The following is a 55,527-nucleotide window of genomic DNA, read 5'->3' as shown; positions in this document are numbered from 1 at the left end:
AGGGCGAAAAACTCGCGCTCGAAGATGTCCAGCGACAGGTTGTCGATTGCCGTGAACGCTCCGAAACGTTTGGTGACATTCTGGAACTGGATCAAGGGTTTCGCCTGTGGGTCGTCCCACGGCGCAAAAACGTCAGAGTTCAAAGCGGCCCCCGCATATCGGTCCGGACAGGAAAGGCGCGGGGCGTTGGCCGCCCCGCGCTGTCAGATCAGGTGCCTGACTTGATCTTGGTCCACATACGCGTCACGACGCGCTGCGTTTTCTGCGGATACGGGCCCTTGATATAGGTATTGTTCATGGCCTCTTCCGACGGGTAAATCGCGGGATCGCCGATCACGTCTTCCGACAAGAACTCCTGCGATGCCTTGTTGCCGTTGGCGTAGTAGACATAGTTCGAGGCCGCCGCCATGTTCTTAGCGTCCAGCATAAAGTCGATGAACTCATGCGCACCCTCGGGGTTCGGTGCATCCACCGGAACCGCCATCTGATCGAACCACATCTGCGAGCCTTCCTTGAACGCGTTATAGGCGATCTCGACTCCGTTATCGGCCTCGGCCGCGCGGTCGCGGGCCTGCAGGACATCGCCCGAGAAGCCAACCGCGACGCAAATATCGCCGTTGGCCAGCGCGTTGATGTATTCCGAGCTGTGGAACTTGTTCACGTAAGGCCGGACCGCCGCAAAGACCTCTTCCGCCTTGGCGATATCGTCCTTGTCATGGCTGTTGGGATCAAGACCCGCATAGACCATGGCCGCCGGAACCATCTCATCCGGGGCGTCCAGGAAATAGACCCCGCAGGATGCCAGCTTTTCCATATTCTCGGGGTTGAAGATCAGCTCCATCGAATCGATCGGCGCGTCTTCCCCCAGCACCTCTTTCACCTTGCCGACATTCACGCCCAGCCCGGTCGTGCCCCACATGTAATTGACCGAATGCTTGTTGTCCGGGTCGAACCGGGCCACACGCTCGGCGATGACGTCCCATACATTTCCGAAATTCGACAGCTTGGCCGCATCGATTTCCTGAAACGCGCCGGCCTTGATCTGACGGCTCATGAAGCTGCCGGTCGGCACCACCACATCATAGCCCGAGCCTCCGGCCAGCATTTTGGTTTCCAGAACCTCGTTGCTGTCGAACACGTCATAGATCAGGGTCAGGCCCGTCTCTTCCTCGAATTTCTGCAACAGGCCTTCGTCGATATAGTCGGACCAGTTGTAAACACGCACCTCTTCGGCAAAAGCCGCCGAAGTCCCCAATGCGATGACCGCTGTCATGGTCAGCGTTTTGATTGACATTTTGTTCTCCCTGCAAGTGTACGGGTATTTTCCCGTTTTTTTGGATTTGATCAAGTTTTGCGTTTTCCCCCGATCCCGCGTATGGTTTCACGAGGTCTGCCGTCTGACAAGTCAGGGGCAATTGAAACGGGACGAACCAATTGGATTTGATCAAAAATAAGGCACCGAAGACGCAGTCAGACAGCGAAAAACGCCCGGCGCATGAACAGGTGTACCAAACGCTCAGGTCGCAGATTCTGTTTGGCGAACTGGTGCCGGGCCAGCCGGTCACGATCCAGGGCCTGACTGATTCTCTGGGCGTTGGCATGACCCCTGTGCGCGAGGCGATCCGCAGGCTGATATCCGATGGCGCGCTGGTGTTTCAGGGCAATCGCCGGGTCAGCGTTCCGCTGTTGTCCGCCGAGGATGTCGAGCAGATGATTTTCGCCAGAAAGTCAATAGAATCAGAACTTTCCAGACGTGCCGCAGCCAATCTCAAACCCGCGGACATCGACCATCTGGAACGCATAGACACTCGTCTGGACCGCACCATTGCCGATGGCGATGTCAGCGGCTACCTGCGCCTGAACCAGTCCTTTCACGAAACGCTCTATGCCCATGCCAATGCCCCGATTCTCAGCGATCTTGCCGACCGTCTGTGGCTGCGTTTCGGCCCTTCGCTGCGCGTTGTCTGCGGTCGGGCCGGGACCCAAAGCCTGCCCGATAGGCACAAGGATATCATTCGTGCCCTGCGCGATGGCGATGCGGAAAAGGCGGCAAAGGCCACCGCTCAGGACATTCAGCAGGGGATGGAACTGATGGCCGAGGCACTGTCGCCAACCTAGGTAAACGCGATTCGATTGACAGTTATAAATTTGATCATATTGTGATCGCCAACCGCTTTTGCAGGAGGATCTCCGATGCCGACGATCACCAACCACATGCCAACCGCCGAATTGCAGGCGCTGGATGCGGCGCATCACCTGCATCCGTTTTCCACCAACGAAGAGCTCGACAAGGAAGGCGTGCGGGTGATCACCCGCGCCAAAGGCGTGTACCTGACCGACAGCGAAGGCGAAGAGATTCTGGATGCCATGGCGGGGCTCTGGTGCGTGAATATCGGCTATGGGCGGGATGAACTGGCAGAGGTGGCGGCACGCCAGATGCGCGAGCTTCCCTATTACAACACGTTCTTCAAGACCTCGCATGCGCCGGCCATCGCACTGGCCGCCAAGATTGCCGAACTGGCCCCGGGCGACCTGAACCACGTCTTTTTCGCCGGCAGCGGGTCCGAGGCGAATGACACCAATATCCGCCTTGTGCGCACCTACTGGGCCGAAAAGGGCCAGCCCGACAAGAACATCATCATCAGCCGCCACAATGCCTATCACGGCTCGTCGGTCGGTTCGGCCTCGCTGGGCGGAATGGCGGGGATGCATGCGCAGGGTGGCATTCCGATCCCGAACGTTCACCACATCAACCAGCCCAACTGGTGGGCCGAGGGCGGCGACATGTCGCCCGAAGAGTTTGGCCTGGCCCGCGCGCGCGAGTTGGAAGAGGCGATACAGGACCTCGGCGAAAACCGCGTCGCCGCCTTCATCGCGGAACCGGTGCAGGGCGCAGGCGGCGTGATCGTGGCGCCCGAGACCTATTGGCCCGAAATCCAGCGCATCTGCGACCAATACAACATCCTGCTGATCGCGGATGAGGTGATTTGCGGCTTTGGCCGCACCGGCAACTGGTTCGGGTCCCAGACCGTTGGCATCCGCCCGCATATCATGACCATCGCCAAGGGCCTGAGTTCGGGCTACGCGCCCATCGGCGGATCGATCGTGAACGACGAGATCGCCGAGGTGATCAGCGGCACCGAGTTCAACCACGGCTACACCTACTCCGGCCACCCGGTCGCCGCCGCCGTCGCGCTGGAAAACCTGCGCATCCTGGAAGAGGAAAATATCCTCGACCACGTCCGCAACGTCGCCGCGCCCTATCTTAAGAAAAAATGGGAGGCTCTGGCCGATCACCCTCTGGTCGGTGAGGCGAAAATCGTCGGCATGATGGCCTCGATCGCGCTGACCCCGGACAAGGCCAACCGCGCCAAATTCGCCTCCGAGCCCGGCACCATCGGCTATATCTGCCGCGAGCGCTGCTTTGCCAACAACCTGATCATGCGCCACGTGGGCGACCGCATGATCATTTCACCCCCGCTGGTCATCACCCCGGCGGATATCGACGAGATGTTCGTGCGGATCACCAAATCGCTGGACGAGGCGCAGGCCGAGATCAACGCACAGGGGTTGATGAAGGCGGCGGCGTAGGCGGCAGGGTTGGGAATTTGGACAGGGCGGCTTTGAGAGCCGCCTTTTTCTTTAGGAATTATTGGGGGACAGTGTCTGCTGTGAGTCCAATCCGGACATCGCGAAACATATCTGATACTCTGCCACTCAGTACCGGCTCCTTGAGGTTTCACTAATGGTCGATCTAGAAAATCTACTTGAAGTGCCCTTCAGAAAAGCGACGGAACGCGACCTTGAGCAAGTAATTCTTCTCGCCAAATACACAGTGCCGGGGTTCGTCGAACGACTTTGGCAAAGGTTGGCAGAAGAAGACGAAACAGCAGACGATTTTGGGCGCCGGGCACAAAGCGCATTCATCCATGAGGAAAACACAATTGTTGTGGAAGTTGAGGGTAAGTTGGTTGCGATGCTGATTTCCTATCCCATGGCGGAGACGCCAAACCCACACGTTCCCGGCATGGATGAAATGATACGACCCCTTATGAGATTGTTCTCGAAAGCCAAAGGGACATGGTATTTGCACGGTATCGCGACCTATCCAGAGTACTCAGGTCGCGGGTTTGGTTCCAGCCTGATGAATATCGCCGAAGAGCTTGGAAGGGGCGCCGGAAAATCGGGAATCAGCCTGGTAGTCATAGACAGCAATCATTCTGCGATAAATTTTTATGAGAGACACGGCTACACCAAAACTGCAACTGAACCTGTGGTTCGGAAGGGATGGGAAACGAATGCCAATAGGTGGCTCTTGATGGAAAAAGAGCTGTGCTGAAAGTGGTTTAGAAACGGTAACGTTAAGAAGTAAATCAATGAGGTCGATTGAAGCGGCCAGACCGGGAGTCATTCGACTAGCAACCCGTTTGTCCGCTTCGTCCCGCATGAGCAGGCTCATGCAAAAAGCAGACAACCCCTACCCCGTCACCGTAACCGCTCCAACACCTGCAAACTCACATACCCATCCGGCAACAGCCCCTGCGCCAGTTGGTATTCCCGCACCGCGTTGATCGTGTTCGGCCCGGTGCGCCCGTCGATGCCCTGCGTGTCGAAACCGGCCTCGGTCAGGCGGGTTTGCAGCTCTTTCTTCTCGGTGAAACTCAGAACCCGGTCGTCGCGCGGCCAGTTGGCCTGAAACGGGCTGTGGCCCGACAGGCGGTCGGACAGGTGGCCGATCCCGATGACGTAAGCATCGGCGCCGTTGTATTTCTCGATCACGCTGAAATTGTCGAAGATCATCAGCGCCACGCCCTGCCCCCCTGCAGGCAGCAGGATTGCGGCGCGGCCATGATCGGGAACCGGTTGGCCATGTGTTGACAGCACCCCGCGCTGTGCCCATTCCGACGGCATCAGCGTGACATCCCGGCGGGCGGCGGAATAGTCGAACCCCTCGGGCAGGCGCACCTCGACCCCCCAAGGCTGGCCCATGGTCCAGCCATGCCGCTGAAGATAGGCCGCTGCCGAGGCCAGCGCATCGGTCGGATCGTCCGACCAGATATCGCGCCGCCCGTCGCGGTCGAAATCCACCGCATGATCCAGATACGAGGTCGGCATGAACTGCGTGTGCCCCATCGCCCCGGCCCAACTGCCCACCATATCACCGGCGTTCACATCCCCGGCCTGAATGATGCGCAGGGCGGCGATCAATTGCGCCTCGAAGAATGACGCGCGGCGGGCATCAAAAGCCAGCGTCGCCAGCGCGCGGATGGTCTGGCTGCTGCCCCGGTAAGTGCCGAACGAGGTCTCGAGCCCCCAGATCGCCGTCACCACCTCTTTCTCGACGCCATACTGCGCTTCGATCTGCTCCAGCACCTGCCGATGTTGGCCCAGCGCGGCACGGCCATTTGCAACCCGTGTGTCCGAGACGGCGGCATCCAGATAGTCCCAGATCGGTTTTGAAAACTCAGCCTGATTGCGGTCGCGTTTGATGACATCGGTGTCATAGGTCAGGCCCGCCAGCGCCCGGGTCAGAATGGGCTGGGAAATCCCCTGCTCAACCGCGCGTCGCTGAAAGGCCCCCAGCCAGGCCTGAAACCGTGCGTTGCCCGCTGCTGCCACCTGCACCACCTTAGCCTTGGGTCGCGGAACCGGCCGGACCGAGACGGTAACATCCGCCGATGCCAGTTGTATTGAATCGAGTTGCCCGACCGGCGTATCTGTTGCCGGATTCGCCTGCACTATGGATGCCCATAATGCAGCGGTCATGACGCCGCTTATGCATTTACGCATTCCGAATTTCCTGATTACTGCTCAGGCGCAAGGGTAGCGCAAAATCGGCAAATCACAAAGCGCTCAGGTGGCGGTCTCGCGCTCTTGTGCTTGGCGTTCGTCGCGGATGCGGGCCAGCGCCTCGCGCAGCAGCGGCACGCGGTTGGGGCGAAAGCTTTGATCTGTCACCGACATTTCATCCATGCGGTCCAGCCGGAACACCCGGAAATCCTGCCGCAGATGACACCAGCTGAGCAGCACGTTCGAGCGGTCCATGTAGACGATGCTCAGCGGATCGACCCGCCTGCGCGTGGCGTCACCCTTTGCGTCGATATACGAGAACTCGATTGTGCGCTCATCCCAGGTGGCCTGCCGCAGGGACGCAACGTGAATTGTGGGCGCGGGCGGGCGGTTGAACCGGGTCGCGGCCAGCACTGCGTGGCTCAGCCTGTGCGACTGTCGCGGCGGCAAGCGCCCCTGCAGCTTGCGCAGCGCCGCGCTGGCCGCATCGGACAGCGCCGGGTCGCCGATCACCTGAACCTCGCGCAGGCCCAGCACCAGCGCCTCGAGCTCATCATCGGTGAAGCCCAGCGGCGGCAGGGTGGCGTCTTCGATCAGGGTGAAGCCAAACCCGGCCTCGCCATCAATGACGGCCCCCAGCCCGCGCAGCGCGTCGATATCACGGTGGATCGTGCGCGGCGACACGCTCAGATCCCCGGCCAGTTGCGCCGAGGTTTTCGGCGACGGGCCAGAGCGCAGGGCTTGCATCAGTTGGAACAGGCGGGCGGTGCGGGACATGATGCAGCCTAGCCTAACCCTGATGCCAGAAACTGTCATCAAGGTTTCGTACCCTAAAGGCACCCCAAATCACCGGAGCCACCCGATGCTGACCCTTCTCACCTACCCCGCCGCCTTTGGCCTGTTCAGCGCCAGCCCGTTCTGCGTCAAGACCGCGCTGATGCTGCAACATTCAGGCCAAAGCTGGCAGCGATCCGATCTGCTGGACCCCCGCAAGATGCCACATCAAAAGCTGCCGGTTCTGCGCACACCGGAACGGCTGGTGCCCGACAGCGATCTGATCCGCGACTGGCTGGAGCAGCAGGGCGCGAATTTCGATCAGGGCCTGACGGATGTGGAAAAGGCGCAATCGCGGGCTTTGGTTCGCATGGCCGAGGAACACCTGTATTTTCACATCGTTCTGGACCGCTGGGGCAATGATGAGGTCTGGCCGATCCTGCGCCAGACTTTCTTTAACGGCATTCCGGCCCTGATCCGCAAACCGGCCTCGGGCGCGATCCGGAAATCCGTTCTGAAAGGAGTAAGGACGCAAGGCATCGGGCGGTTTTCACTGGCCGAACGGCTGGAGCGGGTCGAGCGCGATCTCGAGGCGATCTCGGCCTATCTGTGGAAATCTCCGTTCCTGCTGGGGGATCAGCCGACCTCGGCCGATATGAGCGTCGGGCCGATGCTGGCCGCGATGCGCGCCACGCCCGCCGATACGCCGCTGACGCGGCGCATCAAACAGGATACCCTGCTGAACAGCTATATCGACCGGATGGAACAGGCTGTGCCGTTGTCATGACCGAATTTGACGATCCCGCCGTGGCCGCCGCCTTTGCGGCCTTGCCGCAGGACACCAGCGCCGGAGCCCTCGCCCTGCGCGACCTGATCCTTGCGACGGCTGAAACCCTGCCTGCGGCGCAACCCGTGCAAGAGGCCCTGCGCTGGGGCCAACCGGCCTATCTGGCCCCGAAAGGGTCGACAATCCGGCTGGGCGGGCACAAATCCGCGCGGTTCGCGCTGTTCGTCCACTGTCAGAGCCGGTTGATGGGCGATTTTACTTCGGCCTTCCCGGGCGAGGACCGGATTGACGGCAACCGCGCGGTGCTGTTCGACGACCCCGCGCAGATCGACGCCACGCGGCATGGCTGGCTGATCGCGCGGGCGCTGACCTATCACCTCTGACGGCGTTTGCGTTCGACCTTGCGCCTGATCTTGTCCTTCTTGCGCTTGGTACTGACCGCCTTGCGCCGCGTTGCCCGCTTGGCAGGCCCCCGTCCGCGCGGCAGGGCCTGATCGTCGATGGACAGCAGTTCCAGTTCCAGACCGCCGGTGACCGGCGTGGCCTCGGTCAGCCGCACGGTGACGCGCTGGCCGATGGCGATGACCAACCCGGTGTCTGACCCCATCAGCGTCCCGGCCTCGCGGTCGAAATGAAAGAACTCGCGCCCCAGCGAGCGTACTGGCACCAGCCCGTCCGCGCCGGTTTCATCCAACTTCACGAAGGCTCCGAAGCGGGCGATGCCGCTGATGCGGCCCGAGAATTCATTGCCCACCCGTTCGCTGAGATAGGCGGCCAGATAACGGTCGGTCGTGTCCCGCTCGGCCATCATGGATCGGCGTTCGGTGTCCGAGATATGGGTGGCGGTTTCGTCCAGCCGGGCGATTTCCTCCTCGGTCAGCCCGTCCTTGCCCCAGTCATGGGCCGAAATCAGCGCACGGTGAACGATCAGATCGGCATAACGGCGGATCGGGGACGTGAAATGCGCGTAGTTGCGCAGCGCCAGCCCGAAATGGCCGAAATTCTCGGGGTTATAGTACGCCTGCGCCATCGACCGCAGCGTGGTCAGGTTGATCAGTTCCGCATCCTCGGTCCCGGCTGCCGCATTCAGCAGCGCGTTCAGGTGCCGGGTTTGCAGCACCTGCCCTTTGGCCAGATTCAGCCCCGCCGCCTGCGCCGTTTCCCGCAGGCTCTCCAGCTTTTCTGGCGCGGGTTCTTCGTGCACGCGGAACAGCAGCGGGCGGCGCTTGGCGATCAGCGTCTCGGCAGCGGCGACATTGGCGAGGATCATGAACTCTTCGATCAGCTTATGGGCATCCAGCCGGTCGCGGAACGCCACGCTTTCGACATCGCCCTTGTCGCTGAGCACGATCTTGCGCTCGGGCAGGTCCAGTTCCAGCGGTTGCCGCACCCCCCGCGCCGTTTTCAGGGCAGCGTAAGCGGCGTAGAGCGGTTTCAGCACCGTCTCCAACAGCGGACCGGTGCGGTCGTTGGGATTGCCGTCGATGGCCTCCTGCACCTCGGCGTAATGCAGCGAGGCAGCGGATCGCATCAGGCCACGCACGAAGCGGTGACCGATCTTGTTGCCCTCGGCGTCGATCTGCATCCGCACGGCGATACAGGCGCGCGGAACGCCTTCGTGCAGCGAGCACAGATCACCCGACAGCCGATCCGGCAGCATCGGCACCACGCGGTCGGGGAAATAGCTGGAATTGCCCCGCTTGCGCGCTTCGCGGTCCAGCGCGGTGCCGGGTTGCACATAAGCGGCGACATCGGCGATGGCGACCCAGATCACATGGCCGCCGGGGTTCTTGGGATCGTCATCGGCATGGGCATAGCAGGCATCGTCATGATCCCGCGCATCCGCAGGGTCGATGGTCAGCAGCGGCATGTCCCGCAGGTCTTCGCGCCCCTTCAGGCCGACGGGCTTGGCCTTGTCGGCCTCGTCAATCACCTTGTCGGGGAAATCGTCGGGGATACCGTGCTGATGAATCGCAATCAGCGACACCGCCTTGGGGGCCGACGGATCGCCCAGCCGTTCCACAATGCGCGCGCGTGGCAGGCCCATGCGGTTTTTGGGGCCGGCCTGTTCGGCCTCGACCAGCTCACCGTCTTTCGCGCCCAGCACCGCGCCGTCATGGACCAGCCACTCGGTCGATCCGGTCTTGTCGATAGGCACGATCCGCCCGCCCTCGGCCCCTTTGCGGAAGATGCCGACGATCTTGCGCGGGTTGGTGCCGATGCGGCGGATCAGGCGGGCCTCGTAATTGTGGTCTTCCTCATGCACCACTGTCAGGCGCGCCAGAATGCGGTCGCCTTCGCCCAGTGCCGGATCGCTTGCGCGGGCGATGATCAGTACGATGGGCTCAACCCCCTCGCCATGCCACTCCAGAGGCCGGGCAAACAGGTCGCCATCGGCATTCGGCGCCTTGACCTGCAACACGCTGACCGGCGGCAGACGATCCGGATCGCGATAGCTGCGCTTGCGCTTTTCCAGATGCCCCTCGGCCTCAAGCTCGCGCAGGATGCGTTTCAGATCGATCCGGTCCGCGCCCTTGATGCCAAAGGCCTTGGCGATATCGCGTTTCGAGGTCAGGGTGGGGTTCGCCGAGATCCAGTCGAGGACCTCTTGCTTGGTGGGGATGCGAGTCATGTCTTCGGCCTAGCACGCGTGCGCGACCGCGTCATGACCAAAAAACCGCACGTTGGGTCAGCTGTGCAGATCGGCAACCGTATCGACGTCACGCAGTTGATCGACCGTCGTCACACGGCAGCCCGGGACCGAGGCCAGCGTGTCGGCCAGCGCATGTTCCGTCGACCAGCGCACATTAGCAAACAGCCCGGCGGGCAAGGCCCCGTAGCGCTGCGCGCCGACCAGCCAATAGCCGCCATCCTGCGCCGGGCCAAACACCAGTTGCGAAGGCCCCAAAGCATCGAAGGCCCGTGCGATATGCGCCCGCGTGATGCCGGGAATATCCGCACCGATCAGGCACACCGGCCCTTTTGGCGCGGCCCGCAGCATCCGCGCCATGCGCTGCCCCAGATCGCCCCGCCCCTGCGGCGCGCGGGGCAGGTCGGCGGGCCAGATCCGGCTGCTCAGCCCCTCGCGATCCGGCGACACCGCCAGCACGATCTGCCAGCGCGGGTCCCGCAATCGCCGGATCAGCGACCGGGCCTGCCTGCGAAACCACCAGGCCGCGCCGACCATGCCGATATCGCGCCCAAGCCGCGTCTTCACCCGGCCCGGGCGCGGTTCCTTGACCATGATCACCAAGGTACGCTGCATGGATCAGGCGAAATAATCCCGTAGAACCCGCGTATAGATCGCCTTGAGCTGCTCGATCTGCGCAACCTCGACGCATTCATCCACCTGATGCATGGTGCGGCCGACCAGACCGAATTCCACCACCGGGCAGTGGTCCTTGATGAAACGGGCATCCGAGGTGCCGCCGGTCGTCGACAGGTCGGGCTGCACCCCGGTTTCCGCCGTGACCGCCTGCGCCACCAGATCAGACAGCGGACCCGGCGGGGTCAGGAAGCTTTCGCCCGAGATTTTGATCCTTGTGTCGATTTTGACACCAAAGGCCTGCGCGGCCTGATCGGCCTCGGCCCGCAACCAATCGCTGAGGCCTGCGCCGGAATGCAGGTCATTGAACCGGATATTCACCGCCCCGCTGCACTGCGCCGGAATGACATTTGTCGCCGGGTTTCCGGTGTCCATCGTCACGACCGCCAGAGTGGATGCATCGAAATGATCGCTGCCCTGATCCAGTTCATGGCGGGCAAGCCGATCCATCAGCCGCGCCAAGGCGGGCAGAGGGTTCTTGGCACGATGCGGATAGGCCGAATGCCCCTGCACGCCCGTCACCGTGAACCACGCCGTCATCGAGCCGCGCCGTCCAATCTTCATCATTTCGCCCATCTCATTCGGGCAGGTGGGCTCGCCCACCAGACAAACAGACATGCGCTCACCCGCGTCCGCCATATGATCCAGCAAGGCGGTGGTGCCGTCCAACGCATCGCCTTCCTCATCCCCGGTTATCGTAAGGATGATCGCCCCGTCCGGCGGCGTGTCGCGGACGAAATCCACCGCCGCGGCGGCAAAGGCGGCCACGCCCGATTTCATGTCGGTGGTGCCGCGCCCATACATGACGCCGTCGTGCACTTCGGCCCCGAAGGGCGGCTTGGTCCATGCGGCCTCGTCCCCCACCGGAACCACATCGGTATGGCCGTTGAACCCAAAGGTGCGGGCATGCCCTTTCTGCCCCCAGCGCGCAAACAGGTTGCTGACGCCGCCACGGTCAACGCGGGTGCAGTCGAACCCGGCATCGGACAAAAGCGCCCCGAGCAGGACCAGGGCCCCGCCCTCGGCAGGTGTGACCGATGGGCAACGGATCAGGTCCGCCGTCAATTGAACTGGATCGGTCATCGGCGCGCCTTTCAGTCTGATTCCGCAGGGGTTCGCGCAGTGTTTCAACGAATTGGCCGGAATGCCAACCCCAACAATTCAAAAATCACGACCCTGTTTTGCCCGCATCCCGCATTGAGATCCCTGAAAAACATGGCGCTTTACCCCGCGACGACCTTGCCGCGCCTTGCCTGTTTGCGTTACAGGGCCGCGAAACAGGTGATGTTCCCATGACGCGCGTTTTCTTCGCATTGATCTGCCTGACTTTCGCCGCTCTTGCACAGCAAAGCCAGGCACAGTCCTTGTCGGTCACGACGGTGACACGCCCTCCGTTCTCCTATGTGGAAGACGGGGCCGAAACCGGCTTTTCGATGGATCTGCTGCAGGCGCTGGCCGAGGCGCTGAACTGGGATTACACGGTCAACCGCGTCGATGCCTTTGCCGACATGTTGAGCGCCGTTCAGGATGGCTCGGCGGATCTGGCGGTCGCAAATATCTCGATCACCGCATTGCGCGAAACCCAGATGGATTTCAGCCAGCCGATTTTCGAGGCCGGGCTGCAGATCATGGTGCCATCGGATGCGGTGCGCCGCCCGTCGCTGATGCAGGCGCTGCTGTCGCGCGAGCTGTTCATCGCCATCGGCCTTGCCTTCGCCATCCTGCTGGGCGGCGGCATGCTGATGTGGGGGTTCGAGCGCCGCGCCCAGCCCTATTTCGACCGTAAGCTGAACGAGGCCTGGTTTCCATCCTTCTGGTGGGCGCTGAACCTTGTCGTCAATGGCGGGTTCGAGGAACGTATGCCCCGCACCCCATTTGGCCGGCTGCTGGGTGTGGTGCTGGTGGTGTCGTCGCTGTTCATCGTGTCGGTATTCACCGCCCGCATCACCTCGGTCATGACGGTGGATGCGATCACCGGCAACGTGAATTCGGTGAACGACCTATACGGCAAAAACGTCGGCACGGTATCCGGATCGACGGCCGCGAATTTCCTGTCCCGGCGCGAGATCGAGTTCACCGGATATCCGGGTCTGGACCAGATGCTGGACGCCTTCAAAGCCGAGCAACTGGATGCCGTAGTGTTCGACGCGCCGATCCTGTCCTATTTCACCGCGCATGAGGGCCGCCGGATCGCATCGATGACCGGCGGCGTTTTCCTGCGCGAAAATTACGGCATCGCCTTCCCGACCGGATCGCCGCTGGTCGAAGATGTAAACCAGGCGCTGCTCGCCCTGCGCGAGGACGGCACCTATGACGAGATTTACCGCAAGTGGTTCGGCGCGCGGAACTAGGCCTTAGGTCTGATCTTCGAAAAACGGCGTCATCTGCGCCACGATGACCGCATTTTCATCCAGCGCGCGTTGCATCAGGTCACGCTCATCCGCGTCGATCTCGTGCCCCTGCGCCTCACGCTCGGCCAGGGTGCCGTAGCCGGTCACATCCAGCGGCGCGGTATCGGCCTGTTTCAGGATCGCAACGGTTTCGCGCACGGCCTCGGCCTCATCCACACCGCTGGCATAGCAGATCAGCGCAGCCCCCGTGGCCCCGTCGGGCAGGCCATCGCCATCCTTGCGGCCCACCTGGACCAAAAGGGTATAAACTTGCTGACGCGAGGGTTTCTTTTGCTTTTCCATGGCGCTTGCCTTACGCGCGCCACCCAAAGGGGTCAACCAAATCCGTCCGCCGGACTTGGACATGAATCTGACGATGCACATGATTGGGCGTTTGGTGAAAGCGTCTGCGGAGCAAAATGGAATCGCCCCAAGTCATCCGATCTTCGCCTTCTCGAATTAAGTGAATCATGTGGTCCAAAATTACCTTAAGTTGATTCCGGCATATTTTTGCCACAGTTTCGCCACATTTCGGCCAATTTTCGCTTGAGGCGCAGCACGCTCACCGTTCCGTTTCGGCGTCCCATAACGAGACCTAGGCTGACCGCACTAGCAAAGTCATTTTTTTACAGGGGAAAATTCAATGAGTATCTTGTCCAAACTTATGACTACCACGGCAAGTGTGATTGTTCTGGCCGGTGCGCCGGCTGTTGCCGTTCTATCTTTTGTTTCGGTGGACGCGGCATTCGCTCAGGAGAGCGGAAACGAAGGCGGCGAGACCGGTGGCGGAGGCGAAACCGGCGGCGGCGATGAAAACGAGGGCAGTGATGACTCCGGCGGCGGCGATGAAGGCAGCGACGACTCCGGTGGAGGCGACGAAGGCAGTGATGACTCCGGTGGCGGTGATGAAGGCAGCGACGACTCCGGCGGCGGCGATGAAGGCAGTGATGACTCCGGTGGCGGTGATGAAGGCAGCGACGACTCCGGCGGCGGCGATGAAGGCAGCGACGACTCCGGCGGCGGCGATGAAGGCAGCGACGACTCCGGTGGAGGCGATGAAGGCAGCGATGACTCCGGTGGCGGCGATGAAGGCGGCACCGAAGGTCCGGATGAATCCGGCGACAGCGAAACCGGAAGTGATGACAGCAACGACGATGGCGAAGGCGGCGGCGGCAACGGAACGGAAGACGGTTTTGGCCGTGGCGTTGATGGCGAAACGCCAGCCGTCGTAGTCCAGTAACCGCGCGTCCAACGCCGGAAAACCCGCACCCCGGTCCCGATTGCCGGAGGGAGGTCGCGATCACATAGCGTAACTTCGGGGGTTTGAAACTTAAGAAAGGCCGAGGGTCCGACCCTCGGCCTTTTTTTGAGTTGTCGTCTGCCTCACCGCATCCAACGGGCTTCTGAACCACCTTGCGCTATGCGTCGCGCCACCGGTCGATCGGACGCAAGCGCGTCACGGCGTCGATATTGATGCGGGCCAAAGACGGACTCAGTCCCGCAGCAACTCGTTGATACCGGTTTTCGAGCGGGTCTTTTCGTCCACGCGCTTCACGATCACCGCGCAATACAGGCTGACGTTGTTCTTCGACGGCATCGAGCCCGCGACGACCACCGAATAGGGCGGCACTTCGCCATACATCACTTCACCGGTTTCGCGGTCGACGATCTTGGTGGATTTGCCGATGAACACACCCATGCCCAGAACCGAGCCTTCGCGGACGATGCAGCCTTCGACCACCTCGGACCGCGCGCCGATAAAGCAATTGTCCTCGATGATTGTGGGGCCTGCCTGCATCGGCTCCAGCACGCCGCCGATGCCAACGCCGCCCGACAGGTGCACGTTCTTGCCGATCTGCGCGCAGGACCCCACGGTGGCCCATGTGTCAACCATGGTGCCCTCGTCCACATAGGCGCCGAGGTTGACGAAAGACGGCATCAGCACCACGCCCGGTGCGATAAAGGCGGATTTGCGGACCACGCAGTTCGGCACCGCACGGAACCCGGCAGCTTGCCATTGGTTCTCGCCCCAACCGGCGAACTTGCTGTCGACCTTGTCCCACCAGCCACCGGCCTGAGGGCCGCCGTTGTGGATTTCCATATCCTTGATGCGAAAGCCCAGCAGGACCGCTTTCTTCGCCCACTGGTTCACATGCCAGTCGCCGCTGTCCTGCTTTTCCGCGACCCGCAGCGAACCACTGTCCAACGCGTTCAGCGTATCTTCGATCGCCTCGCGCGTTTCGCCGGTGGTTGCGGGTGTGACGGTGTCGCGCGCCTCCCAGGCGGCTTCGATGGCGGCTTCCAGTTGCGCGTTGGACATTGTGCTACTCCCTGCAGAATCTGTTCGCGTTGGTGTGGCCTATACGCAAGCCGGGTCAATGACGCAATGCGACGTAGGTGGTGCGATTTGCGGCCAGAGCGGGGCGCGATCAGCTTGCCCGGCGGATATGGCGCGCAAGAATGGCCGCGGCGGTGGCCGTGTCCTTGCGTTTGAGCGCCTGCACCAGCGCCGCATGATCCGTATCCGTCCGCTGCGTCCATCTGGGCCGCCAGAACGCAAACAGATGGCGGGCGCTGGCGATGTGCAGATCGTCGATGGCGTGCAGCAGACGCGGCAACCTGCAGGGGGTCAGAATGGCGCGGTGAAACGCCCGGTTTTTCGCCTCCCATAGCGGCATGGTTTCGGCGGCGTCACAGGCGACCCGGGCGTCGTCGATCAGCTTCAGATCGGCGGGGGTCAGGTTCTGCACCGAATGCTGCAGCGCCAGTGATTCCAGCGCCACCCGCATCTCGATCACCTCGCGTATCTCGGCCGGGTCCAGCGCAGTGACGCGCATGCCGCGGCGCGGCTCGCTTTGGGCAAGGCCGTGCGCCTCGAGCCGCAGCAAAGCCTCGCGCACGGGCACGTGGCTGGTGTCAAAGGCTTTGGCGATATGATCCTGACGCAGCTTTTCCCCGGCGCTCAGGTCGCCGGTGATAATCTGCTGGCTTAGGCTTTCGTAGATCGTGTCGGCGATTGTTGCGTTCATAGATTATAGATAAAATCGATAACCCGTTTCCACAACCCGATAAATCACGCGGCAAACGGGTCCGGCGCGATGTTCCCGCCGCAGACCAGAACCGCCACGCGTTCCCCCGGCTGCGGCTGATACGCGCCCGAGGTCAACGCCGCCAACGCGGCGGCCCCGGCGGGTTCGACCAGAATCCGATGCGCCTGCCACAGGGCCGTTTGCGCCTGTGCAATCGCACTGTCCGGGACCAGAACCGAGGTCATCCCCTGCGCCAGATCGAAACAGATCGACCCGATACGCCGCGCGCCCAGCGCATTTGCCGCGATCCCCGACACCGAAACGTCTACCGGTTCACCGGCGCTCAAAGCGGCGTGCAAGGCGCAGGAGGTCTCGGGTTCAACCGCCACAACCTTGCGCGCGCCCTGCAGCCAGGCCAGAGCGCCCGCGATCAAACCGCCGCCGCCGACGGCCACCAGAACAGTGTCGGCCTGCAGTCCCTGAGCCTCCCACTCGGCAAAACAGGTGCCCTGTCCGGCCACGGTGGCGGGGGCGTCATAGGCATGGATCTGCATCGCGCCGGTTGCGTCCTCATGCGCCTGCGCTGCGGTCAATGCGTTGGCATATTCGCCCGGCACCACGCTGAGATCCGCGCCGGTCTGTCTGATCAGCGCAATCTTCGACGGACCAGCCAGTTCCGGCACAAAAATCTTGGCCGGATGGCCCAGCGCCCGCGCCGCATAAGCCGCCGCCGCGCCGTGATTGCCACCTGATGCGGCGACCACCCCCGCCTTTGGCACCTCGGAACTGAGCAACGTGTTGAACGCCCCGCGCGCCTTGAAACTGCCGGTGTGCTGCATGTGTTCCAGCTTCATCTCGACCGGAAAGCCCAGCATGTGGCTTACGATCACCGGCGTCACCTGCGCGCAGCCGTCGATGCGGCCCTGCGCGGCGGATATTTCTGTCTTCCAATCCATTCTTGTCTTTCCGTGACTGGCACTCTGCCCGCGAACCCTATAGCTGTTTTGTCGACACGCAAGCAGGGAACCATCACCGATGAGAGAAGACCGCCTCAGCCCCTTCCGCGACGCGCAGACCGACCGGTCCACCGCGAGCGAGGTGCCGGACACGCCGCAAACCCGATCCTCGGCCTATCGCCTTGCCTTTGCGGATGACGATTTCCTGTGCCGGGACGAGCTGCGCCCGGTGCGCCTGCAGCTGGAACTGCTGAAGCCCGAGATGATCATGTCCGAACGGCAGATCACCTCGACCATCGTGATGTTCGGCGGCGCGCGCATCCCCGAGCCGTCGCAGAAACACACCGCGCGCACCGAAACGCTGGCCGGTCTGTCCGCCTATTACGACGAGGCGCGCGAATTTGCCCGGCTGATGACCGAGAAATCCAACGAAACCGGCGGCCGCGAGAACGTGATCGTCACCGGCGGCGGCCCCGGCGTGATGGAGGCCGGGAATCGCGGCGCACAGGATGCGGGCGGCTGCTCCATCGGGCTGAACATCGTGCTGCCGCATGAGCAGGCGCCGAACCTTTATGTGACGCCCGAGCTCAGCTTCAATTTCCACTATTTCGCCATCCGCAAGATGCATTTCCTGATGCGCGCCCGCGCCATCACCATCTTCCCCGGCGGCTTCGGCACCATGGACGAGCTGTTCGAGTCGCTGACCCTGATCCAGACCGGCCGGATGGAACGCGTGCCCTTCCTGCTGTTTGGCCGCGCCTTCTGGGAAAAGGTCATCAACTGGGAGGCGCTGGCCGATGCGGGCACGATCTCGGACGAAGACCTTGACCTCTTCCGCTTTGTCGACACCGCCCAGCAGGCCGTCGATATCATTGAAAATTGGGAACCCGCGCCTGCGCGCGATGAAATACCGGGACGCTGAGACATGAACTATCCTAAGACCGGCGAGATGCTGCACCTGCGCGGCAACAGTCTGAACAAGGGCGAGCCGCTGGCCCTGCCGCTGACCCAAAGCAGCATGTATCACCTGCCCGGAGAAGTGGATGGCCACGCGGCTTATGGCCGTGTCGACAACGCCACCTGGGCCGAACTGGAACATATGCTGGCCCATCTGGAAGGCGCACCCTGCCTGACCTTCCCCTCGGGCATGGGGGCGATCTCGGCGGCGCTGTTTTCCACGGTCAAAAGCGGCACACGGTTGCTGGTGCCCTCGGACGGGTATTACGTGACCCGCGTGCTGGCCAATCAGTTTCTGGGCAATCTGGGCGTCACCGTGCAGGAACGCCCGACCGCAACCTTTACCGAGGGCGGGTTTGACGGGTTCGACGTCGTGTTCATCGAAACCCCCTGCAATCCGGGGCTGGATATGCTGGACATCGCCGCCGTGGCGCAGGGTGTGCGGGCGGCGGGTGGTATCACCATTGCCGACAACACTACCATGACACCGCTGGGCCAGCGCCCGCTGGATCTGGGGATCGATGTGGTCGTGGCCTCGGACACCAAGGCAATGGGCGGCCATTCCGACATGCTGATGGGCCATGTCGCCAGCCGGGACGAGGCAATCATGGCGCGGGTGCGCGAATGGCGGCGCGTCTCAGGCGCCATCCCCGGCCCGCATGAGGCCTGGCTGCTGCATCGCGGGCTCGAGACGCTGGATGTGCGCTATGACCGCATGTGTTCCACGGCGCAGGTGCTGGCCGAACGGCTGGCGGATCACCCTGCCGTACAGCACATTCGGTTCCCCGGCCTGCCCGATGATCCGGCCCATGCGCTGGCGAAGAAACAGACAGCGCGGTTTGGCTTCATGCTCAGCATCACGCTGGCCGATGCGGACCGGGCCGACCGGTTCATTTCCGGCTGCCCGCTGCTGCGGCCCGCCACCTCGTTCGGGGGCATCCATAGCTCGGCCGAGCGCCGCACCCGTTGGGGCGACGATGTCGGACCGGGTTTTGTGCGCATCTCTGTCGGTTGCGAACCGGTCGAGGAACTGTGGCAGGCGGTCGAGGCCAGCCTGAACACGCTGTGATTACTTCTTGGGCTCGCGCAGTTCGGGAAACAGGTAGATCGGCAGCACGATGCTGGCGATCAACGCCCCCAGCCAGACCAGCAGGGTTGCGGCCAGCAGGTTCGCGATGCCCCCCACGGTCAGGCCCGCAGTGATCAGATCGGTCACCAGCAGGCCCACAAAGGTCACGATCAGGGCAATCCCGCCCTTGATCGCCGGGGCTCTCTTTTCACCCAGTTTCAGGATCAGCGGCTCGGCCACCCACTGAACCAGTGTGAACACGATCACCACCACGATGAACGAGATCGGCTTGATCGCAAATTCCGGCAACAGCAGCGCCGCCAGCAGCAAACCGATGGCATTCCCGGCCAGCAGGGCCAGAATGGACTTGAGTCTGCGCGTCATGGGGCTCTCCGTGCGTGATCGGTCAGAAACATGCGAATGTTAACAGACCTGCGGGATTTTGCGAGTTGTTTCAAAAGCCACTTCCTTTTGGGCCATTGAAATCGCATGATAAAACACATTCATCAAGATCAGACCCACCCCTGACACCGACGAGAGGTGAGATGAGCGACGATCCCTATACCGTCCTTGGAGTCGCCAAGGATGCCAGTGCCGCCGAGATCAAAAAGGCCTATCGGCGCATCGCCAAGGACTGCCACCCGGATCTGAAACCCGGCGATGCCGAGGCCGAGGCGAAATTCAAGGCCGCAGCCGCCGCCTATGACCTGCTGAAAGACCCGGAAAAGCGGGCGCAATATGACAATGGCGAGATTGACGCCTCGGGTCAGGAACGCCCGCAGCAGCAATATTACCGCGACTATGCCGAAGCCGCCGGAAACCCCTATCGCGGACGTCAGGCGGACCCCGAGGACATGTCCGACATCTTCGCCGAATTCATGCGCGGGCGCGGCGGTTTTGGCGGGCAGCGCGGCCAGGATTTTCACGCCCCCGGTCACAACCTCAATTATTCGCTTCAGATCAGTTTTCTGGATTCCGTGTTCGGGGCAAGCCAGAAACTGACCCTGCCTGATGGCGACCGGATCGAGGTCAAGATCCCCGCAGGCATCACCGATGGTCAGACCATCCGCCTGCGCGGCAAGGGTGCGCCCGGTTACGGGGAAGGACCGCCCGGCGATGCTCTGGTCACGGTCTCGGTCACGAAACACCCGGTGTTCGACCGGCACGGGGATGACATCCACATCACCCTGCCCATCACCATCGACGAGGCCATTCTGGGCGGCAAGGTCCCGGCCCCCACCATCGACGGGGGCGTCAATGTCACTGTTCCGGCGGGCACAAGCAGCGGCAAAACCCTGCGCCTGCGCGGCAAGGGGGTCAGGAAACGCGGCGCGTCGGACCGGGGCGACCAGCTGATCGAACTGACGGTCTCGATGCCGGACACGATCGATGACGACCTGAAACACTTCATGGAGACCTGGCGCGAAACGCACCGCTATGATCCGCGGAAAGGAATGCCGTCATGAGCCCGACCCTGACCGAAGAGGAGCTGATCACCGCCATCGCCCGCCTGACCCCCGACCGGCTGACCGAGTATCTGGCGGCTGAAATCGTGATCCCCGAACAATCGGAACGCGGGCTTGTCTATCAAAGCATCGACGTGGCGCGGCTGGAACTGGCCTGTGAATTGCACGAGCAATACGACATGGAGGCGGACGCACTGTCGATGATGATCTCGCTGATCGACCAGATGCACGGGCTGCGCGCCGAACTGCGCGAGGTTCTGAACGCGGTCGAGGCGCAGCCCGACCCCGTGCGGCAGCAGTTGATCGAGGTCATCGGCACAGCGCGGTTCCGTCGCAGGTGACGGCCCTGAAACTGCCGGATGCTGCGGTCTGACTTATTCTGTCACCGCAAATTCTTCGGGAACGAAGAAAGTATAGTCCCGGTCCGCAACCGCTTCGTGGCACACGTGGCAATAGGCCACCTCGCCCGACCGCGCGCCCATCGTGTCGCCGAACAGGGACCCGTCCGGCAGCACCATGATATAGCGCCAGTCGGCGGTTTCCGGGCTGGCCCCGTCCGCAAGCTTCTCCATGATGAACATGGCGCCGGGATGAATGCGCCCTTCATCGGTGACCGTCATGCTGTCCTTGGCCAAAACCGACCCTTTGGGCAGTTCCTCACCCGGCTGCAGGGTGCCGTAATTATGCGCCATCCGGTTGGCATAGCTGTTCACGAACCGCTGCCCATGCGTCGCCGAGATATAGGGCGCGTCGTTGAACAGCGGCCAGTTCTGATAGTTCAGGATCAGATCCAGCTGTGCCGCCGCATAGCCCCGCGCCATGCGCCGTGCGAGCGAGCGGTAATGCGCCCGGGCTTCCTCCTTGGTCAGGTCCGCTGGGTTTTCGATTGCGAGATGTGCGTCCTGCTCTTGTGCTGCTGACCCTCCGGCCAGCAGGGCAACGCAGACCATAGCCGCCGCTGCAGATTTCAGACTCTGCTGAATGTCATAAATCATAATCTTGGCCCACCTGAAAAACAGTTTGCCTTCACGCCGCCTACCGAGCCGAATACATGGTAGCGGTCAGGAAAAATCATTCCATATGCCGACCCGAAGCCTCACCCGTTTGTGCACAAAGGTGAGCCCCCCATAACCGGGTCCGGCCTGCCGCAAACATACTAAATTGTGCATACAAAAAAAAGCGGCAGAAACATTAAGTTTGCAAACGCGGCAGGATTGAACCGTTTACGGGTTCAGACCAGCCTCGGCTTCGATCTGCCTGCGCGATTTCCGGGCGCGTTCCGTGGCCGATTTCAACTGACCGCAAGCCGCCATGATATCCTCTCCCCGCGTCTTGCGGATGGGCGAGGCATAGCCCGCCTGATAGATGATATTGGCAAAGGCCCGGATACGGTTGTTCGAGCTGCGCTTGTACGGCGCGCCGGGCCATTCGTTGAACGGGATCAGGTTGATTTTGGCCGGAATGTTGTGGCGCTTGATGTGTTCAATCAGCCGATGCGCGTCTTCATCGCTGTCATTGACGCCATCCAGCATCACGTATTCGAACGTGATCCGTTCCGAATTCGACGCGTTGGGATAGCTGGCCAGAGCACCCAGCAGTTCCTCGATATTCCAGCGCTTGTTGATCGGCACCAGCACGTCGCGGGTTTCATCCGTGGTGGCATGGAACGAGATCGCCAATAGGCAGCCGATTTCCTCGGCCGTGCGCGCAATCTCGGGCACCACGCCGCTGGTCGAGAGCGTAATCCGGCGGCGCGACAGGGAAATGCCTTCGGGGTCCATGGCGATCTTCATCGCGTCGCGGACGTTTTCGAAGTTATAAAGCGGCTCGCCCATGCCCATCAGCACGATGTTCGACAGCAGGCGGGTTTCATCCTTGGGCGCGCCGGGGGTCGGCCATTCCTCAAGATCGTCGCGTGCCATCATCACCTGACCGACAATTTCAGCCGCCGTCAGGTTGCGCACCAGTTTCTGAGTGCCTGTATGGCAGAAGGAACAGGTCAGCGTGCAGCCTACCTGGGATGAAATACACAGCGTGCCGCGATCCTCTTCGGGAATATAGACAACCTCGACCTCATGCCCGCCGGCGATGCGGCACAGGTATTTGCGGGTGCCGTCCTCGGACACTTGCCGCGTCACCACCTCGGGGATTTCGATCACGAAATGTTCGGCCAGCTGCGCGCGATAGGCTTTGGCCAGATTGGTCATTTCACCAAAATCGCGCACGCCCCACTGATAGATCCACTGCCAGATCTGCCCGGTGCGCATCTTCGCCTGTTTCTCGGGCGTGCCGTGTTCGATCAGAGCAGCCCGCAACTGGTCACGGGTCAGGCCAACAAGGTTCATCTTCCCCTCGGGCAGTTTGCGGGGGATGGTCATGACGTCTTGAGTGATCGGCGCTTTGGGCGACATGGGGCTATCTCAACGGATTCTGGCTTGGGATGCGCCTCTATATAGGACTGCGCGCAAAGATCAAAAGGAATCGTACACGGCACGGAAGACGCCCCACCAGCGGACGGGGCCGTATTCACTCGGGCAAGGCGTCTAGTTGGTGCAGCGCTTTTCGGCGTCTTCAATCGCGGCGGTAAAACCCAGCAGCGAAAACGTGTCCTTGGTCTGCGTGCCGCGTTCGGACCGCGCGGTCAGCACCGCTTCGGTCCCGCGTTTCATCGCGGTGACGATCTTGGCGTCATCGGCAGCGGTTGCGGGCCACGCCCATTCGCCTTCGGTGAACAGTTCGAACTCGCTGCCGTCAACTGTCAGGTTCACGGTGGACCCACCTGCAAAGGGATAGCCGCCGGTGAAAGTGACCTGGCCTTTGACCTCGGCATTGGGGCGATAGAACACGAACAACAGGATATCGCTGCGCCGCACCGACACGACGCGACCGCCGCGGGTGTTCACGGTTTCCTTTGGGGCCGAAACGCTCCAGCATTCGGTGGGGTCATCTTCGACAAAAACGCTCCAATCCGTTTTTGCCGCCACGCGATTGGTGCTGGTCGCCTGCTGAGCGATTGCGGTTGTGGCCATCCCTGCCATGCAAAAGCCCGCGATCACGCGAACGAGCTTTGATCCCATCTGTCCAGCCTCCTAGCTCGACCCATACCTCATACCCATCGGAAAGCCCTGCGAACCCTGCCGGTTCGTCTATAACATTGCGCATTCCGATGATTGCCGACATACACACACTAACGCAGGTTTCGCCACAGGCGAAAGGGCGATTGGCAGAATTTTGCGCATAAATCCGGAGGTCCAGATGACGCAGCCCGTACCGATGACAGAACTGTGGCGTGGACCCCTGCTGGAAAGCCTGCATCTGGGTCATGCGGTCATCTGCGACGATACCGGCCAGATCGTGCGCAGTTGGGGCGACCCGAATGCGGTGATCTATCCAAGGTCCTCGGCCAAGATGATTCAGGGGCTGCCGCTGATCACATCCGGTGCGGCGGCAAAATACGGGCTGAACAGCGAACATCTGGCATTGGCCTGCGCCTCGCATAACGGGGCGCATATTCATACCGACCGGGTGTCCGCCTGGCTGGATCATCTGGGGCTTAGCGAACCCGATCTGCGCTGCGGCCCGCAAGAGCCGGACGATATGGCAGCGCGCGACGGGCTTATTCTGGCCGATGACACGCCCTGCCAGATTCACAATAATTGCTCGGGCAAGCATTGCGGGTTCCTGACGGTCGCGCAGCATATGGGCGCGGGGCCGGAATATCTTGAGATCGACCACCCGGTTCAGCAGGCTTGCCTGTCCGCCATCGAAGAAACCACCGGCGAAACCAGCCCCGCCTATGGGATCGATGGCTGCTCGGCGCCGAATTTTGCCACTTCGCTGGTCGGGCTGGCGCGGTCGATGGCATGGTTTGCATCCGCCGCCGACCGGTCCGACCGGGCCAGCGACGCGGCACAGCAACTGACCGCCGCGATGATAAAACACCCCGAACTGGTAGCTGGCGAAACCCGCGCCTGCACCGAGCTGATGCGCGCCATGCAGGGCCGCGCCGCGATCAAGACCGGGGCCGAGGCCGTCTTTGTTGCCATCCTGCCGGAAAAACGCATGGGCGTGGCGCTGAAAATCACCGACGGCACCACCCGCGCCAGCGAATGCGCCATCGCCACCCTGATGGTTCACCTTGGGGTGCTTGAGGCCGATCACCCGGCCACAGGCAAATTCATGAACGCCACGCAATACAGCCGTCGCGGGTTGGAATGTGGCTTGATCAGACCTGCGCCGGGGTTTCCCGGCTAAGGATCACATCTCGATCTCATGCACCTCGGCCACTTCGACCGAGCCGGACCCGTTCACGACCATTGGACAGCCCTTGGCCATCTCGGTCGCGGCTTCGATGCTGTCGGCCTTGATCACGGTAAAGCCCGAGGCCGGGTTGGCCCCGCCATTATCCGCAACGCCGGTGCTGCTGACCGTATAGGACTGGCCCACCGGATTGCCGGGGATGTCGAGCGCATCGCCCATACCGCCAAACCATGCGCCCCAGGCGGCCATGGTGGCTTCGACCTCGGCAGGGTCGGTCGGGGTGGTTCCGCCGTGATAAACAAACAAATATTGGGGCATTTCAGTCCTCCTTGTTGAAAATCTATCTTGCCTTCGCTTCGAGCTTGCGCAGAGACGAGGTCCAGCCCTGTTCGTGGTTTGCGGCAGCCTCGGCATCGGCCAGTTCGCGGTGATCCACAACCAGCCGCGCCCCGTCGCCTGCCGCTGTCACGAAAAACGTCACATGGCTTTCCGCGCCGCGCTGGTCCTGATCGTCATGCCAGGCCCAGGTGAAGCCGACCGAGTTGGGCGGATCGATATGGGTGACATGGCCCGAGACCTTGAACCGCTGGCCTTCGCCGTTTTCCATCACCGAATACCACGGCCCGAGGCGCGAGAAATCCAGATCATGCTCGGGCACATGCACGCCTTCTGGCCCCCACCATTGCAGCAGTTTGGCACCATCACTGACCCAGGCAAACAGGGTTTCGGGACTGACGGGAAACGCCCGCTCGAGTTTCAGGTCGGCCATGAGTTTTCCCTTTCCAGTATGTCCCCCAGACGATCGAGGCTGCTGTCCCAGAACTGCCGCTTCGAGATCGTCCATTCGGCAATCGCGCGCAGACCGTCGGGTTGAATGGAATACATCCGCTGCGCTCCCTGCACCCGCTGCCGGACAAGCCCGGCGTTGCGCAGAATTTTCAGATGGCGCGAAATGGCCGCGCCGGACATGCCCTTGCCTTCGATCAGGTCACCGGCGGGCAATTCACCGTGCGCCATCAACTGCTCGACAATCGAGAACCGCGTGGCATCGGAAAGCGCCGAGAACGTGTTCAGTAAATCCGTCATATCCATTATTTAACACCGCAGTTAAATAATGGAAACCCCCGTTTTTCTCGCCTTGTGACCGCGCTTAAGAGATATAGTTCACTGACAACTGCCCCAAATTCAAACTTTGATGGACAGACATTGCACGTACACAGTAAGATATTATGCGTGCGTTTAATTGTTTTTATTTTTCGTTAAGGAGGCTTGAGATGCGTTGTGCGACCATTTCAATGTTTGTTTTATGTACTGTTACTGTTGCCGGTTGCACCTCGCCCTGGTCGCAGACAGAAACCGCTGAACCTGCGGCGGAGGTTCCGCAGCAGGCCGCTGCGACCACGTCCTCGACAGCATCAACAACGTCCAGCTCTGCAACATCCAATGAAGCCCAAAGCGGCGGTGAAGCCGACCGTGGTGAAGGCGGCGGTGGCGGAGGAGGCTCCAGCGGTGGTGGCGGCGGCGGAGGTGGTTCCGGCGGCGGCGGCGGCGGAAGCTGGGGTTGATCTGAAAGGATCAAAACATGTCACGGCGCGGGTTTAAAACCAGAAACTGCCATCTGCATGCGGCGCTTGTCGCCCTTGTTCTGAACGCGGGTGTTTTCACTGCGCAGATGGCGGTTGCGAACAGCAACAGCTCGTTCCCAGCCAACCGGATCGCCATCGTCATCGGCAATCAGGACTACGCAAATGTCGGAGACCTGACCAACGCCCGCAAGGACGCCGAAGACATCGCCGACATGCTGCGCGGCTTCAATTTCCGCGTCTACGACGGCTATGACCTTGGCAAACGCGAGTTCGAAGAGCTGATCAGAACCGCTGTTCTGAACATCCCGGACAAGGCCGATGTGCTGTTTTACTACGCGGGCCACGGCATTCAGATCGGGCGGCGGAATTATCTGCTGCCCGTGGATGCAAAATTTGAAAGCGTCTATGATGTCCCGCTGGCGACCATGACCTTGGATCGTGTGATCGACACCTTGTCGGCGCGCAGTTCGGCCCATGTCGCCATTCTGGATTCCTGCCGTGACAATCCGTTCCAGGACCTGAGGCTGGCCGCCGATCTGGATGCCAACCTGTTCGAAACCCGCGAAGGGTTCGATGTGTTCAAAACGCCACTGAATTCGCTTGTGGCCTATTCGACCTCACCGGGCGCGGTGGCCAGCGATGGCGCGACGGGCCAGAACAGCCCCTATACGGCGGCGGTTCTGGAAACCGCCCAGTCGTCGCCCTTCGAGAACATTCAGCAACTGTTCCCGGTCATTCGCGAACGGGTTCACGATTCGACCCAGGGACAGCAAATTCCCTGGGAAAGCTCGACCTTGGTGCGCCCGTTTTATCTGGCGCAGCAACAGGTCGAGGTTGAGGACGGGCAGGTGCAGGAAGGCGCGCCGCAATCGCTCAGCCTCAGCTACCAGTTCGACAAGTCCATCCCTCTGGCGCAGAGCCTGGAACAGACGCTTGGTAATGACATCCGGGGCCTGCGGCTGGTGGAAAACCCCGAACGGGGGGTCGTCAGCGTCCGCGATCAATCGACAAGCGAGGGCCTGACATACTCGCCCGAGATCACCGACGCGCGGGCCGCTGAACTGGGGACCCAGCAGTTCACCGACACGTTTTTGGTCGAGGTGATCACGGCAGATCAGAAGAAACAGAATGTCGAGGTGTCGCTCAATCTCGAGATGAATGCCTGCGATCTTGAGGCCGGGGATGCGCTGGACATCAACGGTATCGGCGTGTTTCGCCTGCCCAATGAGCTGAACATCTCGAAAGGTCTGGCGGCCTGTACGAAAGCCGTCGAAGACGATCCCGTCAACCCGCGGTTCCTGTATCAGCTGGGCCGCTTGCAACAGGCGGCGGGCAATATAGCAGGGGCCTATGAAAGCATGTCAGCGGCCGAGAACGGCGGGCATATCCGGGCAAAATATGCGCTGGCGACCCTGTTGCAGACCGACCGCATCGACCGCGCCGTTACCAAAACACCCCGCGATCTGGACAAGGCCCGCGCCCTTCTGGAAGAGGCCGCATCGGAAAAAGACCCCTTTGCCATGCACAGCCTTGGCAAGCAATTGCTGCGCGACGGGCAAACGGATGCCGAGAAACAGCGCGGGTTCGAATTGCTGGAACGCTCGGTGGAATTGGGCCACACCTATTCGATGAACGAACTGGGCCTGTATTTCCTGCGCGAAAACTCGGACCACTATATCCCCGAACGCGGCATGCGCTATCTGCGCGCCTCGGAACTGCGCAAGGATATCTATGGCTATGACAATCTGGCCTACGTGTCCCTGCTGGGTCTTGGCGGCAACCCCGTCAATCTCGACAAGGCCGAGGCGTATTTTCTGGCCGCGTCAAACGGCGGCCACCCGACAGCCCCGGCCAGTATTGCCCGGATGATCCTGAACGATCAGTTGCAGGACCGCACCCGGACCGAGGCGCTAGACTGGTACGATATCTCGCTGGAACGCGGCGATGCCTGGGGCGGCGCGAACGGGGCCTATATCATTCTGGATGGTCAGGTGCCCCAGCGCGGTCCGGCGGATGCGGCGTTGCGCGCGGCCAAGGCCGCCCTGTTGCCCAATGACGAGCCCGCCGGCCAGGCCAGGGCCCAGTTGGACAGTATCTCGGGCGCCGATCTGAACCGCGCGTTGCAACTGGCGCTGAATGAGCTTGGTGAAAACGTGGCCGTGGATGGTCAGGTCGGCCCGGCCACCCTGCGAGCGCTCGAAAACATCAGCGCCAAATTCGGGGTTCCGGTTCCCTATGCGGCGGCGAACGATCCCAAGGAACGCCTGCTGCTGGCCGCCCGGGTGTATTGGGCGCAGAATCCGGTGCGGTTCGATCTTTTCTGAGGGCGCTCAGCCCAGAAACTCGGCCCTTGAGTAACCCTGCAGATACAGCAGCGCCGTCAGATCCCCGTGGTTGATCCGCACATCGCATTGCGCCGCGACCGAGGGCTTGGCGTGCAGCGCAACGCCGGTTCCGGCGCGGCCCAGCATGCCCAGATCGTTTGCGCCGTCTCCCACCGCGATCACATCTGCCTCGGACAGGCCCAGCTGTGTGATGATCCGGTCCAGAGACTCGACCTTGGCCTCGCGCCCGAGAATGGGCCGCTGCACATCACCGGTCAGCCGCCCGTCTTCCGCCAGCAGCGTGTTGGCCCGGTTTTCGTCAAACCCCAACAGCGCGGCCACGCGCGCGGTGAAGGCGGTGAACCCGCCTGAAACCAGCGCCGCATAACCGCCGTTTGCGCGCATGGTGCCGACCAGTTCGCGCCCGCCGGGCATCAGGGTGATCCGCGTGTTCAGCACCTGATCGATCACCGCTTCGTCCAGACCTTTCAGCAGCCCGACCCGTTCGATCAGCGCGCCTTCGAAATCCAGCTCACCATTCATCGCCCGTGCGGTGATGTCCTTGACCCGGTCGCCGACGCCTGCCTCATCCGCCAGTTCGTCGATGCATTCCTGCTGGATCATCGTGCTGTCCATATCCGCCAGCAGCATTTTCTTGCGCCGCCCCTCGGCAGGCTGAACAACCAGATCGACGCCCATGCCCTGCAGGTCCGCCCAGACATCCCAGCGGTTGTCGGGCAGGGCCGGCACGGCAAATTCCGCCGCCTCATCCGGGTTCAGCCAGACGATATCCTGCCCGCCCCACGCATTCCGCAGCGACTCGGGCAGGGCGCTGTCAAGCGCGGGCGCGGTGGGGTTGGTCAGCAAGGTGGCAACGTACATGGCAGGTCTCCGGCAGGGTTGCCTGCGCATATCGCAGGTGCAGCATTTTCGCCAGTGCCGGTTTGCATCTGCGGCCCTGAAATTACCCGTTCGGGGCTTTACCCCCCTGCATTTCCAAGCCAGATTCAGGGCGATCTGGGACAAGGGGAAACGGGATGGGCAACCCGCTTTACGATCGTTTGTTTGGCATCCACGCGGGCAAGGACACCCCGTTCCTGCATCTGCCGGACGGTCAGATCCTGACGCATTCGGATTTTCTGGACATGGCCGCCCGCATCGCCAACGCCCTGACCGGGCTGGAACTGGAACCGGGCGACCGGGTTGCCGTTCAGGTCGAGAAATCCCCTGAAATGCTGGCGCTTTATGCCGCCTGCGCGCAGACGGGGCTGATCTTTCTGCCGCTGAACACGGCGTATAAAACGGCGGAACTGGCCTATTTCATCGAAAACAGCGGCGCGGCGCTGGTTGTCTGCGATGCAGCCAGCGAGGCCGGTCTGGCACCCATCGCGCAGGCTCAGAACGCGCGGCTTGAGACGCTGAACGCCGATGGCTCGGGCAGCCTGATGCGCCGGGCTTTCGGCATGCTGCCCGCCTTCGAGCCGGTCAAACGGTCCGAGGATGATCTGGCCGCGTTCCTCTATACCTCGGGCACCACGGGGCGATCCAAAGGCGCGATGCTGACGCAGGCCAATCTGCTGTCCAATGCGGAAACGCTGATGCGGGAATGGCGGTTTACCCGCGATGACGTGCTGCTGCACGCCTTGCCGATCTTTCACACCCACGGGCTGTTCGTGGCGACCAACGTGATCCTGGCTGCGGGCGGGTCGATGATTTTCCTGCCGAAATTCGATCTGGACGTTATGCTGCGCCTGATGCCGCAGGCCACGTCGATGATGGGGGTTCCGACCTTTTACACCCGCCTGCTGGGTGATGATCGGTTCACCGGCGACCTGGCGCGCCATATGCGGCTGTTCATCTCGGGCTCGGCGCCGCTGCTGGCGGAAACCCATGAGCAGTTCGAAACCCGGACAGGCCACCGCATCCTTGAACGCTACGGGATGACCGAGACCAACATGAACACCTCGAACCCCTATGACGGGGATCGGCGCGCGGGCACGGTCGGGTTTCCGCTGCCCGATGTCGAGTTGAAAGTGACCGACCCGGAAACCGGAGACCCCCTGCCCCAAGGCGAGATCGGCATGATCGAGGTGCGCGGCCCGAACGTGTTCAGCGGCTACTGGCAGATGCCCGAGAAAACCGCCGCCGAACTGCGCGAAGACGGGTTCTTCATCACCGGCGATCTGGGGCGCGTGGATCAGGACGGCTATGTCCATATCGTCGGCCGGGGCAAGGATCTGATCATCTCGGGCGGGTTCAATATCTACCCCAAAGAGATCGAGCTGGTGCTCGACGACCAGCCCGGTGTTCTGGAAAGCGCGGTGATCGGTGTCCCCCATCCCGATTTCGGAGAGACCGTTCTGGGCATCATCGTGCCCCTGCCCGGCCAGACCCCCGATCTTGAGGCCATCATGGCGTCGGTGCAAAACGACCTCGCCCGGTTCAAGCATCCCCGCAAGCTGATCGTGCTGGACGAGTTGCCGCGCAACACGATGGGCAAGGTGCAGAAAAACGCCCTGCGCGACGCGTACAAGGACAGTTTCACCGCAGACTGAACGCTTGATCTAGTTGATCCTCGCCAATGAAAAACCCGGGCCGAACTCGACCCGGGTCCAATTGCTTGCAAAATCTGCCGACCGTCAGGCCACGTCAAATTCCAGCGGTTTGATCTGCGTGAACAGACCGGTTTCCGCCAGCTTGGCGCGCGCCTCGGCGGGCACGGGTTCATCGACATAGAGCAGCGCAATCGCCTCGCCGCCCGCTGCGGCGCGGCCCAGGGTAAAGTTGGCGATGTTCACGTTGTTCTCGCCCATGGTCTGACCCAGCGCGCCGATGATGCCGGGAACATCCTCGTTGGTGGTGTAGAGCATATGCGCGCCGATCTCGGCGTCGATATTGATGCCCTTGATCTGGATGAAGCGCGGCTTGCCGTCGCTGAACACCGTGCCCCCGATCGAGCGTTCGCGCTTGTCCGTCACAACGGTGACCTTGATATAGCCTTCGAACGCGCCCGACTTGTCCTGATTGGTGGTCGAAATCTGGATACCACGCTCTTTCGCAACCACGGGGGCCGAGACCATGTTCACCTCGGGATTGAACTTTTTCATGATCCCCGCGACCACGGCGCAGTTCAGGGCGGCCAGATTCATTTCAGCCGCAACACCATCATACAGGATGTTGATCGCCTTGACCGGCTCATCCGTCATCTGGCCGATGAAGCTGCCCAGATGACCGGCCAGCTTGATCCACGGACCCATGATCTTGGCCTCTTCCGCCGTGACGCTGGGCATGTTCAGCGCGTTTTCCACCGCGCCGGTCAGCAGATAGTTCGAGATCTGCTCGGCCACTTGCAGCGCCACGTTTTCCTGCGCCTCGGTCGTGGCCGCGCCCAAATGCGGCGTGCAGACCACGTTGGGCAGGTTGAACAGCGGGTTGTCCTTGGCCGGTTCCACGCTGAACACGTCAAAGGCCGCACCGGCCACGTGACCCGATTGCAGCATCTCGGCCAAGGCTTCCTCATCAACCAGACCGCCACGGGCACAGTTGACGATGCGAACGCCTTTTTTGGTCTTCGCCAGATTTTCGCGGCTCAGAACGTTGCGGGTCTGATCGGTCAGCGGCACGTGCAGAGTGATGAAATCGGCGCGCGACAGCAGCTCGTCCAGCTCGACCTTTTCGACGCCCATCTGGGCGGCTTTCTCTTCGCCCAGATAGGGATCATAGGCGATCACCTTCATTTTCAGGCCCAGCGCGCGTTCGCAGACGATGCCGCCGATGTTGCCCGCGCCAATCACGCCCAAGGTCTTGTTGGTCAGCTCGATCCCCATGAACTTGGATTTTTCCCACTTGCCCGCATGGGTCGAGGTGCTGGCCTCGGGGATTTGCCGCGCGACGGCGAACATCATCGCAATCGCATGCTCGGCGGTGGTGATCATGTTGCCGAACGGCGTGTTCATCACGATCACGCCCTTTTTCGAGGCCGCGTCCTTGTCGATATTATCCGTGCCGATCCCGGCACGGCCGATGACTTTCAGCTTGTCGGCTTTCTCCAGAATGGTCGGCGTGACCTTGGTTGCTGAGCGGATGGCAAGACCGTCATACTGGCCGATCACCTCGGCCAGCTTGTCCTTGTCCTTGCCCAGATCGGGCATGAAATCCACGTCGATGCCGCGATCGCGGAAAATCTGCACGGCGGTTTCGCTGAGCTTGTCAGATACGAGTACTTTGGGGGCCATATCTCTGGTCCTTGAATTTTGGGAAGATATCCGGGCCACGGGCCGGCCCGGGTTTTCGTCGAAAAACCTTGTCAGGCGGCTTCCGTTTGCGCAGCGATTTCGGCCTCAAACGCCCAGGCAAGCCAGGGCAGCATCGCCTCGATATCCGAGGTTTCAACCGTACCGCCGCACCAGATGCGCAGGCCCGCAGGGGCGTCGCGATAGGCACCGATATCCAGCGCGATGTTTTCCGCCTCCAGCCGTTTGGCCACGGCCTTGGCAAAGGTGGCCCCGTCCTGAATGCGGGCATCGGTGAATTTCAGGCACACGGATGTGTTCGACTGCGTCGCCGCATCCTCGGCCAGATTCGCAATCCAGTCGTTTTGATCGCAGAACGCGTGCACCGCACCGGCATTGGCATCGGCCCGGGCGATCAACCCCTGCAGGCCACCAACCGAACGCGCCCAGTCCAGCGCGAACAGATAATCCTCAACCGCCAGCATCGAGGGCGTGTTGATCGTCGCCCCGGTGAAGATGCCGTCTATCAGCTTGCCGCCTTTGGTCAGGCGGAAAATCTTCGGCAGAGGCCATGCGGGGGTGTAGCTTTCCAGCCGCTCAACGGCGCGGGGGCTCAGGATCAGCATGCCGTGCGCCGCTTCGCCGCCCAGCACTTTCTGCCAGCTGAACGTGGTCACATCCAGCTTGTCCCAGGGCAGGTCCATCGCAAAGGCGGCGCTTGTCGCGTCGCAGATCGTCAGCCCCTGACGGTCATCGGCGATCCAGTCGCCATTGGGTACCCGCACGCCCGAGGTGGTGCCGTTCCATGTAAACACCACGTCATTGGCGAAATCGACCGAGGCCAGATCAACGATCTGCCCGTAATCGGCCGTCTTGACCTCGGCGTCGATCTTCAGCTGTTTGACCACATCGGTGACCCAACCGGCCCCAAAGCTTTCCCAGGCCAGCATCTCGACCTTGCGGGCGCCCAGCAGCGACCACAGCGCCATCTCGACCGCGCCGGTGTCCGAGGCGGGAACGATGCCGATCCTGTAATCCGCCGGAATGTCCAGCACCTCACGGGTGCCTTCGATCGCGGCTTTCAGCTTGTCCTTGCCGACAGCGGCCCGGTGCGACCGGCCCAGCGCGGCATCGGCCAGTTTGCTCAGTTCAAATGTGGGGGGTTTGGCGCAGGGGCCCGAGGAGAAACGCGGATTAGCTGGCCGCAGTTCAGGTTTGCGCGCGGCGTCGCGCGACGCCGGTTGTTCAATGCTCATCTGTATTACCCTTCCAGATACACGCCCCTCGTTGGGGAGGGGTGTCCCACCGCCACTCGTAGAAAGCCCGCCGCATTGCGGCAAGCAGAAAAGACGCTTGAAAGCCGGAAAACGACATCGCTTTGCGCAGAAATCGCGGTCGCGCGTTTCCGATAGGCGAAAGATGTGCCGCGCCCTGACAAGCCGGGCAGGTCGTTTGACTGTTTTTTAGGCAGTCGCAACAGGGCCCGAGCGGAATAGCCCCGCAACCCTTGCGATCCCGGCAATGGCCCGGCCAAAACAAGGCCATGCCTGACACTCTGACCATTGTCGTTGTTGAAGAAGACCGGGAACGCGCCATCGCAATTGTCGACGCCCTCAACGCGTCCGGTTCATACGATGTGCATGTGATCGGCAATGTCTCGAGCCTTGCCCGCAGGATTGCGGCGGTGGTGCCGGATGTGGTGCTGATCGATATCGACAACCCCACACGCGACATGCTGGAAGAGCTGACGCTGGCCTCGGGGCCGTTGGAGCGGCCCGTGGCGATGTTCGTCTCCGCCGCCGCCGGCGATCTGGCCTCGACCGCGATCGAGGCCGGCCTGTCCGCCTATGTCGTCGACGGGATGCAGCCCGACCGGCTGAAACCGGTGCTGGATGCCGCCATCGCGCGGTTCCAGATCGTGCGCCAGATGCGCCGCGAACTGGCCGAGACCAAACGCGCGCTGGAAGAGCGCAAAGTGATCGACCGCGCCAAGGGCCTGCTGATGAAGGCCCGCGGGATCGAGGAAGAAGAGGCTTATGCCCTGCTGCGCAAGGCCGCGATGGATCAGGGGCGGCGCGTGGCCGACGTGGCCGAGTCGCTGGTCACAGCATCCGGGTTGCTGTCATGAATACGGTGACGCTGCCTGTTGCCTATGTCCCATTGGTCGATGCCGCGCCGCTGATCATCGCGCATGAGATGGGGCTGGCCCGCGCCGAAGGGGTCGAACTGGACCTGATCGCCGCGCCCTCGTGGTCATCGGTGCGCGACATGCTGGCCTTTGGCCGCGTGGATGCGGCGCATCTGCTGTCACCCGTGCCGGTGGCGATGGCTTTGGGGTTGGGCGGGGTGACGCAGCCCTTGTCCGCCGTCTCTGTCCTGTCGATGAACGGCGATGTGATCGGCGTCAGCCGGGCGCTGGAAACCCGCCTGCGCGATACCGGATACGAGTTCGACTTTCGCGATCCGTTCAAAGCCGCAGCCGCGCTGGCCACGGTCGCGGATCGGCCTTTGGTATTCGGGGTGCCCTTCCCGTTTTCCCTGCATGTGGAATTGTTGCATTGCTGGCTCGAGGCCACGGACCTGTCCGGCACGGGCGTCGAGGTTCGCACCATCCCGCCGCCGCTGATGGCGCAGGCGCTGGCCGAGGGCGATGTGGATGCGTTCTGCGTCGGCGAACCCTGGGGCTCGGTCGCGGTGGAATCGCAGGCCGGGGCGCTGTTGCTGCCCGGTCAAGCGATCTGGGCCTTTGCGCCGGAAAAGGTCCTGGCCGTGCGTACCGAATGGGCAGAGACCGAACCGCACCTGCTGGGCAAGCTGATGCGGGCCGTCTGGCGCGCGGGGCGTTGGCTGGGCCAGCCGGGCAGCCACATTGCCGCTGCCGAAATCCTTGCGCGCGACACCTATCTGAACCTGCCCTCGGAACTGATCGACCGGGCGCTGTCAGGGCGGTTCACCATCTCGGGCCATGCCGAGCAGCGCGAGGTGCCGGGTTTTGTCGAGTTTCACGACGGGGCGGCGAATTTCCCCTGGCGCAGTCAGGCCAAGTGGATCGCCCACAGGCTGGCCGCCCGGTACGATCTGGACCCGCATCTGGCGCTGGCGCAGGCGGGCGGCGTGTTTCGCAGCGATATCTACCGCAATCAACTGGCCGATATCGGTGCCGATCTGCCCGGCGCGTCCGAAAAACTGGAAGGCGCGATTCGGGACACAACGCCTGTCGCCTCGCAGAACGGGCAGCTTTCCCTGAAACGGGACGCGTTCCTGGACGGGCGCATTTTTGATCCGCAGGACATCTGATGCCCAAGAATTAGGCGTCTCGATGCAGGCCGCAGTGCAAACGCAGAAATTTACGCCGCGCCGCAGCAAAACCGCTTGATCCGAGCCGCGCCGTTTTGCACCCTGTCGATGTTGGCACGCAATGGCGTGTGCCGCCCGAAATTCTCCCAAAGACTGGGAACGACCGAGCAAAGCCGCTCACTCTCTGACCTCCTCCTTCCGGTCAGAGCGTGCAGCGGCTTTTTGTTTTTCATTCCCGGATCGACCGGGACCAAGAAAGGGACAGACCCACATGACGCGATTGATTGCAGGCCTTGTCGCCACCACCGCCCTGATCAGCCCGGCCCTTGCCGAGACGCAGGAGCTGGAAAAGGACGAGCTGACCTTTGGGTTCATCAAACTGACCGACATGGCCCCTTTGGCGGTGGCCTATGAGAACGGCTATTTTCTGGATGAAGGCCTGTTCGTGACACTGGAAGCGCAGGCCAACTGGAAGGTTCTGCTGGACGGCGTGATCGACGGCCAACTGGATGGCGCGCATATGCTGGCCGGGCAGCCTCTGGCGGCGACCATCGGCTATGGCACCGAGGCGCATATCGTCACCCCCTTCTCGATGGACCTGAACGGCAATGGCATCACCGTGTCGAACGAGGTCTGGGAAGAGATGAAGCCGAACATCCCGAAACTGGACGATGGCCGCCCGCAGCATCCCATTAGCGCTGAGGCGCTGGCCCCGGTGGTCGAGAAGTACAAATCCGAAGGCAAGCCGTTCAACATGGGCATGGTCTTTCCGGTCTCGACCCACAATTACGAACTGCGCTACTGGCTGGCGGCTGGTGGTCTGCATCCGGGCTATTACAGCCCCGAAGACGTGACCGGCCAGATCGGCGCGGATGTGTTCCTGTCGGTGACCCCGCCGCCACAGATGCCCGCGACCCTGGAGGCAGGCACGATCTATGGCTATTGCGTCGGCGAGCCATGGAACCAGCAGGCGGTGTTCAAGGGCATCGGCGTGCCGGTGATCACCGATTATGAACTGTGGAAGAACAACCCCGAGAAAGTCTTTGGCATCACCGCCGAGTTCGCCGAGGAATATCCCAACACCACCCGCGCCGTCACCAAGGCGCTGATCCGCGCTGCCATCTGGCTGGACGAGAATGACAATGCCAACCGCCCCGCCGCGGTCGAAATCCTGAGCCAGCCGGAATATGTGGGCGCCGATTACGACGTGATCGCGAACTCGATGACCGGCACCTTCGAATATGAAAAAGGCGACAAGCGCGAGGTGCCCGATTTCAACGTGTTCTTCCGCTACAACGCGACCTATCCGTTCTATTCCGACGCCATCTGGTACCTGACCCAGATGCGCCGCTGGGGCCAAATCGCCGAGCCACAGACGGATGCGTGGTACGATGAGGTCGCCAAGTCCGTCTATCGCCCCGACATCTATCTGGACGCCGCACAGATGCTTGTGGACGAAGGTCTGGCGAACAAGGCCGATTTCCCGTGGGACAGCGATGGCTACAAGGCCCCGACACCCGCCGAGGATATCATCGACGGCATTCCCTATGACGCCCGCCAGCCCAACGCCTATCTGCAAAGCCTGCCGATTGGCCTGAAAGGCGAGCAGGTCGTCATCGGCTCCGAAGTGCAGGGCTAGGTCCCTCTCCCCGGCCCTGCGTGGCCGGGGTTTCCCACCCGATACAGAATTCCACCCGCCCGGATCAAGCCGGCTCAGGAGATCGCAAGATGACAGCCATCGACCACGATACGCTATCCACGGACGCCGAACGCGAGGCCCGCCGCGCCCGCCTGTTCACCCGGATCAACGCCGCCGACAAATGGTTTCAGGTGCTGGGCCTGGCCTGGATCACCCCTGTTCTGAAGGCCACCGCAGGCGACAACCCCCGCGCCCAGATGGGCGAAATCTGGCGTCTGCTGGCCGTGCCGCTGCTGGCCATCTGCGCCTTTCTGCTGCTGTGGGGCACGCTGGCCCCCAAGGTGCAGACCTCGCTGGGTGCGGTGCCCGGACCGGCGCAGGTCTGGGCCGAGGCCGTCAGCCTGCACGAAGACGCACAAGCCAAGGCCGCCAAGAAGGCCAAGTTCGAGGCGATGGTCGAAAAGCGTAACCAGAAGTTCATCGACGCAGGCCAGCCCGAAAAGGTGAAGGAAGTCGCCTATACCGGCGCGCCGAGTTACTACAACCAGATCTGGACCTCGATCAAAACCGTCTTTTTCGGCTTTCTGATCGCCACCATCGTGGCCGTTCCGCTGGGCATCATGGCGGGCCTGTCGCCCACCGCAAATGCGGCGCTGAACCCGCTGATCCAGATTTTCAAACCGGTCTCGCCGCTGGCCTGGCTGCCGATTGTGACCATGATCGTCTCGGCCGTGTACGTCACCAATGACGGCTGGTTCGCGAAATCCTTCCTGATTTCCGCCATCACCGTGACGCTGTGTTCGCTGTGGCCGACGCTGATCAACACCTCTCTGGGTGTGGCATCGATCGACAAGGATCTGGTCAACGTCTCGAAGGTTCTGAAAATGAACACCTACACCAAGATCACCAAGCTGGTGCTGCCCTCGGCCCTGCCGCTGATCTTCACCGGTCTGCGCCTGAGTTTGGGTGTCGGCTGGATGGTTCTGATCGCGGCTGAGATGCTGGCGCAGAACCCCGGTCTGGGCAAGTTCGTCTGGGATGAGTTCCAGAACGGCTCCTCCAGTTCGCTGGCCAAGATCATGGTGGCTGTCTTCACCATTGGCATCATCGGCTTCCTGCTGGACCGCGTGATGTATGCGCTGCAATCCCTGTTCACCTTCTCGAACAACCGGTGACCGATATGGCTGTGATCGACTTCAAGAATGTCAGCAAATCCTTCGGCACCGGCACCGCTGCGACGGATGTGCTGAAAGACATCAACCTCTCGGTTCAGGAAGGTGAGTTCGTGGTGCTGCTGGGCTTTTCCGGCACCGGCAAGACCACGCTGATCAACCTGATGGCGGGGATCGAGTTTCCCACCAAGGGCAGCGTCACCTTCCGCGACGCCTCGATCACCGGCCCGGCGCCGGAACGGGGGGTTATCTTCCAGAACTACTCCTTGATGCCGTGGCTGACGGTGACGGGCAATGTGCGGCTGGCCGTGGATGCGGTCTTTCCCAAGATGCCCAAGGCTGAAAAAGAGCAAAAGATTGCCCATTACATCCGCATGGTTGGCCTGAGCCACGCCGCCACCCGCCGCCCGGCTGAGTTGTCGGGCGGAATGCGGCAACGGGTGAACGTGGCCCGCGCCTTGGCAATGGACCCCGAGGTTCTGCTGCTGGACGAACCCCTGTCGGCGCTGGACGCGCTGACCCGTGGCAATCTGGCGGAAGAGATCGAAAGGATCTGGGAAGAGAACCGCAAAACCTGCGTCCTGATCACCAATGACGTGGACGAGGCGATCCTGCTGGCCGACCGCATCATCCCGCTGAACCCGGATGGCACGCTGGGCACCGAGTTCAGGGTCGCAATCCCCCGCCCGCGCGACCGCTCGGCGATGAACCATGACGAGACGTTCAAGACCCTGCGCGGTGAAGTCACGAAATACCTGATGGATGTGGGGATCGAGGCCCGGGTCGAAGGCACCCGTACCCTGCCGGACGTGACACCGATCCACGGGGTTCCGGCGGCGGTGAAAGAGGCTCAGACAGGTCTGATCGACGAGCGCTATCTCGATTTCAGCCAGTTGCACAAGGTCTATCCCACGCCCAAAGGCCCGCTGACCGTGGTCGAGGATTTCAACCTGAAACTGAACCGGGGCGAGTTCATCTCGCTGATCGGCCACTCGGGCTGCGGCAAGTCCACCGTGCTGACCATGGCCGCCGGTCTGAACGACATCTCGAAAGGCGCGATCAAGCTGGACGGCCGCCATATCGAAGGCGCCGACCCGGAACGCGCCGTGGTGTTCCAGTCGCCTTCGCTGTTCCCGTGGCTGACCGCGAAAGAGAATGTCTCGGTCGGGGTGGACCGCGTCTACCCTCGCGCCAGTCAGGCCGAACGGCAGGACGTGGTGGAATACTATCTGGAACGGGTCGGTCTGGCCGACGCGATGGACAAATCCGCCGCCGATATGTCGAACGGCATGCGCCAGCGGGTTGGCATTGCGCGGGCCTTTGCGCTGTCTCCGAAACTGCTGCTGCTGGATGAACCTTTCGGGATGCTCGACAGCCTGACCCGGTGGGAATTGCAGGAAGTGCTGATGGAGGTCTGGTCGCGCACCAAAGTGACCACCATCTGCGTCACCCACGACGTGGATGAGGCGATCCTGCTGGCCGACCGGGTGGTGATGATGACCAACGGCCCGCAGGCGACGATCGGCAAAATCACCCATGTCGACCTGCCGCGCCCGCGCAGCCGCAAGGCGCTGCTGGCCCATCCCGACTACTACGCCTACCGGCAAGAGGTGTTGGATTTCCTCGAGGAATACGAGCATGGCGCCAAACCCAAGCCCAAAACCCCTTCCCCCAAAGCCATTGCTGCGGAGTGACCTGATATGAAACAAAGACTTGTGGTCATCGGTGCCGGTATGGCCTCGGGCCGGGTGCTGGAACACCTGACCGACGCCGCCCCCGATGCGTTCGACATCACCCTGTTCAACGCCGAGCCGCGCGGGAATTACAACCGCATCATGCTGAGCCCGGTTCTGGCCGGGGATCAGACTTATGAAGAGATCATCACCCATGACGCCGCCTGGTATGCCGCGCGTGGCATCACCTGCCGGTTTGGAGAGAAAGTGGTCAAGATCGACCGCGAGCTGAAAGTGGTCGAGGGCGAAAACGGTCATGTCCCCTATGACAAGCTGATCTTCGGCACCGGGTCCAACCCCTTCATGATCCCGATGCCGGGCCATGATCTGGACGGCGTGATCGCCTATCGCGATCTGGAAGATACCGAACGGATGATGCGCATGGACGCGGGCAGCAAGGTCGTCGTGATCGGCGGCGGTTTGCTGGGGCTCGAAGCCGCCGCAGGCATGGCCGCGCGCGGGGCCGATGTGACCGTGGTGCACATCATGGGCCACCTGATGGAACGTCAGCTGGACCCTGCCGCCGGTTACCTGCTGAAGAAATCGCTGGAAGAAAAAGGCATCACCGTCCTGCTGAATGCCAAATCGACCGAGATCGTGGGCAAGGCTGGCAAGGCCCGTGCGCTGCTGCTGGACGATGGTACTGAACTGCCCTGCGACCTGTTGGTGATGGCTGTGGGCATCCGCCCCAACACCGCATTGGCACAGGACACGGGGCTTGCCGTCGGGCGCGGCATCCATGTGGACGATCAGATGATCACCTCAGACGCCGATATCTTTGCCGTTGGCGAATGTGTCGAACATCAGGGTGAGGTGTTTGGCCTTGTTGCGCCGCTTTATGATCAGGCGAAAGTGCTGGCACAGACCCTGCTGGGCGAACCTGCCGCGTTCAAGCAGCGCTCGCTGTCGACCAAGCTGAAGGTCACCGGCTGTGACCTGTTCAGTGCAGGCGACTTCGCCGAGGGAGAGACCCGCGAGGACATTGTCTTCCGCGACCCCGCCCGTGGCGTCTACAAACGGCTGGTGCTGGAAGGCGACAGGCTGGTCGGCGCGGTCATGTATGGCGACACTGGCGACAGCAACTGGTTCTTCGGCCTGATCCGCGACGGCGAGGATGTCTCGGACATGCGCGAAACGCTGATCTTCGGCCCGGCCTATCAGGGGGGCGGTTCTGCGGACCCTCTCTCAGCCGTTGCAGCATTGCCGCCTGAGGCGGAAATCTGTGGCTGCAACGGCGTGTGCAAATCCGACATCACCGCAGCCATCGAAGGCAGTGCAACCGACCTGGGCGCGATCCGCGCAACCACCAAGGCCAGCGCCTCCTGCGGAACCTGCACCGGGCTGGTCGAGCAACTGCTGCAGGTCACGCTGGGCGATGACTTCCAGATGCCTACAGCGCAACCGATCTGCGGTTGCTGCGACCTGACCCACGAGGACGTGCGCCGCCTGATCAAATCGCAGGAACTGAAAAGTCAGGAGGCCGTCTGGCAGGAACTGGGCTGGAAAACCCTGAACGGCTGTCATGTCTGCCGCCCGGCGGTGAACTACTATCTGCTGGCCGACTGGCCGGTTGAATATCAGGACGATCCGCAAAGCCGTTTCGTCAACGAACGCAAACACGCCAACATCCAGAAGGACGGCACGTTCAGCGTCGTGCCCCGCATGTGGGGCGGCATCACCAACCCGACGGAGTTGCGCGCCATTGCCGACGCGGCCGAGAAATACGATGTGCCCACGGTCAAGGTCACCGGCGGTCAGAGGATCGACCTGCTGGGCGTGAAGGGGGCTGACCTGCCCTATATCTGGTCCGATCTGAACAAGGCCGGGCTGGTCTCGGGGCACGCCTATTCCAAGGGTCTGCGCACGGTCAAAACCTGCGTCGGCACCGATCATTGCCGGTTCGGCACGCAGGACAGCACCGGTCTTGGCGTGAAGCTGGAAAAAATCCTCTGGGGCTCGTGGACCCCGCACAAGCTGAAGCTGGCGGTCTCGGGCTGCCCGCGCAACTGTGCCGAGGCGACCTGCAAGGATATTGGCGTGGTCTGCGTGGATTCGGGCTTTCAGATCAGCATCGGCGGCGCAGCGGGCATGGATGTCAAGGAAACCGAACTGCTGGTGCAGGTGCCAACCGAGGACGAAGCCATCGAGGTCGTGATGGCCGTCACCCAGGCCTATCGCGAGGGCGGCAAGTATCTGGACCGTCTGTATAAATGGATGGGGAAGGTCGGCCTCGACTGGATCAAGCGGACCGTGGTGGACGATCTGGACAACCGCCGGGCGCTGGTTGAACGCTTTGAACTCAGCCAATCCATCTATCGCAAAGACCCATGGGCCGAGCAGGCCAAAGAGGCCCCGCGTTTTGCGCCGCTGGCCGATCTGACACTGGAGGCCGCAGAATGAGCTGGATCGACATCGGACATATCGACGACATCCCCCTGCGCGGCGCGCGGGTGGTGAAAACGCCGGTGGGCTGCATCGCTCTGTTTCGGACCTCCGAGGATGAAGTCTTTGCCGCCTCGGACCGCTGCCCGCACAAGGGCGGGCCGCTTTCAGAAGGGATCGTGCATGGCCAATCCGTCACCTGTCCGCTGCACAATTGGGTGTTCGACCTGAATTCCGGTCAGGCGCAGGGCGCGGATGAGGGCCGGATCGCCACCTATCCGGTGCAGCTGGACGGCGAACGCATCCTGCTGGACAGCACCTCGCTGGGGCAAAGGAGCGCCGCGTGAAAGACCTGACCGCCTGCGCCACCCGCTCGACCTGCCCCTATTGCGGGGTTGGCTGCGGTGTTCTGCTGACACCGGACGGCGCGGGTGGCCTGACCGTCACTGGCGATCCCGATCACCCGGCCAATCAAGGGCGGCTGTGTTCCAAAGGGTCGGCATTGGCCGAAACCGTGGGCCTGTCGCAGCGGCTGCTGGCGCCCGTGGTTTCCGGCGTAGAGACTGGCTGGGACGATGCCCTCCAACTGGTCGCGGATCGGTTCCGCGCAACCATCGCCAAACACGGGCCGGATTCGGTGGCCTTCTACGTCTCGGGGCAGTTGCTGACCGAGGATTACTATGTCGCCAACAAGCTGATGAAGGGCTTCATCGGTTCGGCCAATATCGACACGAATTCAAGGCTTTGCATGGCCTCGACCGTCGCGGGCCACAAGCGCGCGTTCGGTACCGACACCGTGCCGGGCACCTACGAGGATCTGGACCAAGCCGATCTGGTGGTTCTGGTTGGCTCAAACCTGGCCTGGTGCCATCCGGTTCTGTACCAACGCCTGATGGCCGCGCGGCAGGCGGGCGGGAAAAAGATCATCGTGATCGACCCGCGCCGCACCGCCTCCTGCGACCGCGCCGATCTGCACCTGCCGCTGGCGGCGGGCAGCGATTTGGCGCTGTTCAACCACCTGCTGACCCGGATCGAGACCGCCGGGCTGGTGGATGCGGAATACCTCACCCACACAAACGGCTTCTCCGACGCGCTGGAAAGCGCAAAAACCGATGATGTTTCGGTCACGGGCCTGAACCCGGACGATATCGCCGCCTTCTGCGAGATGTGGATAGGCACCAAAAAGGTCGTGACGATCTTCAGTCAGGGCGTGAACCAGTCGACCTCGGGCAGCGACAAGGTCAACGCGATCCTGAACTGCCATCTGGCCACCGGGCGCATTGGCAAACCGGGCTGCGGGCCGCTGTCGGTCACCGGCCAGCCCAACGCCATGGGCGGGCGCGAGGTTGGCGGGCTGGCCAATATGCTCGCCTGCCATCTGGATATCGAGAACGCCGACCACCGCGCCGCGGTGCGCGATTTCTGGTCGGCCCCCGCGATGCCCGAAGCCCCTGGCCTGAAAGCGGTAGACATGTTCCGCGCTGTCGGAGACGGGCGGATCAAGGCGCTGTGGGTGATCCACACCAACCCCGCAGTCTCGATGCCCGAGGCCGACGCCGTGCGCAACGCCATCGCCGCCTGCCCGTTCACCGTTGTCTCGGACATCACCGCCCGCACCGATACGGCGCGGTTGGCGGACGTGCTGCTGCCCGCCGCCGGGTGGGCCGAGAAAGACGGCACCGTCACCAATTCCGACCGCACCATCAGCCGCCAGCGCGCGGTATTGCCCCCTCCGGGGCGGGCCCGCGCGGACTGGGCGATTCTGGCCGAGGTCGGGCGGCGGATGGGCTGGGCATCCGCCTTCGACTACCAATCGCCCGGCGAGATTTTCCACGAATACGCCGCCCTGTCCGGTGTGGCCGCAAAGTTCGGGCGGGATTTCGATATCTCCGGTTTGGCTGATCTGAATGCCGCCGGTTACGAAAATCTGGAACCTACCCGCTGGCCCGTCACCGCAACCCGGCAGGGCGGGCGCTTTTTTGCGGATGGGCAGTTCTACCACCCGGACTGCAAGGCGCGGCTGTTGCCGGTCAAATGGCGGCCACCCGCCGCGAAAACCGGACCGCGCTTTCCGTTCTGGCTGAACACCGGACGGCTGCGCGATCAGTGGCACACGATGACCCGCACCGGACTGTCGGCGCGCCTGTCCGCCCATCTGCCCGAGCCGTTTCTGGACATCCACCCCGAAGACGCGCGCACGGCCCACATAAGCCCCGCTGATCTGGTCAAGGTCTCCAGCCCGTATGGCAATGCGATCCTGCGCGCTCGGATCACCAGCGATGTCACCAAGGGTCAGGTCTTTGCCCCGATCCACTGGACCGGAGAAACCGCCCCCTCTGCGCGTATCGATGCCGTCGTTGCCGCTGCGACGGACCCCGTCTCGGGCCAGCCGGAGAGCAAGGCCTCGGTGGTGAGCGTGACCCGCTTCAACGCCAAATGGTACGGGTTCGCGGTATCGGATCGCGAGATGACGCCCACCTGCGACTACTGGGCGCAGACACCCACCAAATCCGGCTACCGGGCGGAACTGGCCGGGGTGGACGCGGTCAAAAACTGGCAGGCGGCGGCGCGCGATCTGTTTGGACTGCCGGATGCCGAAATCAGCGCCCTCGAGGACCCGGCGCGCGGCATGGCCCGGCTGGCCTTTCGCGACAACGGACGGCTGGTCGCCGCCCTCTTTGTCTCGCCCGAGCCCGTAGCGGTGATGCGCGACTATCTGGCGACGCTGCCGCAGGGCCCCGATCTGCTGTCAGGCCGCGCGCCCGCGGACATGCCCGATCCCGGCCCGGTCCTGTGTTCGTGTTTCGATGTGGGTGTGAACACCATCCTGACCGCAATCGAAACCAAAGGGCTGCTCAGCGTCGAGGCCATAGGCGAGGCGTTGCAGGCCGGAACCAATTGCGGATCGTGCCGCCCGGAACTGGCCGCATTGCTGGCATCCGCGCAGCAAAAAGAGGCCGCCGAGTAATCTAGCCGGAGAATCGAACCGCTTCGCCGGTCTCCAGCGCTTCTTGCGCCGCCAATCCCATGCGCACGGCCCAGATGCCATCCTGCAACGTCACCTCGGGCGCGGGCCTCTCGCCCCGCAGAACGGCCAGAAACCCCTGATGCTGATAAAAGGTCGAGCCATTGTGATCCCCCGCCGCCAAAAGCTGCGGATCGACGGGGATATCCCTGGACACCGGCCCTTTCGGGTCGCGCGGGCTGACGATCAGTTGCGGCACCGGCGCGTCGCCCAGATGATCGGGCCAGAACCGGCCCGGTCCGGGTACCAGCGCCTCGATCTTGGCGTTCGGGCCGATGGCCGAGATTTCCTCCTGATAGCGCGATCCTTCCGCGAACATGCACAGTTCCAGCATCGCCAGCGCGCCCGAAGCGAAATCGACCGTGACATAGCCGTGGTCCAGAATGTCGGGCACCTGACCGCCGTAGGCTTCATCCAGATGATTGACCGCCTGCCCGCCGCTGGCGGTGACCCGCACCGGGTCCGATTGCAGGATCAGGCGCATGAGGTCGAAGAAATGGCAGCATTTTTCAACAAAGGTCCCGCCGGTGTTGCGGTTGAACCGGTTCCAGTTGCCGACCTTTTGCAGAAACGGAAAGCGGTGTTCGCGGATCGACAGCATCTTCACCCCGCCCGTCACCTGCGCCTGATCGATCAGGGCGGCGATGGGCGGCATATAGCGGTATTCCATCGCCACCCAGATCGGATGGGGGTAGCCGCGCTGAATTGCGTCCAGCCGCGCCGCATCCGCCGGGTCGGTGAACAGCGGCTTTTCCACCAGCAAGGGCAAAGGCCGTGTGCGGGCGATGTGGTCGATCTGATCCACATGCAGGTGATTGGGGCTGGCGATCACGATACAGTCCAGGTCCTCGACGGCCAGCAGGTCTTTGAGCGACGAGACCATCCGCGCCTCAGGCGCAATCGCCTGCGCGGTCTCGGCCATCCCGGCATCGGGCTCGTAGATTGCCGAGACCCGCGTGCCCTCGAGCAAGGCGATGTTGTGCAGATGTTCCTGCCCCATCATGCCGCATCCGATCAGCCCGTAATGGATGGTCCGGGTCATGCGCGTTTCCTTTTATTTCAGACGTTGGACATAGGTGGCCCGATCCGGGTCGAACCATGTTTTGGAAAACTCGACCGGCTCTGTCCCCTCGGACCAGCTGAACCGCTCGATATACCCGGCCGGGTCCCCGGCGGGTTTGGTGAAACCGGGCGGGGTCCAGTTGGGCAACGCGCGGACCGACACCCGGTCCTCGGCCCGTGTTATCCAGAACCCGAGCTGCTGCTGGTAATAGCGATAGAGCGAATCCGACAGCAGCGCCCGATCGACCTTTCCGGCGGAAGCGTCCAGCCAGATTTCCTCGACCGCGATGATTGTGTCATTCAGGTAGCGCATCCGCCGCACCCGCGATCCCCGGTCCGAGGTGCCGAATTCCGGCAAGTCGGCGGGCTTTTCCAAGTGATCCACCGACAGGATATCGGCCCGCGGCAGGCCGCCGCCCTCGGGCAGTTCCAGCCGGAACATGGCATAGACGCTGTTCTGCGTTCCGGTCTCGCGAATGTAGTTCCCCGAGCCCTGAATCCGCTCCAACATCCCTTTTTTCTCAAGCTCGGCAAGCGATTTTCGCAACGTCCCGACCGAGACCTTCAGGTTCGCCGCCATGTCCCGTTCAGGCGGCAAACGCTCGCCATCGATCAGCCGACCGGCTGCAATGTCGCGGATCAGAAGCTCGGCGATCTGGACATAGATCGGCAGGGCGTTGGGGTTGCGGTGCGTCATTGCCATCGGAATTGCGCTTCACTGAGTCGCAGGAAAAATTGATACACTATTGATCTACATCAAAGTGATTGCTACGCAAGAGGAAAGTTAAAAGATGCACGGAGAACGAATCAAATGACCATCGTCCCCATCACATCCCCCGATCTGGATGCGGCCGAAGTGTCCTGGTTCGCGGCGCTGTGCTCGGACGATTATCAGTTTCTGGGCGTGCCGGATGGCGATCTGCGCTCCAGCTGGGACCACTGTTCCGGCATCGTGCGCGAGGCCGAGGCGCAGGGGTTTCGCAACATCCTGTGCCCATCCTCCTATCAGGTCGGTCAGGACACGCTGAGCTTTGTCGCCGGCTGCGCGCCGATCACCGACCGGATCAACCTGCTGGCCGCCGTGCGCTGCGGCGAGATGCAGCCGATCATGCTGGCCCGCACCATTGCCACGCTGGATCACATGCTGAAGGGGCGGCTGACGGTCAACATCATCTCGTCCGACTTCCCCGGCGAAAAGGCCGACAGCGCGTTCCGCTACCAGCGCTCGCGCGAGGTGGTCGAGATTCTGAAACAGGCCTGGACGCAGGACGAGATCAACCATTTCGGCGAGGTTTATACCTTCTCGGGCCTGACCACCGACCCGGCACGACCTTATCAAACTGGCGGGCCGCTGCTCTACTTCGGCGGCTATTCTCCGTCGGCGCTGGAACTGTGCGGCGAGCATTGCGATGTCTACCTGATGTGGCCCGAAACCAAGGACCAGTTGGCCGGACGGATGAAGGCGGTGCACGCGGTGGCCGAGAATTACAACCGCACGCTGGATTACGGCCTGCGCGTGCACATGATCGTCCGCGATACCGAGGCTGAGGCGCAGGAATATGCCGACTACATCGTTTCCAAACTGGATGACGAATATGGCCGCGCAATCCGGGAGCGGGCGCTGGATGCGACCTCGCTGGGTGTGGCGCATCAGGCCAAGAACCGCGATCTGGCGGATGAATATGGCTATGTCGAACCGGGCCTCTGGACCGGTGTGGGCCGGGCGCGGTCGGGCTGTGGCGCCGCGCTGGTCGGCTCGACCGATCAGGTCATGAGCAAGATCGAGGACTACCAGAAGATGGGCATCCGCGCCTTCATCTTCTCGGGCTATCCGCACATGGACGAGGCCAGGCATTTCGGCGCGCGCGTCCTGCCCAACCTGAAAACCTGCTCGCTGCCCGAAGAATACGGGCGCGTGCCAAAGACGACCCCGGCCACCCCGCTGGGCAACGGAGAGCGCCGCTGATGCAACGCGTGAAACTGAACGACACGCTTGAATTGAGCCGCCTTGTTTACGGCATGTGGCGGCTGGGCGATGACAGCGACACCTCGGCAAGCCATGTCGAGGCCAAGATACAGGCCTGTCTGGATCAGGGCATCACCACATTCGATCAGGCCGATATCTATGGCGATTACGGGGCCGAGGCGGTTCTGGGCAACGCCCTGCGCGCCAATCCCGGCTTGCGCGCGAAGATGGAGATCGTCACCAAATGTGACATCGTCGCGCCCTGTGGCCGCTATTCGGACGTGAAGGTCAAATATTACGACACCTCGCGCGCGCACATTCTGCACTCGGTCGAGACATCCCTGACCGAGATGGCCATCGACCATATCGACCTGCTGCTGATCCACCGCCCCGATCCGTTCATGGATCACCATGAAACCGGCGCGGCACTGGACGAGGTCGTGGCCAGCGGCAAGGTGCGCGCGGTCGGCGTGTCGAACTTCCGCCCGTGGGACTGGACGCTGCTGCAATCGGCGATGAAGACCCCGCTGGTGACAAACCAGATCGAGATTTCGCTGGCCGAGATCACTCCGTTTACCAACGGCGATCTGGCCTTTCACCAGCAGCACGGCCACCCGGTCATGGCCTGGTCACCCTTGGGTGGGGGCGCGCTGATGGCGGGCAGCCCGCCGGTCGGCGTCGTGGCGGATGAGATCGCCGCTGAATTCGGCACCGACCGCGCCGCTGTCGCCGTGGCCTTTCTGCTGGCGCATCCGGCAGGCATTCTGCCGGTTCTGGGCACCAACACCCTGGACCGGATCAAGGGCATCTCGGACGCTCTGAACGTCAACCTGGATCGCGAAAGCTGGTTCCGCCTGTACGAGGCGGCGCTGGGGCATGAGGTACCATGATGAACGCAATCTCAAAGGACATAAGCCACACGTTCGTCCCGCATAAGGACGACACCCGCAGCCTGCGCGACGCCTTTGGCCGCTTTGCCACCGGCGTCACCATCGTCACCTGCAACAGCGAAGACGGCCCGGTCTGCATCACTGCCAACAGCTTTTCGTCCCTGTCGCTGGACCCGGCTCTGATCATGTGGGCGGGCGACCGCAATTCGCGCCGCTTCCCCTATTTCCACAAGGCGCGTCATTTCACCGTTCACGTGTTATCCTCGGAACAGGCCGAACTGTGTTTTGGCTGCTCGAAAGACGCGTTTGCGCTGCGGGACATCGCCCATGACCGCTGCGGCAACGGAACACCGCTGCTGCCGGATTGTCTGGCGCGGTTCGAATGCGAGCAGCACGCCTATCACGATGCAGGCGATCACGTGATCGTGGTGGGCAAAGTGCTCAAGGTCAGCATGGCGGACGGAGACGCGCTGACCTTCTATGCCGGAAAACTCGGCCAATTCGCGAAAGCCTAAGCGCGATATGACGACCGCGGGCCAAACCTGCGGCTGAACAAGGGAGGATCCGCATGAGCGGACTGGCGTCGGCGCTCGCGCCGATTGCATTCGTGAACGAAACCGTGCTGCGTTTTGGCCGCGCGGTTGGTGTCGTTGCGATTGCATTGATGGTGATCGCAATCCTGATTCAGGTGTTCTTCCGATACGTTCTGGGCAACGCCCTGCCCTGGCCGGACGAGGCCGCGCGGTTCTGCATGCTGTGGATGACCGGCCTGATGGCCCCCACCGCGTTCCGGCGCGGCGGATTTGTGGCCATCGATATGGTGCCGATGATGCTGCCGCGCGTGGTTGGTCAATTGCTGATGCTGTTTTTACTGTTCGTTTCGTTGGCCGTGCTGCTGGTCGCGGTTAATATCGGCTGGTCCGAGGTTACGGGATTTGGCGGCCGGTTCGCCACCGCTGCGCTCTATATCCCCACCTCGTTCGGGTTTGACGAATGGTACCGCATCCCGCGCAGTTGGATGATGGCGTCCTTGCTGGTCGGGGTGATCCTGCTGATTTCCGTCAATATCGAGCTGATCCTGCGCGCCATCGTCACCCTGATGGGCGGCGGCGACCTGCTGCCGGAAATCGCAGACGCACCGGTGGGGGCTGAATAGATGCTGATCTGGTTCCTGCCCACCTTTCTTGTCTTCCTGATGATCGGCCTGCCGGTCTTCTTCGCGCTTCTGGCCGCGCCCGGTATTCTGCTGTGGCTGAACGGCCAGACCAACGACATCACGCTGCTGTACCGGAACGTCTATAACGGCATGGACAGCTTTCCGCTGATGGCGATCCCCTTCTTCATGCTGGCCGGAGAGCTGATGAATCGCGGCGGCATCACCATCCGTCTGGTCGAGTTCTCTCAGGCCCTGATGGGTCATTTCCGGGGCGGTCTGGCGCATGTGAACGTGCTGAGTTCCATCCTGTTCGCGGGGCTTTCCGGGTCCGCGGTCGCCGACACCTCGGCGCTGGGGTCGATGCTGATCCCGGCGATGGAGAAACAGGGCTATACCCGCAAATTCGCCGCCGCGATCACTGCCGCCAGTTCGGTGATCGGGCCGATCATCCCGCCCTCGGGCATCATGATCATCTACGCCTATGTGATGGGCGAAAGCGTCGCCGCGTTGTTCCTTGCGGGGATCGTGCCGGGTGTGATGGTGGGCGTCGGCTTGATGCTGATGATCAAGGTCATGGCCGACAAATACGACTTTCCCGTCGCCAGCCGCAAATACACATGGGGCGAGCGCCGTCAGGCCAGCCTCAAGGCGTTCTTTCCCCTGCTGACCCCGGTAATCATTCTGGGCGGCATTCTGGGCGGCATCTTCACCCCGACCGAAGCCGCCGCCGTCGCCGTGGGTTACGCCTTCATCATCGGCTTCTTTGTTCTGCGGACGCTGACCCTGAAAGAGGTGCCCGAGATTCTCAGCAATGCCGGGCTCACCTCGGCGGTTGTCCTGCTGCTGGTCGGCGCGGCGATGGCGTTCAAGACGGTGGTCAGCCTCAGCCACGCGCCGGAACAGCTGGCCTCGCTGATCCTCAGCCTGTCGGAAAATCCGCTGATCCTGCTGTTCCTGATCAACCTGCTGCTGTTCATCGTCGGCATGTTCCTGGACGCGGGCCCCGCGATCATAATCCTTGGCCCGATCCTTGCGCCGATTTTCACCAGCCTCGGCGTGGACCCGATCCATTTCGCCATTATCATGAGCGTTAACCTGACCGTCGGCCTAGCCACACCGCCCATGGGGCTGGTGCTGTTCGTGGCCGCCGCCGTGTCGCGCGAGAAGGTGGAAACCATTGCCAAGGCGATCCTGCCGTTTCTGGCTGTCGAAATTCTGGTGATCTTCCTGATCACCTATGTCCCCGCACTATCCATGACGATCCCGAGGATAACGGGATTTGCAAACTGAACTGAGTATCACAGGGAGGAAACGCATGCTCAGAGATTTCATCAAAACCGCAGCGGTGGCCACGTCGCTGGTGGCCGCGTCCGCCATGGCCGCCGCAGCCGCCGATTACACGCTGCGGGCCACCGCAAACTCGAACGAAAACGACGAGGATTATGACGGCCTGATCGTGTTCAAGAACTATGTCGAGGCCGCTTCGAACGGCGCGATCGAGGTGGAGCTGTTCATCGGCACGCAGCTGTGCTCGAACGGGGCCGAGTGTCTGCAGGGCGTGGCCGATGGCACCATTGACATCTTCATCTCAACCTCCAGCGGCGCGTCGGGCATCTTCCCCTACGTGCAGGTTCTGGACCTGCCTTACCTGATGGCCGATGACCGCATCGCCGAACAGGTCCTGACGGGCGACTTCACCCGCAAGATGCGGGACATGGCGCTGGAAGATTCCGGCGGTGCGATCCGCCTGATGACCATCGGCAACACCGGCGGCTGGCGCAACTTCGCCAACACGCAGCGCCGCATCGCCGAGCCTGCCGACATGGAAGGGCTGAAAATCCGCACCGTGGTTGCCGACCTGCCGCAGGAACTGGTCAAGGCCTTGGGCGCATCCCCAACCCCGATCCCGTGGCCGGAACTGTTCACCAGCTTCCAGACCGGTGTGGTCGAAGGGTCCAAGAACGGCATCACCGACATCATGGGCATGAAGTTCCCGGATGCAGGTCTTCAGTATCTGACGCTGGACGGGCATGCCTATATGGGCGCCATGTGGTGGATGAACAACGCCAAGTTCCAGGAACTGCCCGAGGACCTGCGCCGCGTCGTGGTGGACGGGTTCTATGCGCTGCAGCAAGCGACCTTTGCCTCACCCAAGCGCAAAGCGATTCAGGCCTATGAGGATTTCGTCGCCGGCGGCGGTGATCTTTATGTGCCGACGCCCGAGCAGAAAGCGGCCTTCAAAGAGGCCGCGACACCGGTCTACGAGTGGTTCCAGTCCAACGTGGCCCGCGGAGATGAAATATTCGCCGCGCTGACCGAGGCTGTGGCCGCAGCCGAGGCCGAGGTCAACGCCGCGCGTGACGCAGACCTCAACTAACCAGGCAGGGCCGGGCGTTGCGTCCGGCCCTTAGCGAAACGGGTACATCCACCCTTTGTAGTCGTTGACCAGAACATGCGCCCTTTCGATCTGCTCCGGCGACATTTTCCTGATCACTTCCTCAAGGCTGATCGCCGCGTCGGGGTCGCCGCCAATGGCGCTGAGCGTGTACCACATGTAAGCCCGCACCAGATCGGGCGCGGGCATGCCCAGACCCAGCTCATAGTACCAGCCGACACCGGACTGCGCCCCCGGATGGCCCTTCATCGAGGCGCGCAGATACCATTCGAACGCTCGCTCATAGTCCTGCGCGACCCCGAGGCCCAGCCCGTACATCACGCCGATCAACTCCTCGGCCTCGGCATTGCCCGACCGCGCGGCTGGCAGCAACTCCTCGCGCGCAGCCTCGAATTCGCCCGCCTCCATCAAATCGCGGGCCTGTTCCAACTCGGCCTGCGCCGGGGTCGCAACAAGCCAAAGGGCAAATACAAGCTGGCGCATGGGGTCGTTTTCCTTTTCGTCGGCGCGGCGGCGGCGCAGGACCTGCCGCGCCCGCTGACCGATGATGACTTTATCCCCTTTGATAGGGAACAGGCCGCCATCGGTCATCAACTGTTTTACGATCCCATCCTGTCGGGCAATCGGAACATCGCCTGCGCCCATTGCCACCACCCCGATTTAGGTACGTCCGACGGGTTATCGCTGGGCATCGGCGAAGGTGGCCAAGGGCTGGGGCCGGAGCGCACGCCCGGCGTTGGAGCCGACAAAATCCGCAAACGCATCCCGCGCAATTCGCCGGGGTTGTGGAACCTTGGCGCGCGCGACCTTCATACCGTCTTCCATGATGGTCGACTGAGTATATCGGATGTTTATGGCAACGGCTTCAATTCGCCAGCGCAGGAATGGTTGCCCGAGGGTTTGAATTCGCTGCTGGCCGCGCAGGCCCTGTTTCCCCTGACCTCGCAGTTCGAGATGGCCGGAAATGTCGGCGAAAATCAGGTGACCGGTGCCGTAGCTGACCGGATCGATCTTGGCTGGCCCATTCTGGCCAAACGCGTCCGCACCGATCCGCGTTACGGCCCCCCGATGGTCGAAGCCTTCGATGAGATCGAAACGGCCAAAGACATCACGATCACCCAGATCGCCAATGCTCTGGCCGCCTTCATGGCCGTCGAGTGGCGCAGCACCGACAGCCCGTTTGATCAATACCTTGCGGGCGACAAAAGCGCGCTAACGGCGCAGCAGAAAGACGGCATGGACCTGTTCTACGGCAAGGCAAACTGCGCCTCATGCCATTCCGGCCCGCTGATGTCGGATCAGCAGTTTCATGCTTTGGCCCTGCCCCCGTTCGGCCCCGGTCGCACCCGCCAATGGGACCCCTATGTGCGCGATGTTGGCCGCATGGGTGAAAGCGACCGGATAGAAGACGCCTATCGCTTCCGCACCCCGATGCTGCGCAACGTCGCCCTGACCGCGCCTTACGGTCATAATGGGGCCTTTCCCGACCTCGACAGCATCATCCGCCACCACCTGAACCCCGAACGCAGCCTGTCGCACTGGACCCGTGATATGGCAGCGCTGCCGAAGGTTTCGTGGTTGCAAAAGGCGGATTTCGTGGTGTGGGATGACCGGTTCGAAATGCAGCGTCAGCGGCGCAAGATCGATATCGCGCCGCTGGACTTGTCGGACACTGAAATCGACGCCCTTGTGGCGTTTTTGCATGCCCTGACCGGCACCAGCATCGACAGGCCGCCCTTCGGCGTGCCCGAAGGGTTCAAGCCCTAAGAAAAAACCCCGCCCGATGTCGGGCGGGGTTTTTGTGATTTACTCTGCGGCGTCTTCGTATTCTGACATCGGGGGGCATGTGCAGACGAGGTTTCGGT

54 protein-coding genes (1 of these 54 only partly in view) are annotated in these 55,527 nt (G+C 62.3%); 29 read left to right on the top strand and 25 right to left on the bottom strand.

The annotated features are described in order from the left end of the window. On the bottom strand, positions 1 to 143 hold the beginning of the coding sequence (locus ACR0EZ_RS17825; RefSeq protein WP_480615624.1) for an ABC transporter ATP-binding protein. 985 nt of this gene lie to the left of the window's left edge; only the first 143 of its 1,128 coding nucleotides appear in the window; it begins with the start codon at positions 141 to 143; the stop codon falls past the left edge of the window. Positions 144 to 208: 65 nt separating this feature from the next. After that, positions 209 to 1,294: a polyamine ABC transporter substrate-binding protein gene (locus ACR0EZ_RS17820; RefSeq protein WP_480615622.1), complete on the bottom strand. Its 1,086-nt coding sequence runs from the start codon at positions 1,292 to 1,294 to the stop codon at positions 209 to 211. A gap of 140 nt (positions 1,295 to 1,434) precedes the next feature. On the opposite strand from ACR0EZ_RS17820, the gene ACR0EZ_RS17815 reads away from it, so the two are divergent. From ACR0EZ_RS17815 to ACR0EZ_RS17805, 3 genes are all read left to right on the top strand, one after another. Next, entirely contained in the window at positions 1,435 to 2,118 is a 684-nt protein-coding gene (locus ACR0EZ_RS17815) for a GntR family transcriptional regulator (protein ID WP_480615620.1), read from the top strand. A gap of 75 nt (positions 2,119 to 2,193) precedes the next feature. Then, positions 2,194 to 3,591, top strand: a complete 1,398-nt coding sequence (locus ACR0EZ_RS17810) for an aspartate aminotransferase family protein (RefSeq protein WP_480615618.1) — start codon at positions 2,194 to 2,196, stop codon at positions 3,589 to 3,591. Positions 3,592 to 3,745: 154 nt separating this feature from the next. Further along, positions 3,746 to 4,339, top strand: a complete 594-nt coding sequence (locus ACR0EZ_RS17805; protein ID WP_480615616.1) for a GNAT family N-acetyltransferase — start codon at positions 3,746 to 3,748, stop codon at positions 4,337 to 4,339. Between the two features lie 146 nt (positions 4,340 to 4,485). Here the strand turns inward: ACR0EZ_RS17805 and ACR0EZ_RS17800 are convergent, their stop codons facing one another. Together ACR0EZ_RS17800 and ACR0EZ_RS17795 are read right to left on the bottom strand one after the other, a co-directional pair. Then, on the bottom strand, positions 4,486 to 5,790 hold the full coding sequence (locus ACR0EZ_RS17800) for a lytic murein transglycosylase (protein ID WP_480615614.1): 1,305 nt from the start codon (positions 5,788 to 5,790) through the stop codon (positions 4,486 to 4,488). Between the two features lie 63 nt (positions 5,791 to 5,853). Beyond that, positions 5,854 to 6,567, bottom strand: a complete 714-nt coding sequence (locus ACR0EZ_RS17795) for a helix-turn-helix transcriptional regulator (RefSeq protein ID WP_480615612.1) — start codon at positions 6,565 to 6,567, stop codon at positions 5,854 to 5,856. A gap of 85 nt (positions 6,568 to 6,652) precedes the next feature. On the opposite strand from ACR0EZ_RS17795, the gene ACR0EZ_RS17790 reads away from it, so the two are divergent. Both ACR0EZ_RS17790 and ACR0EZ_RS17785 read left to right on the top strand, forming a co-directional pair. Further along, positions 6,653 to 7,351, top strand: a complete 699-nt coding sequence (locus ACR0EZ_RS17790) for a glutathione S-transferase family protein (RefSeq protein ID WP_480615610.1) — start codon at positions 6,653 to 6,655, stop codon at positions 7,349 to 7,351. Further along, a complete protein-coding gene (locus tag ACR0EZ_RS17785; RefSeq protein WP_480615608.1) occupies positions 7,348 to 7,734 on the top strand; it encodes a DUF1801 domain-containing protein in 387 nt (128 codons plus the stop codon). Before ACR0EZ_RS17790 ends, ACR0EZ_RS17785 begins: the two co-directional genes overlap by 4 nt. On the opposite strand, the gene rnr is transcribed toward ACR0EZ_RS17785, so the two are convergent. From rnr to dapE, 3 genes are read right to left on the bottom strand one after another with little or no spacing between them, the layout of a single operon-like run. After that, entirely contained in the window at positions 7,725 to 9,983 is a 2,259-nt protein-coding gene (gene rnr, locus ACR0EZ_RS17780) for a ribonuclease R (RefSeq protein ID WP_480615606.1), read from the bottom strand. The two genes, ACR0EZ_RS17785 and rnr, sit on opposite strands and share 10 nt — an antisense overlap. 57 nt (positions 9,984 to 10,040) lie before the next feature. Then, complete coding sequence (locus tag ACR0EZ_RS17775) at positions 10,041 to 10,616, bottom strand: TIGR04282 family arsenosugar biosynthesis glycosyltransferase (RefSeq protein WP_480615604.1); 576 nt, start codon at positions 10,614 to 10,616, stop codon at positions 10,041 to 10,043. 3 nt (positions 10,617 to 10,619) lie between these two features. Beyond that, on the bottom strand, positions 10,620 to 11,759 hold the full coding sequence (dapE, locus tag ACR0EZ_RS17770) for a succinyl-diaminopimelate desuccinylase (RefSeq protein WP_480615602.1): 1,140 nt from the start codon (positions 11,757 to 11,759) through the stop codon (positions 10,620 to 10,622). Positions 11,760 to 11,968: 209 nt separating this feature from the next. Between dapE and ACR0EZ_RS17765 the strand changes: the two genes are divergently transcribed. Then, complete coding sequence (locus ACR0EZ_RS17765) at positions 11,969 to 13,027, top strand: transporter substrate-binding domain-containing protein (RefSeq protein ID WP_480615600.1); 1,059 nt, start codon at positions 11,969 to 11,971, stop codon at positions 13,025 to 13,027. 3 nt (positions 13,028 to 13,030) lie between these two features. Here ACR0EZ_RS17765 and ACR0EZ_RS17760 read toward each other — a convergent pair whose 3' ends face one another. The 5 genes from ACR0EZ_RS17760 to ACR0EZ_RS17740 form a co-directional block, all read right to left on the bottom strand. Further along, entirely contained in the window at positions 13,031 to 13,369 is a 339-nt protein-coding gene (locus ACR0EZ_RS17760; protein WP_480615787.1) for a hypothetical protein, read from the bottom strand. A 415-nt stretch (positions 13,370 to 13,784) separates the two neighbouring features. Then, positions 13,785 to 14,318 carry a hypothetical protein gene (locus ACR0EZ_RS17755; RefSeq protein WP_480615598.1) on the bottom strand — a complete coding sequence of 178 codons (534 nt, stop codon included), beginning with the start codon at positions 14,316 to 14,318 and terminating at the stop codon, positions 13,785 to 13,787. Between the two features lie 240 nt (positions 14,319 to 14,558). Then, positions 14,559 to 15,386, bottom strand: a complete 828-nt coding sequence (dapD, locus tag ACR0EZ_RS17750) for a 2,3,4,5-tetrahydropyridine-2,6-dicarboxylate N-succinyltransferase (RefSeq protein ID WP_480615596.1) — start codon at positions 15,384 to 15,386, stop codon at positions 14,559 to 14,561. A 109-nt stretch (positions 15,387 to 15,495) separates the two neighbouring features. Then, positions 15,496 to 16,095 (bottom strand): GntR family transcriptional regulator, encoded by a 600-nt coding sequence (locus ACR0EZ_RS17745; RefSeq protein ID WP_480615594.1) that lies wholly within the window; start codon positions 16,093 to 16,095, stop codon positions 15,496 to 15,498. A 44-nt stretch (positions 16,096 to 16,139) separates the two neighbouring features. Next, on the bottom strand, positions 16,140 to 17,051 hold the full coding sequence (locus ACR0EZ_RS17740) for a threonine/serine dehydratase (RefSeq protein ID WP_480615592.1): 912 nt from the start codon (positions 17,049 to 17,051) through the stop codon (positions 16,140 to 16,142). Between the two features lie 79 nt (positions 17,052 to 17,130). Here ACR0EZ_RS17740 and ACR0EZ_RS17735 point away from each other — a divergent pair, with 79 nt between their 5' ends. Further along, positions 17,131 to 17,973: an LOG family protein gene (locus ACR0EZ_RS17735; protein WP_480615590.1), complete on the top strand. Its 843-nt coding sequence runs from the start codon at positions 17,131 to 17,133 to the stop codon at positions 17,971 to 17,973. Positions 17,974 to 17,976: 3 nt separating this feature from the next. Beyond that, positions 17,977 to 19,077: a cystathionine gamma-lyase gene (locus ACR0EZ_RS17730; protein ID WP_480615588.1), complete on the top strand. Its 1,101-nt coding sequence runs from the start codon at positions 17,977 to 17,979 to the stop codon at positions 19,075 to 19,077. Here ACR0EZ_RS17730 and ACR0EZ_RS17725 read toward each other — a convergent pair whose 3' ends face one another. Then, positions 19,078 to 19,461 (bottom strand): hypothetical protein, encoded by a 384-nt coding sequence (locus ACR0EZ_RS17725; protein WP_480615586.1) that lies wholly within the window; start codon positions 19,459 to 19,461, stop codon positions 19,078 to 19,080. Between the two features lie 161 nt (positions 19,462 to 19,622). On the opposite strand from ACR0EZ_RS17725, the gene ACR0EZ_RS17720 reads away from it, so the two are divergent. Both ACR0EZ_RS17720 and ACR0EZ_RS17715 read left to right on the top strand, forming a co-directional pair. Then, positions 19,623 to 20,543: a DnaJ C-terminal domain-containing protein gene (locus tag ACR0EZ_RS17720; RefSeq protein ID WP_480615584.1), complete on the top strand. Its 921-nt coding sequence runs from the start codon at positions 19,623 to 19,625 to the stop codon at positions 20,541 to 20,543. Further along, positions 20,540 to 20,884, top strand: coding sequence for a hypothetical protein (locus ACR0EZ_RS17715; RefSeq protein ID WP_480615582.1), 345 nt, complete (start codon positions 20,540 to 20,542; stop codon positions 20,882 to 20,884). The genes ACR0EZ_RS17720 and ACR0EZ_RS17715 overlap by 4 nt, the downstream gene beginning before the upstream one ends. Positions 20,885 to 20,917: 33 nt before the next feature. Here ACR0EZ_RS17715 and ACR0EZ_RS17710 read toward each other — a convergent pair whose 3' ends face one another. The 3 genes from ACR0EZ_RS17710 to ACR0EZ_RS17700 form a co-directional block, all read right to left on the bottom strand. After that, positions 20,918 to 21,538, bottom strand: coding sequence for a cytochrome P460 family protein (locus ACR0EZ_RS17710; protein WP_480615581.1), 621 nt, complete (start codon positions 21,536 to 21,538; stop codon positions 20,918 to 20,920). A 228-nt stretch (positions 21,539 to 21,766) separates the two neighbouring features. Then, positions 21,767 to 22,954, bottom strand: coding sequence for a dual-specificity RNA methyltransferase RlmN (rlmN, locus tag ACR0EZ_RS17705; protein ID WP_480615579.1), 1,188 nt, complete (start codon positions 22,952 to 22,954; stop codon positions 21,767 to 21,769). Positions 22,955 to 23,086: 132 nt separating this feature from the next. Continuing rightward, complete coding sequence (locus tag ACR0EZ_RS17700) at positions 23,087 to 23,620, bottom strand: invasion associated locus B family protein (RefSeq protein WP_480615577.1); 534 nt, start codon at positions 23,618 to 23,620, stop codon at positions 23,087 to 23,089. A 178-nt stretch (positions 23,621 to 23,798) separates the two neighbouring features. Between ACR0EZ_RS17700 and ACR0EZ_RS17695 the strand changes: the two genes are divergently transcribed. Next, a complete protein-coding gene (locus ACR0EZ_RS17695; protein ID WP_480615575.1) occupies positions 23,799 to 24,797 on the top strand; it encodes an asparaginase in 999 nt (332 codons plus the stop codon). 3 nt (positions 24,798 to 24,800) lie between these two features. Here the strand turns inward: ACR0EZ_RS17695 and ACR0EZ_RS17690 are convergent, their stop codons facing one another. From ACR0EZ_RS17690 to ACR0EZ_RS17680, 3 genes are read right to left on the bottom strand one after another with little or no spacing between them, the layout of a single operon-like run. Beyond that, complete coding sequence (locus tag ACR0EZ_RS17690) at positions 24,801 to 25,121, bottom strand: YciI family protein (protein WP_480615573.1); 321 nt, start codon at positions 25,119 to 25,121, stop codon at positions 24,801 to 24,803. A gap of 22 nt (positions 25,122 to 25,143) precedes the next feature. Continuing rightward, on the bottom strand, positions 25,144 to 25,572 hold the full coding sequence (locus tag ACR0EZ_RS17685) for an SRPBCC family protein (RefSeq protein WP_480615571.1): 429 nt from the start codon (positions 25,570 to 25,572) through the stop codon (positions 25,144 to 25,146). After that, entirely contained in the window at positions 25,560 to 25,889 is a 330-nt protein-coding gene (locus ACR0EZ_RS17680; protein WP_480615569.1) for an ArsR/SmtB family transcription factor, read from the bottom strand. Before ACR0EZ_RS17680 ends, ACR0EZ_RS17685 begins: the two co-directional genes overlap by 13 nt. Positions 25,890 to 26,246: 357 nt before the next feature. Here ACR0EZ_RS17680 and ACR0EZ_RS17675 point away from each other — a divergent pair, with 357 nt between their 5' ends. Together ACR0EZ_RS17675 and ACR0EZ_RS17670 are read left to right on the top strand one after the other, a co-directional pair. Then, positions 26,247 to 26,405 carry a hypothetical protein gene (locus ACR0EZ_RS17675; protein ID WP_480615567.1) on the top strand — a complete coding sequence of 53 codons (159 nt, stop codon included), beginning with the start codon at positions 26,247 to 26,249 and terminating at the stop codon, positions 26,403 to 26,405. After that, on the top strand, positions 26,386 to 28,713 hold the full coding sequence (locus ACR0EZ_RS17670; protein WP_480615565.1) for a caspase family protein: 2,328 nt from the start codon (positions 26,386 to 26,388) through the stop codon (positions 28,711 to 28,713). The genes ACR0EZ_RS17675 and ACR0EZ_RS17670 overlap by 20 nt, the downstream gene beginning before the upstream one ends. A 6-nt stretch (positions 28,714 to 28,719) precedes the next feature. Here ACR0EZ_RS17670 and serB read toward each other — a convergent pair whose 3' ends face one another. Further along, complete coding sequence (gene serB, locus ACR0EZ_RS17665) at positions 28,720 to 29,595, bottom strand: phosphoserine phosphatase SerB (RefSeq protein WP_480615563.1); 876 nt, start codon at positions 29,593 to 29,595, stop codon at positions 28,720 to 28,722. Between the two features lie 155 nt (positions 29,596 to 29,750). On the opposite strand from serB, the gene ACR0EZ_RS17660 reads away from it, so the two are divergent. Beyond that, positions 29,751 to 31,268, top strand: coding sequence for a malonate--CoA ligase (locus ACR0EZ_RS17660; RefSeq protein ID WP_480615561.1), 1,518 nt, complete (start codon positions 29,751 to 29,753; stop codon positions 31,266 to 31,268). Between the two features lie 84 nt (positions 31,269 to 31,352). Here the strand turns inward: ACR0EZ_RS17660 and serA are convergent, their stop codons facing one another. Then, positions 31,353 to 32,948, bottom strand: coding sequence for a phosphoglycerate dehydrogenase (gene serA, locus ACR0EZ_RS17655; protein WP_480615559.1), 1,596 nt, complete (start codon positions 32,946 to 32,948; stop codon positions 31,353 to 31,355). 71 nt (positions 32,949 to 33,019) lie between these two features. Next, a complete protein-coding gene (locus ACR0EZ_RS17650) occupies positions 33,020 to 34,201 on the bottom strand; it encodes a phosphoserine transaminase (RefSeq protein WP_480615557.1) in 1,182 nt (393 codons plus the stop codon). Positions 34,202 to 34,488: 287 nt separating this feature from the next. Here ACR0EZ_RS17650 and ACR0EZ_RS17645 point away from each other — a divergent pair, with 287 nt between their 5' ends. The 8 genes from ACR0EZ_RS17645 to ACR0EZ_RS17610 all read left to right on the top strand — a co-directional run bounded on the left by ACR0EZ_RS17645 (position 34,489) and on the right by ACR0EZ_RS17610 (position 46,136). Then, positions 34,489 to 35,073 carry an ANTAR domain-containing response regulator gene (locus tag ACR0EZ_RS17645; RefSeq protein WP_480615555.1) on the top strand — a complete coding sequence of 195 codons (585 nt, stop codon included), beginning with the start codon at positions 34,489 to 34,491 and terminating at the stop codon, positions 35,071 to 35,073. Further along, positions 35,070 to 36,242, top strand: coding sequence for a CmpA/NrtA family ABC transporter substrate-binding protein (locus ACR0EZ_RS17640; RefSeq protein ID WP_480615553.1), 1,173 nt, complete (start codon positions 35,070 to 35,072; stop codon positions 36,240 to 36,242). The genes ACR0EZ_RS17645 and ACR0EZ_RS17640 overlap by 4 nt, the downstream gene beginning before the upstream one ends. Before the next feature lie 271 nt (positions 36,243 to 36,513). Continuing rightward, positions 36,514 to 37,881 carry a CmpA/NrtA family ABC transporter substrate-binding protein gene (locus ACR0EZ_RS17635; RefSeq protein WP_480615551.1) on the top strand — a complete coding sequence of 456 codons (1,368 nt, stop codon included), beginning with the start codon at positions 36,514 to 36,516 and terminating at the stop codon, positions 37,879 to 37,881. An 89-nt stretch (positions 37,882 to 37,970) separates the two neighbouring features. Beyond that, positions 37,971 to 39,056 carry an ABC transporter permease gene (locus tag ACR0EZ_RS17630; protein WP_480615549.1) on the top strand — a complete coding sequence of 362 codons (1,086 nt, stop codon included), beginning with the start codon at positions 37,971 to 37,973 and terminating at the stop codon, positions 39,054 to 39,056. A 5-nt stretch (positions 39,057 to 39,061) separates the two neighbouring features. Continuing rightward, a complete protein-coding gene (locus ACR0EZ_RS17625; RefSeq protein ID WP_480615547.1) occupies positions 39,062 to 40,747 on the top strand; it encodes an ABC transporter ATP-binding protein in 1,686 nt (561 codons plus the stop codon). Between the two features lie 6 nt (positions 40,748 to 40,753). Beyond that, entirely contained in the window at positions 40,754 to 43,186 is a 2,433-nt protein-coding gene (gene nirB / locus ACR0EZ_RS17620; protein WP_480615545.1) for a nitrite reductase large subunit NirB, read from the top strand. After that, the gene (nirD, locus tag ACR0EZ_RS17615) at positions 43,183 to 43,515 is read left to right on the top strand and encodes a nitrite reductase small subunit NirD (protein ID WP_480615543.1); all 333 of its coding nucleotides are present in this window, start codon (positions 43,183 to 43,185) and stop codon (positions 43,513 to 43,515) included. The genes nirB and nirD overlap by 4 nt, the downstream gene beginning before the upstream one ends. Further along, a complete protein-coding gene (locus tag ACR0EZ_RS17610) occupies positions 43,512 to 46,136 on the top strand; it encodes a molybdopterin-dependent oxidoreductase (RefSeq protein ID WP_480615541.1) in 2,625 nt (874 codons plus the stop codon). Before nirD ends, ACR0EZ_RS17610 begins: the two co-directional genes overlap by 4 nt. A 1-nt stretch (position 46,137) precedes the next feature. On the opposite strand, the gene ACR0EZ_RS17605 is transcribed toward ACR0EZ_RS17610, so the two are convergent. Then, the gene (locus tag ACR0EZ_RS17605) at positions 46,138 to 47,235 is read right to left on the bottom strand and encodes a Gfo/Idh/MocA family protein (protein WP_480615539.1); all 1,098 of its coding nucleotides are present in this window, start codon (positions 47,233 to 47,235) and stop codon (positions 46,138 to 46,140) included. A 12-nt stretch (positions 47,236 to 47,247) separates the two neighbouring features. Continuing rightward, positions 47,248 to 47,958, bottom strand: coding sequence for a GntR family transcriptional regulator (locus ACR0EZ_RS17600; RefSeq protein WP_480615537.1), 711 nt, complete (start codon positions 47,956 to 47,958; stop codon positions 47,248 to 47,250). A 108-nt stretch (positions 47,959 to 48,066) separates the two neighbouring features. Here ACR0EZ_RS17600 and ACR0EZ_RS17595 point away from each other — a divergent pair, with 108 nt between their 5' ends. The 6 genes from ACR0EZ_RS17595 to ACR0EZ_RS17570 are packed head-to-tail and all read left to right on the top strand — an operon-like array spanning position 48,067 to position 53,644. After that, complete coding sequence (locus ACR0EZ_RS17595; RefSeq protein ID WP_480615535.1) at positions 48,067 to 49,221, top strand: LLM class flavin-dependent oxidoreductase; 1,155 nt, start codon at positions 48,067 to 48,069, stop codon at positions 49,219 to 49,221. Further along, positions 49,221 to 50,111, top strand: a complete 891-nt coding sequence (locus tag ACR0EZ_RS17590) for an aldo/keto reductase (protein ID WP_480615533.1) — start codon at positions 49,221 to 49,223, stop codon at positions 50,109 to 50,111. The genes ACR0EZ_RS17595 and ACR0EZ_RS17590 overlap by 1 nt, the downstream gene beginning before the upstream one ends. After that, positions 50,111 to 50,626 carry a flavin reductase family protein gene (locus ACR0EZ_RS17585; protein ID WP_480615531.1) on the top strand — a complete coding sequence of 172 codons (516 nt, stop codon included), beginning with the start codon at positions 50,111 to 50,113 and terminating at the stop codon, positions 50,624 to 50,626. Before ACR0EZ_RS17590 ends, ACR0EZ_RS17585 begins: the two co-directional genes overlap by 1 nt. Positions 50,627 to 50,679: 53 nt before the next feature. Then, the gene (locus ACR0EZ_RS17580) at positions 50,680 to 51,267 is read left to right on the top strand and encodes a TRAP transporter small permease (protein WP_480615529.1); all 588 of its coding nucleotides are present in this window, start codon (positions 50,680 to 50,682) and stop codon (positions 51,265 to 51,267) included. Beyond that, positions 51,268 to 52,557: a TRAP transporter large permease gene (locus ACR0EZ_RS17575; RefSeq protein WP_480615527.1), complete on the top strand. Its 1,290-nt coding sequence runs from the start codon at positions 51,268 to 51,270 to the stop codon at positions 52,555 to 52,557. Between the two features lie 25 nt (positions 52,558 to 52,582). Further along, positions 52,583 to 53,644: a TRAP transporter substrate-binding protein gene (locus ACR0EZ_RS17570; protein ID WP_480615525.1), complete on the top strand. Its 1,062-nt coding sequence runs from the start codon at positions 52,583 to 52,585 to the stop codon at positions 53,642 to 53,644. 30 nt (positions 53,645 to 53,674) lie between these two features. Here the strand turns inward: ACR0EZ_RS17570 and ACR0EZ_RS17565 are convergent, their stop codons facing one another. Beyond that, positions 53,675 to 54,145 (bottom strand): tetratricopeptide repeat protein, encoded by a 471-nt coding sequence (locus ACR0EZ_RS17565; protein WP_480615523.1) that lies wholly within the window; start codon positions 54,143 to 54,145, stop codon positions 53,675 to 53,677. Between ACR0EZ_RS17565 and ACR0EZ_RS17560 the strand changes: the two genes are divergently transcribed. Next, entirely contained in the window at positions 54,074 to 55,429 is a 1,356-nt protein-coding gene (locus ACR0EZ_RS17560; RefSeq protein ID WP_480615785.1) for a cytochrome-c peroxidase, read from the top strand. The genes ACR0EZ_RS17565 and ACR0EZ_RS17560 overlap by 72 nt on opposite strands. Positions 55,430 to 55,527 lie beyond the last annotated feature (98 nt).

The organism is Ruegeria sp. AK4 (assembly GCF_056541025.1).
Note: the sequence above shows the minus strand (reverse complement) of the source record. Positions and strands in the feature narration are given on the sequence as shown.

Excerpts from the sequence above, each read along its gene's own strand:
- ACR0EZ_RS17820 (WP_480615622.1), bottom strand. The coding sequence starts at position 1,294 with ATGTCAATCAAAACGCTGACCATGACAGCGGTCATCGCATTGGGGACT.
- ACR0EZ_RS17810 (WP_480615618.1), top strand. The coding sequence starts at position 2,194 with ATGCCGACGATCACCAACCACATGCCAACCGCCGAATTGCAGGCGCTG.
- ACR0EZ_RS17805 (WP_480615616.1), top strand. The coding sequence starts at position 3,746 with ATGGTCGATCTAGAAAATCTACTTGAAGTGCCCTTCAGAAAAGCGACG.
- ACR0EZ_RS17800 (WP_480615614.1), bottom strand. The coding sequence starts at position 5,790 with ATGCGTAAATGCATAAGCGGCGTCATGACCGCTGCATTATGGGCATCC.
- ACR0EZ_RS17795 (WP_480615612.1), bottom strand. The coding sequence starts at position 6,567 with ATGTCCCGCACCGCCCGCCTGTTCCAACTGATGCAAGCCCTGCGCTCT.
- ACR0EZ_RS17790 (WP_480615610.1), top strand. The coding sequence starts at position 6,653 with ATGCTGACCCTTCTCACCTACCCCGCCGCCTTTGGCCTGTTCAGCGCC.
- ACR0EZ_RS17785 (WP_480615608.1), top strand. The coding sequence starts at position 7,348 with ATGACCGAATTTGACGATCCCGCCGTGGCCGCCGCCTTTGCGGCCTTG.
- rnr (WP_480615606.1), bottom strand. The coding sequence starts at position 9,983 with ATGACTCGCATCCCCACCAAGCAAGAGGTCCTCGACTGGATCTCGGCG.
- ACR0EZ_RS17775 (WP_480615604.1), bottom strand. The coding sequence starts at position 10,616 with ATGCAGCGTACCTTGGTGATCATGGTCAAGGAACCGCGCCCGGGCCGG.
- dapE (WP_480615602.1), bottom strand. The coding sequence starts at position 11,759 with ATGACCGATCCAGTTCAATTGACGGCGGACCTGATCCGTTGCCCATCG.
- ACR0EZ_RS17765 (WP_480615600.1), top strand. The coding sequence starts at position 11,969 with ATGACGCGCGTTTTCTTCGCATTGATCTGCCTGACTTTCGCCGCTCTT.
- ACR0EZ_RS17760 (WP_480615787.1), bottom strand. The coding sequence starts at position 13,369 with ATGGAAAAGCAAAAGAAACCCTCGCGTCAGCAAGTTTATACCCTTTTG.
- dapD (WP_480615596.1), bottom strand. The coding sequence starts at position 15,386 with ATGTCCAACGCGCAACTGGAAGCCGCCATCGAAGCCGCCTGGGAGGCG.
- ACR0EZ_RS17745 (WP_480615594.1), bottom strand. The coding sequence starts at position 16,095 with ATGAACGCAACAATCGCCGACACGATCTACGAAAGCCTAAGCCAGCAG.
- ACR0EZ_RS17740 (WP_480615592.1), bottom strand. The coding sequence starts at position 17,051 with ATGGATTGGAAGACAGAAATATCCGCCGCGCAGGGCCGCATCGACGGC.
- ACR0EZ_RS17735 (WP_480615590.1), top strand. The coding sequence starts at position 17,131 with ATGAGAGAAGACCGCCTCAGCCCCTTCCGCGACGCGCAGACCGACCGG.
- ACR0EZ_RS17730 (WP_480615588.1), top strand. The coding sequence starts at position 17,977 with ATGAACTATCCTAAGACCGGCGAGATGCTGCACCTGCGCGGCAACAGT.
- ACR0EZ_RS17725 (WP_480615586.1), bottom strand. The coding sequence starts at position 19,461 with ATGACGCGCAGACTCAAGTCCATTCTGGCCCTGCTGGCCGGGAATGCC.
- ACR0EZ_RS17720 (WP_480615584.1), top strand. The coding sequence starts at position 19,623 with ATGAGCGACGATCCCTATACCGTCCTTGGAGTCGCCAAGGATGCCAGT.
- ACR0EZ_RS17715 (WP_480615582.1), top strand. The coding sequence starts at position 20,540 with ATGAGCCCGACCCTGACCGAAGAGGAGCTGATCACCGCCATCGCCCGC.
- ACR0EZ_RS17710 (WP_480615581.1), bottom strand. The coding sequence starts at position 21,538 with ATGATTTATGACATTCAGCAGAGTCTGAAATCTGCAGCGGCGGCTATG.
- rlmN (WP_480615579.1), bottom strand. The coding sequence starts at position 22,954 with ATGTCGCCCAAAGCGCCGATCACTCAAGACGTCATGACCATCCCCCGC.
- ACR0EZ_RS17700 (WP_480615577.1), bottom strand. The coding sequence starts at position 23,620 with ATGGGATCAAAGCTCGTTCGCGTGATCGCGGGCTTTTGCATGGCAGGG.
- ACR0EZ_RS17695 (WP_480615575.1), top strand. The coding sequence starts at position 23,799 with ATGACGCAGCCCGTACCGATGACAGAACTGTGGCGTGGACCCCTGCTG.
- ACR0EZ_RS17690 (WP_480615573.1), bottom strand. The coding sequence starts at position 25,121 with ATGCCCCAATATTTGTTTGTTTATCACGGCGGAACCACCCCGACCGAC.
- ACR0EZ_RS17685 (WP_480615571.1), bottom strand. The coding sequence starts at position 25,572 with ATGGCCGACCTGAAACTCGAGCGGGCGTTTCCCGTCAGTCCCGAAACC.
- ACR0EZ_RS17680 (WP_480615569.1), bottom strand. The coding sequence starts at position 25,889 with ATGACGGATTTACTGAACACGTTCTCGGCGCTTTCCGATGCCACGCGG.
- ACR0EZ_RS17675 (WP_480615567.1), top strand. The coding sequence starts at position 26,247 with ATGAAGCCCAAAGCGGCGGTGAAGCCGACCGTGGTGAAGGCGGCGGTG.
- ACR0EZ_RS17670 (WP_480615565.1), top strand. The coding sequence starts at position 26,386 with ATGTCACGGCGCGGGTTTAAAACCAGAAACTGCCATCTGCATGCGGCG.
- serB (WP_480615563.1), bottom strand. The coding sequence starts at position 29,595 with ATGTACGTTGCCACCTTGCTGACCAACCCCACCGCGCCCGCGCTTGAC.
- ACR0EZ_RS17660 (WP_480615561.1), top strand. The coding sequence starts at position 29,751 with ATGGGCAACCCGCTTTACGATCGTTTGTTTGGCATCCACGCGGGCAAG.
- serA (WP_480615559.1), bottom strand. The coding sequence starts at position 32,948 with ATGGCCCCCAAAGTACTCGTATCTGACAAGCTCAGCGAAACCGCCGTG.
- ACR0EZ_RS17650 (WP_480615557.1), bottom strand. The coding sequence starts at position 34,201 with ATGAGCATTGAACAACCGGCGTCGCGCGACGCCGCGCGCAAACCTGAA.
- ACR0EZ_RS17645 (WP_480615555.1), top strand. The coding sequence starts at position 34,489 with ATGCCTGACACTCTGACCATTGTCGTTGTTGAAGAAGACCGGGAACGC.
- ACR0EZ_RS17640 (WP_480615553.1), top strand. The coding sequence starts at position 35,070 with ATGAATACGGTGACGCTGCCTGTTGCCTATGTCCCATTGGTCGATGCC.
- ACR0EZ_RS17635 (WP_480615551.1), top strand. The coding sequence starts at position 36,514 with ATGACGCGATTGATTGCAGGCCTTGTCGCCACCACCGCCCTGATCAGC.
- ACR0EZ_RS17630 (WP_480615549.1), top strand. The coding sequence starts at position 37,971 with ATGACAGCCATCGACCACGATACGCTATCCACGGACGCCGAACGCGAG.
- ACR0EZ_RS17625 (WP_480615547.1), top strand. The coding sequence starts at position 39,062 with ATGGCTGTGATCGACTTCAAGAATGTCAGCAAATCCTTCGGCACCGGC.
- nirB (WP_480615545.1), top strand. The coding sequence starts at position 40,754 with ATGAAACAAAGACTTGTGGTCATCGGTGCCGGTATGGCCTCGGGCCGG.
- nirD (WP_480615543.1), top strand. The coding sequence starts at position 43,183 with ATGAGCTGGATCGACATCGGACATATCGACGACATCCCCCTGCGCGGC.
- ACR0EZ_RS17605 (WP_480615539.1), bottom strand. The coding sequence starts at position 47,235 with ATGACCCGGACCATCCATTACGGGCTGATCGGATGCGGCATGATGGGG.
- ACR0EZ_RS17600 (WP_480615537.1), bottom strand. The coding sequence starts at position 47,958 with ATGGCAATGACGCACCGCAACCCCAACGCCCTGCCGATCTATGTCCAG.
- ACR0EZ_RS17595 (WP_480615535.1), top strand. The coding sequence starts at position 48,067 with ATGACCATCGTCCCCATCACATCCCCCGATCTGGATGCGGCCGAAGTG.
- ACR0EZ_RS17590 (WP_480615533.1), top strand. The coding sequence starts at position 49,221 with ATGCAACGCGTGAAACTGAACGACACGCTTGAATTGAGCCGCCTTGTT.
- ACR0EZ_RS17585 (WP_480615531.1), top strand. The coding sequence starts at position 50,111 with ATGAACGCAATCTCAAAGGACATAAGCCACACGTTCGTCCCGCATAAG.
- ACR0EZ_RS17580 (WP_480615529.1), top strand. The coding sequence starts at position 50,680 with ATGAGCGGACTGGCGTCGGCGCTCGCGCCGATTGCATTCGTGAACGAA.
- ACR0EZ_RS17575 (WP_480615527.1), top strand. The coding sequence starts at position 51,268 with ATGCTGATCTGGTTCCTGCCCACCTTTCTTGTCTTCCTGATGATCGGC.
- ACR0EZ_RS17570 (WP_480615525.1), top strand. The coding sequence starts at position 52,583 with ATGCTCAGAGATTTCATCAAAACCGCAGCGGTGGCCACGTCGCTGGTG.
- ACR0EZ_RS17565 (WP_480615523.1), bottom strand. The coding sequence starts at position 54,145 with ATGCGCCAGCTTGTATTTGCCCTTTGGCTTGTTGCGACCCCGGCGCAG.